We start from the raw sequence: 55,942 nt of genomic DNA, 5'->3' as shown, positions 1-55,942 counted from the left end.
GCAATCTTCCTTTAGAAGTTTTTTGGACGGCAATTCCATCAATCATTGTCCTGTGCTTGGGAATATACAGTGTTGATGTGTTTACGCGCATGGGTGGAATTGAAGCACCCGGACATATGATGGCTCATAGCCATTCTCCATCTCATGTTGCTCAGATGCCGGGAACCGCACTCGCAGCTACATTGAGTGACGCCTCAGCAACGGAATTGGAAGTACCAGTACCACCCGCAGGAGCGCGAAAAGTAGGTATTGGCGGAACTCCGGCTGAACAAGGCAAAGTTGCCGACTTAGTTGTTGATGTTACCGGGATGCAGTTTGCTTGGATATTTAACTATCCCGAAAGTGGTGTTAATTCTGGAGAATTACACATTCCAGTCGGTGCTGACGTCCAACTCAACTTGTCAGCACAAGATGTAATTCACTCATTCTGGGTACCGCAATTTAGATTGAAGCAAGACGCAATTCCCGGTATCCCTACTCAATTGCGATTCGTCGCTACTAAAACGGGTACATATCCGATAGTTTGTACAGAATTATGCGGTGGCTATCACGGTTCAATGCGATCGCAAGTAATTGTAGAAACACCAGAAGAATACAATAGTTGGCTGACAGAAAACAAAGTTGCTCAAAAGCAAGAACTCAATCAAGCTGTGGCAGTTAAACCAGCTGAGTTATCAACTTCAGAGTTTCTTGCTCCCTACGCTGATGATATGGGGATTAGTTCACTAACTCTAGAGTCTATGAGTCATTAGTTAGTGGATAGTGGTTAGTGGTTAGTGGTTAATAGTTAGTGGTTAGTGTCAACTATTAACTAACAACTAACAACCCTTCGGGTTCGCCAGGTGCTTCAAGTCGGCAGAGCCGCCCAACGCACTGGCTCACCAACAACTATCAACTAACAACTAACAAGCAACAAAGGAAAAATTATGACCAAAGTAGAATTTCCACCGAATACTCCACACGAAGACAATAAAAATCAATTGGTGAGTGCCCATACGATCCATCCTCAAGCGTGGAAATGGTACGACTACTTCACGTTTAATGTTGACCATAAAGTTATTGGCATCCAATATCTAGTTACAGCATTTGTCTTCTATCTCATCGGGGGACTAATGGCTGTTGCTATGCGTGCAGAATTAGCGACACCGGATGCAGACCTCCTCGACCCGAATTTGTACAACGCTTTCATGACGAATCATGGAACAATCATGATTTTTCTGTGGATTGTACCGAGTGCAATTGGGGGATTTGGTAATTATCTGGTGCCATTGATGGTTGGTGCTAGAGATATGGCTTTCCCGAAGTTGAATGCGATCGCCTTTTGGTTGAATCCACCAGCAGGTGCATTACTGCTTGGTAGTTTCTTTTTTGGCGGTTCGCAATCTGGCTGGACTGCTTACCCACCTTTAAGTTTAGTTACCGCTAACACCGCACAATCGATGTGGATTTTAGCGATCGTCTTGGTGGGAACTTCCTCAATTTTGGGTTCGGTGAACTTTGTCATCACCATCTTGAAGATGAAAGTCCCCAGCATGAGATGGGATCAAGTTCCCTTATTTTGTTGGGCAACTTTAGCAACCGCTATTTTGGCGCTTCTTTCCACACCTGTATTAGCGGCTGGTTTAGTGCTGTTGTTGTTTGATATCAACTTTGGTACTTCCTTCTTTAAACCAGATGCTGGCGGTAATGTGGTAATTTACCAACATTTGTTCTGGTTTTATTCGCACCCGGCAGTTTATTTGATGATTCTGCCAATTTTCGGCATTATGTCCGAAGTGATACCAGTACATGCCCGCAAACCGATTTTTGGGTATAAGGCGATCGCCTATTCCAGCGTAGCAATCTGCGTTGTCGGTTTGTTTGTCTGGGTACACCACATGTTTACCAGTGGTACACCCGGTTGGATGCGGATGTTCTTCACCATCTCCACCCTCATCGTGGCTGTTCCTACCGGTGTGAAGATTTTCGGTTGGGTTGCTACGCTTTGGGGTGGTAAAATCCGCTTCACCACCGCGATGCTATTCGCCATTGGCTTGCTATCCATGTTTGTCATGGGCGGATTAAGCGGTGTGACGATGGGAACAGCCCCCTTTGATGTTCACGTACACGACACATATTATGTAGTGGCGCACTTCCACTATGTATTGTTTGGCGGTTCCGTATTCGGTATTTACGCTGGCATTTACCATTGGTTCCCGAAAATGACCGGACGGATGATGAATGAAACTTGGGGTCGGATTCACTTCGTCCTCACCTTCATTGGCACTAATCTGACATTTTTGCCGATGCATGAGTTGGGTTTGCAAGGAATGCCTCGAAGAGTTGCCATGTACGATCCGCAATTTGTCAGCCTGAATCAGATTTGTACTGTTGGTGCTTTTGTATTGGCAGCTTCAGTGATTCCCTTCACCATCAACGTCATTTGGAGTTGGATTGCTGGACCCAAGGCAGGTGATAATCCTTGGCAAGGTTTGACTTTAGAATGGACAACCAGTTCACCACCAATAGTAGAAAACTGGGAAGTATTGCCCGTTGTCACTCACGGTCCCTACGACTACGGCATAGATCATAGCGCTGAACTGCCGCCATCTACTGCGACGGAAGTTAGTGCTTAGTCAATTGTAGTAAGCGCTTATAGCGCTTATTACGATTTCTTTTTGGAAATTTATTCAAGCTGCAACAATATGGCGATCGCAACATCAAATGCAGAACATCACGCAGAACACAGCGAACATCAAGATTTGCGAGTATTAGGATTATTGACCTTTCTTGCTTCTGAATCTTTAATGTTTGGCGGCTTTTTTGCGGCTTATTTGTTCTTTCGAGGAATAACGGAAGTTTGGCCCCCAGAAAACACCGAAGTAGAGCTTTTATTGCCGACAATTAACACTATCATTCTCGTTTCTAGTAGTTTCGTCATTCACTTTGGTGACGCAGCAATTAAAAGGAATGATGTCAAAGGAATGCAGCGGTGGTACATCATCACCGCAATTATGGGAGCAGTTTTCTTACTTGGTCAGGTTGTTGAGTATCTAACTTTAGGATACGGCATGACGACCAACGTATTTTCCAACTGTTTTTATTTAATGACAGGATTCCACGGTTTGCACGTATTTGTGGGACTGTTATTAATTTTAGGTGTATTGTGGCGATCGCGTCGTCCCGGTCACTATTCTGCTACCAAGCACGTTGGTATTGAAATGGCAGAAATATACTGGCACTTTGTAGACATCATCTGGATTGTTCTCTTCTCGCTGTTGTACATTCTCACCTTGTTTTAAATCGGTAATCGGTAATAGGTAATTGGGAATTGGAAATTGGGGGTAACGTGGTAATTAAGAGTAGGAACGTAGTAATAATTCTTTTCCTTTTCCTATTTATTTCCCCATTACCCATTACCAATTACCCATTCCCAATTACCCATTCCCAAAGTTATTTTATGAAAGCTGGCTCAAAAACATTCTCATGGTTTCAAGTTCCAGAAGATATCAAGAATTTATTGATATTAGCCGCGAAAAGCTGGGAAAATACCGCCGAATCAGAAAAGTATATGCAGCAAGCTTTAGCTAAAACAGAAGATAATCTAGAGGTTTTAGTCGCCGCATATAGATATTTTTACTATAAAAATAATTATCTACTAGCACTGCAAATGGCAGTCAAAGTTATAAATAAAATTCATAATTACGAAAAACTACCTGATGATTGGCAACAACTGAAGGCAGTATTAGTTAGTCGTAAAGATAACCCCTCAATTCGGCTATATTTAACCGCTTACGCCGCTTCTGGACTAGTATTAGCAAAGCTGGGAGAAATAGAACAAGCTAAAGAAATAAGTGCCAGAATCAAAGAAGTTGATGATAAAAAAGAATTTGGTGGGGGACTTATACTTGATATTTTGACACGCCCAGCCGAAGAAGATGAAGAATAAATATTCACCCTGCGCCAAGCGCACGCTACGCGAACAATCTAAAAGACTAGGGCTATACAACTAAAGTCCGCATGACAAGGACTGAGTAACACAACAACTAACCACTATCAACTTTCAGTTATGAAAAATAAAGATTGGCTTGTAACTGGAGACGGTCAGTATCTAGCATGTAAATCAGCCAGAGAATGGGATTTATTAAGAGATAATTATCGCCTGTATCGGTTTATAACTGAGCTAGAAGATGTTCTTAATAACGTTGACGACGAATCAAGTCGCCTTCCAGAAATTCGGATGTTGGTAAGGCGATTGATTACTAATTCCTATTGGGTGCAAAGTAAAAAATTACAGCCTTCTCCAGAAAATGGAACTTCTGTTTTACTTTTATATGATGAATTAGGTTTTCCTTTAACTGTACAAATAGTAACATTTTTACCAGGAATAAAATCATCAATTCACAACCACGGAACTTGGGGAGTAGTAGCAGTATTAAAAGGACAAGAAAAAACTACTTGTTGGCAACGCAGTCCTAGTGCAGAATTTCCAGATAAAATTGAAACTACAGGGGAGATAACTTTAGAACCAGGGGATATTATAAGCTTTACTCCCGATGCAATTCATAGCGTAGAAGCGGTGGGTGATGAACCAACTGTTACTTTTAATATTTATGGCGAAACTGACCCCAAAGAAAGATTTGAGTTTGACATAGTTAGTCAGACGGCGAAAAAGTTTTAAAAATATATATTAATAACTATTAATAGCAAAATTTTAATTATATTAATTAAAATTTAACTAGGGTAGTAACTATCTATTAAACTGATTTTTGTTTATATAGCAATCCCAAATAAGAGCGTAAAACTCTCTCTTCCTCTTTCTCTGTTCTCTCTGTGCCTCTGCGGTTCGTTTCTTAAAAGTCTTTTTTCCAAATTAGATAGGATTGCTATATCCATATCACTTACGTAATGCATTCGAGATAATGGCTTGAACGCACTGCCAAGAACATCAACAGAGCAAAAGAGAATGCGTAAGTCCTAATCTATCTAATTATTAAGGAGATAATCCAATGGCAAGAGTAATTTTCTATGAAAAACCAGGCTGCAAAAACAATACGAAACAGAAAACTCTGCTGACAGCCGCAGGTCATGAAGTTGTGCCGTATAATCTGTTAACTGAACCTTGGACGGTTGAGCGTTTGCGCTCATTTTTTGGCGATCGCCCTGTGGTTGAGTGGATAAACCGCGCTGCCCCAGCGGTAAAATCCGGTGAGGTAGATCCAGAAAAATTAGACGCACAAACTGCTTTAATATTGATGCTGCGCGATCCGCTGTTAATTCGCCGTCCTTTAATTCAAGTAGGCGATCGCCGCGAAGCCGGTTTCGATGTGGAAAAAATCAATGCTTGGATTGGTTTAACCGCTGCGGATGAGTCCCTCCAGGAAATGAGCGAAAAACTCATGAACCAAGACCTACAAGGCTGTGCCCACGGTCACGATAATCAACACCACAAGCAAGGTAAGTGTAACCATTAGGAAGAGTGGGGGAGTGGGGGAGTGGGGGAGTGGGGAGTTAAGAGTTAGGAGTTAAGAATTAGGAGTTATTACTCCCCCTTGTCTTCCTTGTCCTCCTTGTCCCCCCATCCCCCCTGTCTCCCAAATCCCCCTAACGGACAGCCGCAGGTTCGGCTTCCAAGTTTTGGAACATGGGGGTGCTGAGGTAGCGTTCGCCAAAGGAAGGCTGAATCATGACGATTAAGCGATCGGCGTTTTCTGGACGTTTAGCAACCTGAATTGCTGCATACAAAGCAGCACCGGAGGAGATACCAGATAACAATCCTTCTTCTTTCGCCAGACGTCGCCCATAAGCCATCGCTTGATCGTCGCTGACTTTAATTATTTCGTCAATCAGTTCGGTACGGAGAATAGTGGGGACAAATCCGGCACCAATGCCTTGAATTTTATGCGGTCCTGGTTCACCACCAGAGAGGACGGGGCTATTGCTGGGTTCAACAGCGATCGCCTGAAAACTTGGCTTGCGCTTTTTAATTACTTCGGCAACTCCAGTAATCGTCCCGCCGGTACCTACCCCAGCAATGAGAATATCCACTTCCCCGTCTGTATCTTCCCAAATTTCTTCGGCGGTAGTTTCTTGGTGAATTTTTGGATTTGCTGGGTTGCGAAACTGTTGCAGCATAAAAGCATTAGGAGTTTTAGCGACAATTTCCTCCGCTTTGCGAATTGCGCCTCGCATTCCCTCTGCCCCTGGAGTTAACTCCAAAGAAGCACCATAAGCGCGTAGCATGGCGCGTCTTTCTAAACTCATCGTTTCTGGCATGGTTAAAATCAAACTGTAGCCACGCGCTGCTGCCACCATTGCGAGTGCAATCCCCGTATTACCAGAGGTCGGCTCAACTAAAATGGTTTTTCCTGGCGTAATCCAGCCTGTTGTTTCTGCCTGCTGCACCATGCTGATGCCGATGCGGTCTTTGACTGAAGAGGCTGGGTTCATTCCTTCCAGCTTCGCGACAATTCGGGCTACACATCCTTCAGCTTGGGGGATCTTATTCAGAGCAACTAAAGGAGTCCGTCCAATAAGTTCTGTTACGTCTTTAGCTATCCGCACGAATTAACTCCTAAAATTCTAAACTTAAGTAAAGTGTCACACATTTTATTTTCTTACAGTTAGTGGTCTATATGTGTGTCACGATTTGAATTTACTAACTTTTTTCTTTGAATGAGTTGTTAATGTAAGTTGCACCTAAGAACGCAAGTGTATGTATAAACATATATAAATTATATACTTTAACTCACCCATAAAATTTCAAATCTTTGAGCAGACTCACTTAAAGTGGGCAAGGGTTGAGTGAGAATCGGGCTGTTGAGTTGTGCGATGCCAGTGGTAATTGTTCGTCGCTTTAACAACTCTGGCTTATTAACAAAGTATTTTATAAATCAATGGAGGTTATTTCTGTAGTGTTTAGATGATTTTTAAAATTCTCTAGATAATAGACGCAAATATTTCATGTAATATTAATGTTTTCTTGATTCATTTTAAGTTAATTGCGTGTATATTTACCAAGTAATATGATTTGCTTTGAGTACAAACTTTCTCTTGTGTGAAATTAGCTCAAAAACAGTCTTTAATCAAAGCCTGGATGGGTTTGATGTTGAGTACAAAAATGCTAGAACCCCCAGAGCGTAAATACTAGTACCCCAACCCAAAAATACTAGTACCCATACCCCAAAAAATTTTTATAAGTCTTATCAGATAAGAATTGCAGGCTTTGAGTACAAATCTAATTAATTTAATAATCTTAATCCACACAGATAAATAGTTGTGTGCAGAGACGACTGATATAAAACTTATAGGATTTACGCAGAGATTCCCCTCTACCCCCCGACATTCTGATGGTGCAAACCTAAAGAACGAGGGGGGACTTCTTAACCCCCTGTTGTAGATAAGGGAAAGATATGCGTCACTCCTGTCAGTAGTGCTTTCTTACTTCGGATATTTATATTTTGCACGCTTCAGCCAGACTTTTATTTGCCAAAGCTTAGTGCTTGTATAAATCGTAAAAAATATTTGCTCACTGGGTAGATACTGCCTTGCAACGAAGAGTCAACCTGAAGGCTGAAGTATGAAGTATGAAGTATAAAATTACCCCACCCATACTAAAGTCTAAAGTATGAAGGATAAAACATGAATGATATTTTATCCTTTATCCTTCATATTTATAAAACTTGTCCCAACTTCATCCTTCATCCTTCATCCTTTACACTTCATACTTCTTTAGTCAAGATGAGATCCAGAATTGTAAATATTATCACAGTTTGCTTAGTAACTTTAGCAGTGCTTTCTCCAGGGGTAGTGGTATTTGGCATAATTTGGGGACGACATATCGAATTATTAGAAATAAAGAATTCAACTTATGCAGTTAATCAAATTGGTACAGATACTGCTGACGAAGCACTGCAACAAAGGTTATTAACTACTAAGCAAGAAGATACAAAATCCAATCCTGCCCAAGAAATACTAACTACTGTTGAGCAATATAAAATTGCCACTATGTTGGAATGGTTTTTCTTATTTTTCCCTATTTGTGTTGGCTTGGTAATTCTTTTCTACGATAGGTATCTTGTATATCGAGCTGCGGTTTTGCAAGAACAGATAGAAATGTTAGAAAGACTTTGGCAGCAAAGCATCGAGCAATAAACAATTCGCGCATCAACAAAAGTAATCATGACAGAACAAACTCAAGAACAACGCCAAAACCTGTATTTTGATTTAATTGATAAGCTACTTAAGTGTCCTAACGGTCAGGAACCAGAAGTTTTACAGCAAGAGCCAGAATTAATTGATGCTGGCTTGGTGCAGACAATGATGCAAGTAGGAACTATGTTTGCTCACGAAGGAAATCAAGATGGTGCCGAGTTTTTATTTTTTGTTGCGCGTGAGCTAGCGAAGGAATTAGGATTGTATCCTGAAGTTTCAAATAAGGAGTAGAAATGCTATTGACTTCAATAGATGCCGGACAAATCGCGTTAGAGTTCCTGATGGCAGATTGGAACATTTCCGAACCAAATAGAGAGTGGTTTACAATCTTTAACTCTCGTTTGATTGGCGAGTCTTGGTACATTGTAGAACTTGGCATCGCCGGATTTCCTGATAGGTGGTTTATTCAAGTTTACGACAATGGAGAGTGTGACCCAAACTATACATTTATCTCTCCTATGCGTGGTTCAGATGGATATGTTGACCTCATGGATTTGCCAGAATTGGTAGCAGAGGTTTTGGTGTCAGAGCGTAATGCTCGGTAATCACAATTAATGATTGTTATGAGTGAAAATTTTGAATCATAAATTTTCCATCTGGCAATTCTGATGTTTTGCGAAAACAATCAATTTAAATTATTTAACTGCCTTGGCTGGATTGGCGCTACATTTGATGAATTTTCCAGTTACAGGCAAGTTTAAAAAAAGCTTGGGTGCTATATCAAATTGATAGGAGGTATTGCTAAAAGCATACCTCCTATTGTTTTATTGTAATTATAAAACATTAATAAAAAATGCCTTTCTTGTCAACTCTGGTTGACAAGAAGTATGTTATATTAAGTTATGTGATGAGCGCTACGAAAATATGTTTTGTAATGATTACTGAAGATATCCTAGCCAAAGAATTCATCAGAGTCGTAGAAAATTATTACCCACAATTAGGGGAATTGTTAGACGGCTGTTATGTGAAAGTCATCACCTGTTATTGGGGACGACCTCCTAAACGCTTGCAATACATAGGGATTTATTGCTCTGCGGAAATATTGACTTATGTGCAAGCTAAAAAAGATGTACTTAGAGAAGTAGCAGACAACATGGGGTTAGTTCAGGTGGTGTTTTTGAATGCCTCACGACTGCTACGCGATCCGATGTCAAAACTAAAGCAGGCACATCCACGCTTGTGGTTAGATTTGCATTGGGTCGCAACTTAGAAATAATAGCGATCGCCATGAAAATTGGACTGTTTTGTAATTATGAAAATCCCTATCAGGATGCCCATCGCGCTATTTTTGAACAAGTCGCGCTGGTGAAACACGCCGAATACCTCGGCTTTAACGAAGCCTGGGTGAGCGAACATCATTTCAATGAATTGAATATCAGTTCATCAATGTTAGTCTTGCTGGCGCATTTAGCAGGCGTTACTTCCACAATTCGATTAGGAACTGGAGCGGTGTTGCTGGCGTTTCATAACCCGATTCGAGTAGCGGAAGATATTGCTACATTGGATAATTTATGTAGCGGTCGGTTGATATTTGGAATTGCCAAAGGTGGACCGTTTCCGCAACAAAACAAGCATTTTGCCACAGCAACAAGTGAATCTCGCCCGAAAATGTTAGAAGCAATGGCGATGATTCAACAGTTGTTATATGAAAGGGATGTCACCTTTAACGGGCAATATTATCAATGTGCAAAGTTGACAATTTACCCGAAACCATTGCAACCGAAAATTCCCGTGTTTGTAGCAACTGGCGATGATGACGGGGTAGCCTTTGCTGCAAAACATTTTTTCGGTTTGATGGGGGGACCGCCGTTTTCACTGAATAGATTGAAGAATACTGTTGCCAAATATCGTGCCTTAAATTCCAGCGGTGCTGAAAATCTCATGCTGGCACGCTTCTTTTTTGCTGCCAAGACATACGATGAAGCGGTGAATGAAGCGATGCCTTTTATCCGCAAATACAGCCTGAAAATGAAAGCCAATTCTGCCCAACTTATGCAAGGCAGCCTCAATCAAAAAGTCAAATCATTTGACCGCGACAACATTTGTTTTGATGAAGACTATTTGATTGAGAATTCAATTATTGGTGATGTGGCTACTTGTCGCGACAAAATCAAAAAATTTCAGGATGAATTAAATATAGGCACGCTGACACTCAAACCCTCGTCTTTTGACTTGCAAAAAAACCTAGAGAGTTTGACTCGCTACAACCAGGAGGTGCAAAATTATGTGTAAACCATCTTCACTGCCTGCGGATGATTTACCACCAACAGAGGTGACAAAACTTGATAAAATGCTGCATCAAGAGTTAGAACAATCTACTGGCAGATGCTTTTATCAAGCGTGCGATCGCATTACCCGAACATTACTATCTAATTGTCACTGGTACATCACCACAAATGCCGATAGTTTGACCTTGGTAATTGACAGTCCTGACATAGTATCTTACTGGCATATAGTCAGTAACATCCCTCAATTTGGCAATCGACTTGAGCGATTTTCTAGTAACGCTAACATCCGCGTTTATCCCCCATTTGGTAAAGGGGGTGCGTTTGAAATTAGCGTCAACGAAATCTCAGCTTATCGAGATTGGCTTTGAGACAACGCTGTTAGCTGTTGGTTGTAAACTAATAGCTAATGGCTAATAGCTTTTTTGGATAGCCACTCATACCAATTATCTAAACCAATTCCAGTCTGCGCCGAAACTTGAAAAATCTGAATTTGCGGATTGACTTGCTTGGCGTATTCTATGCAGCGTTGCACATCAAACTTCACATAAGGCAGCAAATCAATTTTTGTTAAAATCATTATCTCACTAGCGCGGAACATATAGGGATATTTTATCGGTTTATCTTCTCCTTCTGTCACCGATAATATTACAACTTTTGCCTGTTCTCCCAAATCAAATAAAGCCGGACAAACAAGATTGCCAACATTTTCAATCATCACTACCGAGTCCAAAGGTGGATTGAGTTGTTGCAAACCTTGTTCTACCATTGCTGCATCCAAATGACAGCCGCTACCCGTATTTACTTGGACAACTTTGCAGCCTGTATCTTTGATTTTTTCCGCATCATTAGTAGTTTCTTGATCGCCTTCAATTACACTAAGAGATAACTGCTGTTTTAAATCATTGATTGTGCGAGTTAAGAGAGTTGTTTTTCCCGAACCCGGAGAACTGACTAAATTTAATGCCAGAATATTTCTGCCTTTAAACCAGCCGCGATTTTGGGCAGCTATCAAATTATTTTTTCCTAAAATTTCATGTTCTAATGATATAGTTCTGCCATGTATTTTGGCATGAATTTGAGATACTTCATTAATATCGTGACTGTGAGAATGCGTAACGCCATCAGGTAACACATGAGTATGATAGTGATGGGTTTCAGTAACAGGTTCGTGACTGTGAGAATGAGTAATTACCTTACCATCAGGTAACACATGAGTATGATGGTGGTGAGTTTCACTTTCAGGCTGAATTGTCATTACTGTACCCGTTTGCAAATTAGAAACTTTAGCTTCAGCATCATCAGAACAGCCGCAAGTTACACACATACTTCATCTACCTCTATTTCCTTAATTTTTAATTCTTCGCCAGCTATTAAATCTAGTTGCTTACTTCCACAATTACAGACACCAAAGGGCTTTTCTAAAGGAATTTCTGCACCACATTGACGACATATTGCCAAACCGGGAATTTGCAATATTTCTAATATTGCCCCTTCTAAAACTGTATTTTGAGAACAAACATCAAAACAAAAAGATACGGCATCAGGCATAATAGCTGAAAGCTTGCCAATTTCTAATAATACTCGTCGCACTTTTGCACCATTGGCGTATTCAGCTACAATTGCTACGACATTTTGAGTAATTCCTATTTCGTGCATAAAACTCAAGCGATCGCTCTTTTTTAAAATCAGATGTAGGGTGCGTTAACGCAGTGTAACGCACCAAAAAAATTAGGTACGGGATTATACATTAAACTTGTATAATTAATAAAAAAATTACTTAATTCACCGAAAAACTAACTTTTGATTGCTTATCTTTCACAAATCCTATCAATAGCCTTTTGATGAAAAAGTCCGATTGACTACAAATATCTATATAAAAACTTAATAAATTATATGAAATCATCATCATAACTTAACAAATTCGTGGTAGCTGATCGCCCACAAGCATATCAACAATGCGTTCAGCACCGAAAATAGTGTTTAATAATACAATTCCCAAAGGCGAGGAAATAACTTCACCGATGATACAAGCATCTTTTCCGGCTGGGTGAGACTTCATAGCTGATAAAACAGTGTCAGCATTATCACCTCTCACCACTACAACTAACTTACCTTCATTCGCCAAATACAACGGATCTAAACCTAAAATTTCGCACACACCTTTTACTTCTTCACGCACTGGGATAGACTTTTCATCCAGGCGAATTCCTACATTTGAACTAACAGCAAATTCATTTAATACTGTAGCTAAACCGCCGCGTGTTGCATCCCGCATTGCATGAACTCCGGGACAAACATTAAGGATAGTTTCAACTAAATTATGCAATGGCTGACAGTCACTTTCAATATCAGTATCTAATGCCAATTCTCCACGGGCAATTAAAATAGCAGCGCCATGATTGCCCAATTCACCATTAATAATTATCGCATCTCCCGGTTGAATATTGTGTGCCGAAATCGCAACTTGTGCTGGGATAACGCCAATACCAGCAGTATTAATAAACAACTTATCTACAGCACCGCGCTGCACCACTTTCGTGTCACCTGTCACAATTTGTATGCCAGTTTTCTGTGCGGCTATTTTCATGCTTGTAGCGACACACCGCAATGTTTCTACAGGTAATCCTTCTTCTAAAATAACACTACAGGTGAGATATAAAGGTTTAGCACCACTCACCGCTAAATCATTAACAGTACCATAAATTGCTAATTCTCCTATATCACCGCCAGGAAAAAATAAAGGATCTACAACATAAGAATCGGTGGTGAAAGCGAGTCTATCTCCGTGTTGCGTGAAACTTGCTAAATTAAAACTTGCTTGGTCTTCTAATTGCGAGAGAATTGGATTATCAAAATTACTAATAAAGATATCATCAATTAAATCGCGCATAGCTTTACCACCGCTACCATGCGCGAGAGTAATATGAGTATCTCGCAGTTTACCTCGGCGAGGGACTTTTTGAAATAGGGGATTTTGTGCTGAGTTATTGGGGGAAAGTTTCATATTAAAATATTATTGAGTTTGTAGTAAGCGCTGAAGCGCTTTCTTCAGCGCTAAAGCGCTTACTACGATAAACTTAAGACTCTAAACAAGTTTATACGCCTTTCTCTGTATGTCTGCCGCTATGCTTATCAGAATGTAATTGACCCCCTACCGCCCAATTTTCCCTTTCAAATTCATCAATATGAATTGTAATCCACTCAGGCTTAGAACCCAAAGTAGCAACGAGTGTATCAGTGAGGGCTTTAACTAATTCGCGCTTTTTTTCAATAGAATGACCTTTAGCAATTTGAACTGTGATAAATGGCATATAATCTCCTTTTTATCGAGAATTACCGCAAGCGGGGAGAGGTTTTTGAGATATTGTTACCTGTGATTTTTCTGGTATATTTTTCTTAGCAACTTTAGAAAGGCGACCATATTTGTAATAAGCTGCACAAGCACCTTCAGAAGAAACCATGCAAGTTCCAATCGGTGTTTCTGGGGTGCAAGCTGTACCAAATACTTTGCATTCCCAAGGCTTCAATACTCCTTTGAGAATTTCTCCACATTTACAAGCTTTATGGTCAGCAACTTTGAGGTTAGGGATGGTAAATTTAAGTTCGGCATCAAATTGACCATATTTTGGACGAATTTTTAAGCCAGAGTTGGGAATGTCACCCAAGCCGCGCCAATCAAAGTTTTCTCGTACTGTAAAAACTTCTTTGATAGCTTCTATCGCAACAATATTTCCCTGTGTTTCAACGATTCGGTTATATTGATTTTCAACTTCACAACGATTTTCAACTAGCTGCTGCAATAGCATCCAAATTGATTGAAAAATATCTAAAGGTTCAAATCCGGAGACAACAATTGGTTTATGATACTGTTGGGAAATAAATTGATAAGGGTCTGTGCCAATTACCATGCTGACATGACCGGGACCGATAAATCCATCGAGTTGTAAATCGGGATTATCTAGCAGTGCTTCCAATGCGGGAATCACGAGGACGTGATTAGAAAACATGCTGAAGTTGTGAATTTTTGCGGATGCTGCTTGCAGGATGGTAAAAGCAGTGCTGGGGGCAGTTGTTTCAAACCCAAGGGCGAAAAAGACGATTTCTTTGTCGGGGTTTTCTTTAGCAATTTGCAGGCTATCTAGGGGAGAGTAAACCATGCGGATATCTGCGCCTTGTGCCTTGGCTTGGAGTAAGCTGGTTGTGGAACCGGGAACCCGCATCGCATCGCCAAAGGTGGTGAAAATGACGTTGGGATGTTGGGAGATAGCGATCGCATCATCTAATCTCCCTTTTGGCATCACACATACCGGACAACCCGGACCGTGAATTAATTCTATTGTGTCCGGCAAAACTTCTTCAATGCCATACTTAAAAATAGAATGGGTATGACCGCCGCATACTTCCATTAATTTGATAGGCTTTCCTAATATTTGACATAATCTTTCAATTTCCTGAAGTAATGCTTCAGCTTTTTGTGGTTCGCGAAATTCATCAACGTATTTCATATTAACTTTGTATTTTAGATTAATTTACTCGTAGTAAGCGCTTTAGCGCTTGTTATTGACCCATCACTTCTGCTAACTCTTCCAATAACTTTAATGTTTCCGCCGCTTCTTTTTCATTAATTCGATTCATAGCAAAGCCAACATGAACCAATACCCAATCTCCAACACAAGATTCGGCAGGATGCTGTTCGTTAACGATGCAAGCAATATTAACTTGACGTTTTACACCACCGACGCTAACAAGGGCTAGTTTTTGATTTATGTCGGTTATTTCTATTATTTGACCGGGAATTCCTAAACACATTTTTGATTTTCCTTAAACGTAGACGCGCAAGCGGCTTGCCCCAGGCTACCGCAGAGGCACAGAGAGAACAGAGGAAGAAAAGAGAGAGTATTTAAAATATGACTTATGGATTTATTAATTTAGCGGCTGCAATAACAGCTTGCCCTAATGATAAACCGCCATCGTTTGAGGGTACTAAACTGTGAGTTAGTACATTTATTTCCAATGCTTCTAAGCGTTTAGTTACTTGCTGCAATAAAATACTATTTTGAAAAACTCCTCCGGTGAGAATGACTTCATTTATTACATTTTCTCCACGGAGATATTTAACCATTTCTACAATGGCGTTAGCTAAACTTTTGTGAAATTTAGCAGCTATGACAGGTTGAGAAATCTGCTGTTGCAAGTCGTGGAGTAAGGCTTGCCACATTGAAGATGGGTCTATACAATAAATACTATCTAAAATGTCAAGTTTAAAAGGATATATTTGCGTTTCTTCATGATTATTTAAGCTATGGATATCGACTAAGGCTTCCATTGCGATCGCTGCTTGTCCTTCATAGCTACATTCTTCGCGACAAATGCCGATAGCAGCAGCAACTGCATCAAATAAACGCCCGACTGATGAAGCTTGGGGAGAGTTTATCTGTTTCTCGATTAGCTGATTGAGAAGTTTCAGCGGTTTATTTTCTAGAAAATGTAAGATTTCTAACTCACCGTATTTTTGTTTTAAATTATCCCAAGTATCGGTTGATATCAAGTGGGCATAAGTGTTACGCCAAGGCTGATAAATTGCTTGTGTGCCTCCAATCATTGCCACTGGTTTAAATGTTGCCAGTCGCTTAAATTGACGATAATCTGCTAACAAAAATTCTCCGCCCCAGAGTGTACCATCTTCGCCATAGCCCAGTCCATCTAAAGCGATTCCTAAAACAGGGTTACTATCTAGAGGAATATTATTTTCTGCCATGCAAGCGGCAATATGGGCGTGATGATGCTGGATGTTATAAACTTTTATTTGATTAGCGTCTGCTAGTTCTTTACCTAATTTTGTTGAAAGATATTCCGGATGTAAATCTAGAGATATAATTTCTGGTTTATGCTCAAATAAATTTAAGTATAAATTTAGCGTATCTTGATAAGCGTTAAAAGCAGCAGCGTTTTCTAAATCTCCTAAATGCTGAGAGAGAATTGCTTGTCCATTTCGCAATAGACAAAAGGTATTTTTTAACTCGCTACCCATTGCTAATATATGAGGAACGTTGTTAAATCCTGGTGGTAAATTAATCGGTGCTGGCGCGTATCCTCTAGCGCGGCGAATTGTTTGCACTTTATCACCGACAACCCGTATCACCGAATCATCTACCCGGTTAACAATCTCACGATCATGTAAGAGAAAATAATCTGCAATTTTGCCTAACTTTTGCCGCGCTTCTTCATTATCAATACATTGCGGTTCATCAGAAATATTGCCACTTGTTAAAACAATCGGGCGATTCATTCGTTTGAGAATTAGATGATGTAAGGGCGTATAAGGTAGCATAAAACCGAGAGTATTTTGCCCAGGTGCGACGGAAAGCGCAATTTGGCGTTCTCCCCTTATTTCTTTATTTTCTAGTCCCCAGTCCCCAGTCCCTAGTCCCTTTTCTCGCATTAAAACAATCGGTGCGGCGGGACTTTCTAATAATTCTTTTTCCTTGGTGCTGGGGGTGCAATATTCTTCAATTACTGTTATGTCTCGCGCCATTAAAGCAAAGGGTTTATGGTAACGTTTTTTGCGATCGCGCAATTTTTGCACCGCTGTTTCCTGTGTTGCATCGCAAGCAAGATGAATACCACCTAACCCCTTAATTGCCACAATTTTACCTTTTTGCAACAAGGTACAAACAGCATCAATATCATCCAGCATGGAGAACATGAAAGCAGTAATCGGCTTATTATCTGCACGTTCTAAAGTCACTTGGGGACCGCAGATATAGCAAGCAATAGGTTGGGCGTGAAATCGACGGTTTTCGACATCGTTGTATTGCTTTGCACATTCTGGACACATGGCAAAAGCAGCCATGCTGGTATTATTTCGGTCGTAAGGAATGGCGCGAATAATACTTAGGCGCGGACCGCAATGAGTACAGTTAGTAAAGGGGTAACGATACCAACGGCTAAGAGGATTAAAAATGTCTGATTGACATTGCGGACAAGTAGCAGCATCAGGGGTAATAGCTGTTTTTACAGCGTTACTAACACTAGTAGAAATGACAAAATCATTAAAGCTAAATTCACCCTGATAACGAGTTCGCGTCAGTTGATTAATTCTTGCTAAAGGTGGACATTCTTCCTGCAATCTTTGAATAAATTTTGTTATAGATTCATCACTACCAGATACCCGAATTAACACACCTTGACCGTCATTAAAAACTTCCCCGCGTAACCCGCAAGCTTTCGCCAAGCGATACACAGTAGGGCGAAATCCTACACCTTGAACAGTACCATAAACTCTGATTTCCTCAATAGACATAAATCTTTTTTCTTCTCTGCGCGACGCCAGTTGCTACAACGCGGGGAACCCGCGCAACGCACTGGCTCCTCTGCGCCTCTGCGTGAGATAATATCTATACTTCCATTTTCCAAATTAAAACTCTATTATTTCCCGAATCAGCTATTACCGCAATATTGCCACATACTTTTATTCCATAACACCAATTCAAACTATCTCGCTTTGGCAATGCAAAATCGCGATTTTCACCTTTACTTTGAAAATCTATTTGTCCAGCTATCGCATCCGCAACAGCACCTGGCAAAGATATAATTGATTCTGGCTTTTTCCATCCCAACAACCGAGAATTAGCAGTATCCGCAACTAACAACCAATCACCACTAGCTGCCACACCATAAGGCATACTTAAACTACTAGCGCTAGGAAAATAAACACCCTGATTTATTTCGACTAAATCAAAGCTTTTTTGTCCTAACACCACCGCACAAGGAGTATTATTTTCTGTTGGGATTCCTTGCCAAATCATCACCCGGTTATTACCCGCATCAGTGACAACTAAATTATCTCCCCAAATGGTGATATCATGACACCAACGCATACTCGATGCTGAAGGACTAGCGCCACCATTTTCGTTACGCGATCGCATGTCTGGTTGTCCCAACACTAAATCCGCTGGTTGACCATTTTCTGACGGTAATTCATTCCAAATTAAAACCCGACGATTTCCCGTATCAGCAACAAACAATCTCCCTTGATAATAGCAAACACCATAACACCAATTTAAAGTATTTGCGGCGGCTTCTTGCTTTCCCCGATTCGGTTTGTTGTCGTTAAAATTAGCTTGACCTAACACCAAATCTGCCGGAACATTATTATCTTCCGGTAACTTTTTCCAAATTAAAACGCGGTGATTCCAAGCATCCGCTACTGCTAAACCTTCCCCACAAGCACAAATCCCTGTTGGGACACTTAAAGTTGCCCTTCCTGGTGTAGTTTTAGCATTTTGTCCCTCATGATTAAAGTCAGGTTGTCCAATTACCCAATCAGCAGGTTGATTGTCTCTGGTGGGTAAATTTCGCCATCCTAATAAGCGATGATGTCCCGTATCTGACACCCACAAAGAACCAGTTTCAGATAGCAAACATGCACCACGCGGCGCAAACATTTCTCTAGCACTAGGTACTAAAGGTATCACTAATCTTTCTGATTCAATACTATTACCTAAAATTACTTTTGCACCATGAAAACAAAGAGGTAATCTTTGGACAATTTCTGTTGCTTCTCGCTTCAATTTTGATGTAGGAGTAATTTTAATTGGGCTATGCATCAATTTTATATTTTCAATAGCAGTTGCACAAAAACTTTATCACCTTTAATCTTTACAGGATAAGACTGTAGAGAAACATCAGGTGCTGTTAAACATTCTCCTGTATCTAACCTGTACTGAAATCCGTGAGAGGGACAGGTGAGAATATTATTTTCAATTGTACCCTCATCTAAAGGAAAAGCTAAGTGAGCGCAAGCATTTTTGTAACAGTTTATCTTAACACATTGACGATGTAAAATCAGCGAATTACCAGCAAAATTAACTGCTAAAACACCAGATTCAGGAACTTTATCAACAGTTGTTAGCTTAACCCAAGGAGGATTTCTATTTTGAGAAAATGGACTGGTTAAATTATTAGCACTATGAACAAGAAATTTATTATCGACGGCGATAACTTTGGTAATTTCTGGACAATATTTTTTAATAGCTTGTTCAATTCCCTGAGATAAAGTCAAAGTTGAAGACGGACAATGACTGCAAGTTCCGATGAACCTGACTTCAACTGTATCTGGTAATTTAATTGCTACTAATTCCACATCACCGTTATGACTTTTTAAGCTAGGACGAACTTCATCAATGGCTGTTTGAATGCGTTGTGATAAAGGCGGTTTTGGCGGTTTTACGAGTTCGTGATACAGCAGTACTCCGTATACTACTTCATCATCTACTGCCTCACGTAAAGCGGAAATTGATTCTTCTTTTTTTAAGCTTTTAATCAACCGCATTAAAGCTACTTTATGTAAAGCTTCAATCGCTCTTTTTAGCCCGACTACTACACAGCGCTGGCTTTCATCCCACTCAGCTACAATTGCCTCAAAGCGATTGATTTCTTGAATTAATTCCTCAAGCTTGGTCATTATTTATTGGATAGTAGTTAGTGGTTAGTGGATAGTTGTTAGTAGATAGTGGATGCTGGATGGGAGATAGTTGTTAGTAGATAGTGGATATTAGTCAATAACTAACAACTAACAACCAATAATTAAAAACTCACTTCATCTTAAAATCTTTCAGTAAAAATGGCATGATTGCGCCAGTAAATAAGCTAGAGGTAACTATTGATAGCCATAAAGGAAATTCAAGTTGTGCAGTTGATAGCAATAACAGCAAACCGATAATTAAACCTATTGAAGTTTGCTTGATAAAATATGCTGTATCGCGTATTAGTTTTCCTTTGAAAAATAACTTAATAGAATACCACCCTAGTACAAACATTATTCCTCCGATTAATTTTTCAATAAATTTAGTACAACTAATCCGAAAAATATGGCTGGAATCACACCAGCGGGTCCTAGTAATCCACCAGTCATCGCGGCTAATTCATAACCTAAATCTTTGCCAGCTAAAAGTACGCCGCCAATCGCACCCCCAACTATAGATAAGCCGGCTGCTATTGCTAGCCATATTAATGATGTAATTAGGTTAATATCACCAGACACCAAGCTGGACAACAAATCTATCATTCTGTTTATTCCTCATTCAGAAAGTGATGAGTATAAATTAACTTCTAACTTCTAACTCATAACTCATAACTATTTATTTCTATTTCTACTTCTTGCAAAGCTTGAGCGACAATTTCTGCTTGTTCTATCTGTTCATGCTGGTGAAATATTTCCCTAGCTTCTTGATAGTAATCACGAACTCGCAACAGATTTTTATAATTCCCGGCTTCTGCTTTTTCTGGGTCATCTGGTAAGTTAAATAAGGCATTAGCTTTGTTAGAAATTGTGTTGGCGTATTCTAAGGGTGTATCTTTAGCAGATCGCACTTTTAATGCCTCGTCATAAGCAGCGATCGCTCGTAAAATATTCTCTAGTGGATGCGAACTCGCTAAATATTGCAATGCGTTGCCTAAGTTATTCTGCAACATCGCATATTCTCTGGGGTGGTCAATCAGCTTAATGTGCTTCAATGCAACCTCAAATGACTGCACAGCCAAGCCTTGACGCAAGTATTCTCTTTCTGATGCTAATGGCATAGAAAGGTAAGCGATCGCTATATTATTGTATAAAATCGCATATTCTTGTGGGTAATCTTGCCAGGTAAATACCCGCAAAGCCTCGTGATAAGCTTGGATGCTATCTGTCGTCCGCGCCAAATTAAATGGCACCAACGACTGCAATACCAACCCCAAGTTCATCTGCACTTCTGCTACTTCCTCAGGTGAGGCAAATTGTTGCAAAATTGGCAGCGCTTCTTCATAACCTGCTTTCGCTTGGAGTAGCAATTGTGACCCTACATCCGGAATTGTCTGTAAGCCAAGTGCCATTCCCGCTTTAGCGCGGGCTTTGAGGAGAGGATAATCATCAGCGCACAATTCATACGCCCGATAATACAACCCAACCGCATTCCGCAAATCTTGGGCTGTTTTGGGCTGTTGCACAAAGGATTGCGCCATAAGAATCAGCATTTCGATTTTTTCTTCTGTCGTTGCTGATTCCGATGCGATCGCCGCGATCGCCGCTTTCACAGCTGAATCTGTAATACTAGGGGTCATCACCACTCTTTTGTCATCGGTTTGGGAATTGAATTTTTCAACGCCCGCAAGACTCGGAGACGCATTTGTTACAAAGCGTCCAATCAAGGGTTATACAAACCGAAACAGGAGTGTTGTTCCCTGATATTCAAAGCTGTTCCCGAACACTACCTCACCACTCTTTTTAAAACGCGAAGATCCCCACTAGGCTTAGGGGAAACCGCAATTTCAATTACCAAGTCTTCTTTTAACTAAAATGAATTCTCCTTCAATTCAATTAGTCAATTTTTTGTTGGTATAGACTCTATTGATTAGAAGCATAGAGTAAAACCGCAAATATTTACGTTGATTTCAAACATTTTAAATATATCTTAATCTCTTGCCTTTGGTGATTGTCAAATAAACCAAATATTAATTAATTTATCAGCTTTAATCATTCTGCCTATTTTCCTAACTTTTTCAGATATATTAACTTATATTTTGTATATTTGCATTACATTTAAACTCGTTCAATGAATTTAAAAGCCATGTTTATCAAGCTTTTTCTCAAATTTAAATCTGGACTACTGATAAGTGCGTTTTCTATACTATTACTATTTAAATAAAAATTCTGTTCGAGCGAGAACCTTTTAAAAATTGCGAATTGTATTTAGTTAATACAAAAATGAAAATCTTATTTAATCATATACAAACCAAGCAAAAACTACCTAAGATTAAAAAATAGAGGTTGAAAAACAGCTTGACCTGACAAACGTCGTCACTTAAATTAGGCATGATAAACAACAGAGATGACTAACTTACTATGGCTGCAAGGTGGTGCTTGTTCGGGCAACACCATGTCATTTCTCAACGCCGAAGATCCCACAGCTTGCGATTTAATTGCCGACTTTGGCATCAACATACTTTGGCATCCATCCTTGGGGCTGGAATTAGGTACAAACTTGCAGAATATGCTGTGGGATTGCATTTCCGGCAAAATTCCTCTAGACATACTTGTATTTGAAGGCAGCGTCATCAACGCCCCCAACGGCAGCGGCGATTGGAATCGGTTTGCCGATCGCCCGATGAAAGACTGGTTAAACGACTTATCCAAAGTCGCTAACTTCGTCGTAGCGGTAGGAGACTGCGCCACCTGGGGAGGAATACCCGCAATGGCACCCAACCCCAGCGAATCTCAAGGATTGCAATTTCTCAAACGTCAAAAAGGCGGCTTTTTAGGCAAAGACTTCCATTCATTATCTGGATTACCCGTTATCAACATTCCTGGATGTCCCGCGCATCCCGATTGGATAACGCAGATATTAGTAGCGATCGCCACAGGCAGAATCGCTGACATCAGCTTAGATGAACTGCATCGTCCGGAAACCTTCTTCAAGAGTTTTACCCAAACAGGCTGTACTCGCAACGTCCATTTTGCTTACAAAGCATCAACCGCCGAATTTGGTCAGCGTAAAGGATGCTTATTTTATGACTTAGGCTGTCGCGGTCCGATGACACATTCATCCTGCAACCGCATTTTATGGAATCGCGTCTCATCCAAAACCCGTGCTGGAATGCCTTGTATAGGTTGTACAGAACCAGAATTTCCCTTCCACGACCTCAAACCGGGAACCGTATTTAAAACCCAAACCGTCATGGGAGTTCCCAAAGACTTGCCCACAGGAGTCAATAAAAAAGACTACGCCTTGTTAACAATGGTGGCAAAAGATTCAATCCCAGCTTGGGCAGAAGAAGACTTTTTTACAGTTTAGGGAATGGGGCAATGGGCATGGGGCATAGGGTATGGAATTCAAGTGAAGTATGTCTAGCTTCTTTTTATTCCCATTGCCCAATGCCCATTGCCCTATGCCCAATGCCCATTACTCAATTACCAATTACCCAGAAAAATGACAATCAAAACATTAGATATTTCCCCAGTCGGTAGAGTTGAAGGCGATTTAGATGTGCGCGTAGAAATCGATGATGGACAGGTAGTAAATGCCTGGACTCATGCCGAACTCTTTCGCGGATTTGAAGTTATTCTACGCGGCAAAGACCCCCAAGCCGGATTAATTGTTACACCTCGCGTCTGTGGTATTTGCGGTGCTTCTCACCTTACCTCCGCAGCTTGGGCGTTAGATACAGCTTGGGGAACAGAAGTTCCCCGCAACGCTATTTTGGCGAGAAACTTAGGTCAAATTGTCGAAACAATTCAAAGCATACCGCGCTACTTTTACGGTCTATTTGCTATCGATTTGACCAATAAAAAGTATCAAAGTAGCCGCTATTATGAAGAAGCTTGCAGACGCTTTGCCGCTTTCACAGGTAAATCTTATGAAATAGGCATCACAATTTCTAGCAAACCTGTAGAAATTTACGCTTTATTTGGCGGACAATGGCCTCATTCTAGTTACATGGTTCCTGGTGGCGTAATGTGCGCCCCTACCTTAACAGATGTTACCCGCGCCTGGTCAATTTTGGAATATTTCCGCACTAATTGGTTAGAACCAGTTTGGTTAGGTTGTTCTTTAGAACGCTACGAACAAATTAAGACTTATGATGACTTCATGGCGTGGCTAGATGAAAATCCAAATCATGCAAATTCTGACTTAGGTTTTTATTGGCGAATGGGTTTAGAAATCGGTTTAGATAAGTATGGTGTTGGTGTTGGTAAATATGTCACTTGGGGATATTTACCTCACGAAGATAGATACCAAAAACCGACTATTGAAGGGCGAAATGCTGCCACAATTATGAAGAGTGGCGTGTATAACAGCTTCACCGATACTCATGTTTTGATGGATCAAAGCTTTACCCGCGAAAATACAATTCGTTCCTGGTATGATGAAGGGACAGCAGACGTTCACCCCTTCGATCGCACGACCAAACCAAGCCAAAAAAATACTAAAGACTTTGACAACGCTTATTCTTGGTCTAGTGCTGTTAGCCACGCACAATTTGGACGCTTGGAAGCAGGACCCCTGGCGCGTCAGTTAGTCGCCGGTGGCGAACATGGCGAATCTTGGCAACACCATGACGGATTCATTTTAGATGCATTCAAGTACATGGGCGGTGCGAGCATCCATCTACGTCAGCTAGCACGAGTTCACGAAATTGTCAAGTTATATCGCCAAGCCGAACACTGTTTGCGCGAATTTAAGTTAAATGACCTTTGGTACATCAAACCCCAAGAAAAAGACGGACGCGGTTGGGGTGCAACCGAAGCCTCACGGGGAGCGCTGTGTCACTGGGTCGATATTGAAGGAGGCAAGATTAAGAATTATCAAATCATGGCTCCCAGCACCTGGAATATTGGACCCCGCGACGGTGAAGGAATCAAGGGACCGATTGAAGAAGCTTTGGTAGGAACACCGATTTTCGATCCTACCGATCCGGTGGAAGTGGGACATGTCGCGCGATCGTTTGATTCTTGCTTAGTTTGCACCGTTCACGCTCACGATGCGAAAACAGGCGAAGAATTGGCGCGTTTTCGTACTGCGTAGGCGATCGTTCTCAGTCTCTGACTGAGAACAAAAAAACGAGAAAACATTGAAATTTACACGGGTATTCTTGTGACTGAATTAGCATTACACAACCATCTTTCTCATCTTCCCGAAGAAGCACTGCAAGAGTTTACAGAATGGTGTGTCCTAGAGCAAGCAAAAGAAGCGGGATATAAGCTTACTCCAGATAGAAGTAAGTTAGATAAATTACCCACAGGAGACTATATTTATCAACTTGTGGATCAATTTATGAAAGTTAAACCAGACCCAATTAGAACTGGTTTAGCAGGAGCGATCGCCGGAAAGCAAGCTGATAAACACGCTTTGTCAGGTGTAGCGGCTATAGTCGATTTTGTTTCACTTTATATTAGGTATTTAATTCCTAAAGAAGGTAGCGAACAAGAAAAGGCGGAAGCAATATTAACTCAAGCATCACAACAGCAGTTTGAGAAACTCTCTCAAATTGCTAAAAAATATGATGTAGAAATTTCCAGCTAAACTGCTTCATTACTCGTTCCTGCGCTTCTGGCTAGGAACGAGTAAATGAGGAAATAGCTTACACAATTTCAAGACTGACTTTCATCGCTACAACACTATGAAGGTTGGGTATTGGCAGATTATTTAAAATGTTATGGCAATTAACAATGGAAGCATTCTCAGCAAGCGCTTGGGAACCGGGTAAGAGCGCTGGCATCGACGGGATTTTGACCGAGGTACTTGTATCCCACCCTGTAGAGGGATGGAGCAGAGCGCGAAATTAGTTGAAAATTGACCTCGGTTGGATAGTAACATTTGCTTTGTAGAAGGAACGTTTTATGATCGTTGTCCATCATCTCAACAACTCGCGATCGCAGCGCGTGCTATGGCTACTTGAAGAATTAGGTATAGAATACGAAATCAAGCGCTACGAACGCGATACGGAGACGATGCTGGCACCGACATCGCTGCTGAATGTCCACCCACTCGGCAAGTCACCAGTAATCACAGATGCAGAAGAGACGATCGCCGAGTCGGGTGCCATCATCGAATATATAATGGATCGCTACGGCAAGGGTCGGCTAATCCCAGCACCCGGTACACCGGAGCGTCTGCGCTACACCTATTGGCTGCACTACGCTGAAGGCTCTGCAATGCCGCCGCTGCTACTCAGACTCATCTTTGAGCGTTTTGGAATAGGGGACAGCAAGGCGATGGACGCATTCATAGCGCCTCAGATCAAGCTTCACTTTGACTACATCGAAGGCGAACTCCATAAAAGTACGTGGTTTGTGGGCGAGGAATTCACCGCTGCCGATATCCAAATGAGCTTTCCCCTGGAATTGCTCGGCATAGTCGCTCCTGATGTCGAGAGCAGACCGAAGCTGGAGGAATTTCTTGCTCGTATTCATGCGCGACCTGCTTACAAACGTGCGCTTGAGCGTGGAGGCAAATACGACTTTGCCAAGAGTATTTAATAATTCTTGTACCCCGATAATGCTGCTATAAAGCGTGCATATTTATCTTAAAGAAACTGATTGAGCATTAATTCGAGTCCGAAATAGACTATAGGCTTTTTGGCGCAAGTCTTTCCCTTCTAATGACAAATGACAAAGAACAAATAACCATCATTGGTTGCGGTAATCTCAACCGCAGCGACGATGCGGTAGGCGTAATAATCGCCCAACGCCTACAGCAATATCTTACCGAACATCCTCATCCTAATATCCAAATTTATGACTGTGGCACCGCTGGGATGGAAGTGATGTTTCAAGCACGAGGTAGCAAACAATTAATAATTATTGATGCAAGTTCAACGAATTCCGAACCCGGTGCAGTGTTTAAAGTTCCCGGAAAAGAATTGGAAACTTTACCGGAACCCAGTTACAACTTGCACGATTTTCGTTGGGATAATGCTTTAGCTGCTGGTAGGAAAATCTTTAAAGATGACTTTCCCTCATTGGTGACAGTTTACCTAATTGAAGCGGAAAATCTTGGCTTCGGACTAGAATTAAGTCCTGCTGTCAAACATTCTGCTGATTTTGTTTTGTCAGAAGTCACCGCAATGATTGAGGAATGGGTAATGGGTAATAGGAAAAACTATTAATCCAAAATCTAAAATCCAAAAACCAAAATCGTATTAAGCCCAATCTTTGTAAACTGATAATTCATCTACCCTCATTTCAAAAGGCATTCCCTGGCTTTCTGGGGGACAAACGCGAATTTTAGCACTGCTGACAATTTTATGTAGCAATGTCGCCATTGGCACAATTTTTTGTAATACACGCCAGTTAGTAACTTGGTCTGGACATTCAATTACCAAAGTCAAAGCATTAGCGTGGGTTGTGACATACCAGCGACAACTGGATAATAATTTTTGAATACAGCGATCGCAATCTTCATAAAAGTACTTGCTAATAGAATACTCTAGTTGCTGGCGCAGTATAATATCTGCCGATGTCGGTTGCATTGGACGTGAATCTTCATTTTGCCAGAAATAGTTTGTCATAGTTTTGCCTCTTTATTTTGTCCAGTTATATGCCAATTGCCATTGCGTAAAGGACATCTTTATCTGTCTCTAAAAATTCCTGAGTTTCATCGTCATAATAAGCACCAATTCCACTACAATGAATTCCCCAATAATTACTTGCTAGATACAGCCTTTGTCCTAAAAATCCGGCAATTTGCATGGCAGTTTGATAATTTGTATAGTTGGAAACAAAAAACCAAGTTACTGCACCATATGAAGCGATCGCTTGATTAACGCACAAGTAACCTGTTTTCTCACTAAAGTTACCCTCCTTGACTAAATGCGTTCCTTTGTATAACCCTGCTTTGATTCCCTCGACTCGATGGACAACTGCGTAAATTTCGATTTCTTCAAAACTTTTTGTTGGTATTGCTTGCCTAATTTCCTGCAAAATACTAAAATAAAGTTCCTGGGAAATAAACTGTTTTTCAAAACGCCTAATTGAGCGTCTGTTCCAAACAGCTTGAGAAAATCTATCCTTGTCAAAGCTAAATTGAGGATGCTTGATTTCTTGCTGACAACTTTTTTGCAAAGCTGTTTCTTTATAAGCTGACTCAATGAATAGATTCTGTTCAAAATAATCAGTTCCACAAACAAAAGGGACTTTCAGCCTTAAGCGTCGAACCTTCTTATCTTGAACTTCTCCCGAAGTTACACAAGCAGTAATAAACTCTTTGTTCTCAAATCCTAAATCTGCATTGAGAGCGAGTTTATCAAAATCGAAAACTAGTTGTATATCTCTATCGTGAAGAAAAGCTGAAGCAGCGATCGCACCCAAATGGTGTCCGCTATCTAACCAGCAATACCTGATGCTCCTGTCTTTATATTTCCAACTAGACCTATAATAAACACAACTAATTAAAAAAATGAATCCGATGATACGATTATTCGGTAAAATATAACCCTCTAATCCATCATCAATTAATTCATAGATAAGTACTAGACAATTATTCTCAACTTCTATATGATAGATTCCATCGACTATTCCTTGTATTCCGCGAATCTGCACGTAAACCTCAGTAGGATATAAAGCACCTGCTGATGGATTCACTCGCAGTTTATCGACAGTATTTTTATACGTCTTTTCCAAAGTAATCGCACTCGTTAACCAGAGAAAAGAATGGATAGAATTGTTGAGAAAGTCTAGACTTATTCGGCGATAAAACTTTGGATAAAATTTAAAAGCCGACGGTTGAGTTGACGAATCTACATAATTTGGATCGATTTGCACCGATAGGTAAGAATGCTTGGTAGCATCATGATATGCTTTCCCGGTTATCTTATTTACTTGCATTTTTCAGAATCCTTAAAACATCTACATTGCTAGCGAAATCTACAGCTTTATAGTCGTCTAAGTTTTTCAACTCTAGATTTGGGTGATATTCTAAAAGCAGCTTGACAACTTCTGTTTTTCCGGCTGATGCTGCGTACATCAAAACAGTTGCACCATTATCATTTTGGTTGTTGATGTTAATGTTTGCAGCAAGCAATAAACGAATTAAGTCGTAGTGATTGCCAAAACAAGCAAACCACAAAGCATTGTTATTATCGTTATTTGTAGCATTAATATCAGCCCCGGCGTTAATTAGTTCTTCAACTACTGCATAAACTCCTTCTCTGGTCGCTTTCATCAAAGCCGTATCGCCATTTTCACCTTGTTGATTTAAATTCTTTGGTTCGTAGTTGTTAGCTATCATCCACTGGCTTGTAGTTGCGCTCAAATGAAAGCTATTTTGGTTAGTCATAATTACTCCTTTCTTGGGTTATGAAAAGTGCGAATAAAATTCGCATCTACACAGACAAAACCCGCCTACGCGGGTTTAAAAGCCACAATTTTCTATTAGTCCACGTAGGTGGACTTTGTTCGTTTAGCCGCGATTTTAATCGTCGGGGCTTAACCATTAGCTATTACCGAAAAGCTAAAATTGCCTCTATCAAATGATGGGTGATGGGTAGACTATCGACTACCATTGCAGCGCACAGCAACATCATGTAGAGAATCGAGTAGAGAAAAAGCGATCGCGCTAATTGTTTATCATCTGGATTCTGCAACAGCGACCAAGCTTTCATAATAAAAATTGTCCCTAAAATAAAGGCGATCGCACCATAAATTACCCCCGAAGCGTGAAGAGGATAAATTAATAAAAACGTGCTGGGGATAACTACCAAAGTGTATCCCCAAATCTGACGCGCCGTGGCAATATTATCAGTAACCACCGGCAACATAGGCACACCCACCTTGGCATATTCATCGCGGATCATTAATGCCAATGCCCAAAAATGAGGAGGTGTCCATAAGAAGACGATCGCAAAAATCAACCATGCTGTCCAGCTTAAGGTATTTGTCACCGCTGCCCAACCCACCAACGCTGGAATTGCACCTGCTGCGCCGCCAATGACGATATTGTAGGGAGTATGGCGTTTGAGCAAATGCGTGTAAATGCCCACGTAGAAGGCGATGCCAGACATCGCTAACAAAGCACTTAACAGATTGACAAATACTGCAAGCACCGCGAAAGAAATACAAGCCAGAGCGATCGCAAATATGAGAGCATGTAATGGCTGTACGCGACCAGAAGGCACCGGTCTATGGCGCGTGCGTTCCATTTGATAATCAATATCACTATCGTAGATACAATTGATTGTCTGAGCGCTAGCAGTCGCACAAGTACCACCAATCATCGTTAGTAGCAACAATCTAGGGTCTAGTTTTCCCTGTGAGGCGATCGCCATACTAGCAGCCGTAGTAATCAACAGCAGCGGAATAATCCGGGGCTTTGTTAGCTGATAGTAATCTTGAAAAACTTGTAAAACATTTTGATAGTGGCGTTGCTGAGTCGTCCCATTCATAAGTTCACGAATTCCTCAATTGTGGAAAATATCCGCTATTTCCTAATAGCTAAAACTCCCCTCTTGCACTTATTCTTCAGTCCGCGCAGGCTGGTTTGCAATCCTTAATTTTTCCTCAGTCCGCGCAGGCGGACTTTCTTCGTATAGCCGAGCCACTGCGTTGGACGGCTCCGCCGGCTTGAAGCATGTGGCGTCCAGGCTTCGAGCCTGAGGGCGAATCGCGACATCATAATCAGCCACTATTAGCAACACGCATATAAATAGCACAAGCGACTTCCTTATCTATTTGCCAGCGCCTGTTTCCTACCTTGATGACAAAAGAGGGGAGTTTCTCTTCTAAAGTGATGATAGTTCCTGGCACCACTTCCATTGATATCAGTTTTTTTAAAATAATTTCGTCCTGATTATTACAGAAAGTGACAATTCCTTGCTCTCCCTCCCGCAACAATATAAACATTTACATTACGTAGTGAGAGCTGAAGAGGTCGTAATTATGAGCAGTTAAGCGCTCACTACAAATTAAGTCGAACTATTTCAAAATAAAAATATATATAATTAAGAAGCCATAGCTTTATTAAAGCTACGACTTCAACATTAGGCGAAATTAAAAACTAATCAACACTTTAGACGAGATATGGCTCTTGATGAGTGCGAATCGTGCAATCAGAACGTGGATAGGTAACACAAAGTAGAGCGAATCCTTTCTCCATCTGCTCATCATCCAAGAAAGATTGGTCAGATTGATCTATTTCACCTTCAACAACTTTGCCAACACAACTAGAACAAGCACCTGAGTGACAAGAGAAAGGCAACTCAATACCATTTTCTTCTGCGCCCTCTAAAATGGTAGTCTCTTCGTCAATTTCAATTGTTGTATCAAGGTCTTGCTTTTTGTTGATTAATCTAACTTGGTAGCTAGCCATTTCGTGATTCTCCTCAGACTTTAATACAATTAGGTTTGATGACTCCACAAAAGTGGAATATAAAAACTCTCTACTTGTGTAGTTGTTTAAGATTCAAAATCCAAACTCCCCAATCTAAAATTATTATCAGATGTGGGTTTTATCATTTAGAATTTTGATTTTTTTAGTTGCAAGGTACACCATTAGGCGTACAGTCACCAGCTTTAAATGACTTGCCACAATTGCAGTTACCAGTTGCATTGGGATTGGTAAACTTAAAGCCGCTTTCCATCACACCGTCGATGAAATCGATTACTATACCTTCTAATAAAGGCGCACTTTTCGCATCAACGTAAAGCAGCACCTCCCCTTGCTCAATCACTAAATCATCTGGTTGTGGTTTGCTGGTGATTTCAATTGCATACTCATAGCCACTGCAACCGCCATCTTTAACAGAAAGACGGACACCTTTAGTCGCCACTGCATTATTACTGGGTGTAGAACCGACCAGAAATGACCGTAGGCGAAATTCTGCTTTTTCTGTCAAAGTAACAGTCATCAAATCTCCTGAATAAGTTGCGATTAATTGTTCTGATAAAATGTCTTTGGTGCGGAAGGATTGGGAATTGGGAATTGGGAATTGGGCATTGGGCAATGGGCATTGGGCATTGGGCATTGGGCATTGGGCATTGGGAAGGGTGGGGGAACCCCACCCCTACTTGTCCCCCTTGTCCCCCTGTCCCTAGTCCCCATTACCCATTACCTAATCCCTAGTCCCCATACTGGTAGTTTCCATATCTTGAGACTGCACATATCGCCAGGGTGCGTTGTTACCACACACCGCACAAGAGCGATCGCGCTGAGAACGGCGCTTGGCAAATTCCATCCTGGTAAAATCTATAGTCAGCAATTGCGACAACAAAGGCTGACTAAACCCAGTGATCAACTTGACAGCTTCCAGTGCTGTCAGACAAGCCAATGTCCCAGAAACAGCACCGATAACAGAAAAACCACGGCGATCCCAATCAGGTTTTTCGGGAAACAGACAAGACAAACAAGGAGTCACACCAGGAATAATCGTTGTCAGATAAGCCTCCATACCGTCCATAGCCGCTTCCACCATCGGTTTGCGCCAGCGCACGCAAGCTTCATTTAGCAAATTGCGCTCCGTAAAATTGTGAGCGCAATCGAGAGCCATATCTGCCGATTGCACCAGCGAATCCACATTTTCTGGGGTGATATAATCATGAACTGCTTCTATCTGGACATCAGGATTAATGGCTTGCAAAGTCTCCTGTGCTTTGAATACCCTTGGCTTACCTACCCAATCATCCGTCATGAGAACCTGACGATTCATATCATCAAGTCGCAGATCGCCACCCCGGACTAGGATTAGCCGTCCGACACCCGCTACTGCTAAATAAAGCGCTGCCGTACCGCCCAATCCCCCCACACCTGTAACCAGAACCGTCGCTGACTTAAGGCGCTTCTGAGCCAGTTCGCCAAAATTAGGGAGCATCATTTGGCGGCTGTAACGTTCTAACTCGGTAGGCGTCAGGTTAACCAATTTTTACCTCCTAATCAGACGTGATTTCTGTCAGCGTGACTACATTTTTCGGCTTATCGTTAAACACCTTGAACAACTTTTGTTCTTGGGGTGTTGATTCCTCAAATACCTGATAAGCTTTTTGCAAAGCTTCACAATATTGCTTGAGTCTATCTTCTACACTTAAATCAGGAGAATTGCTATCAATTTCCTTCATGTATTGAGAAAACTTTTTTAAAATATGCAAACGATTCACATTTACAAATTTTTGGTCGTAAGGGAGTTGGAAAAATTCAAAATACTCCTCTGCATCGACAATTTTATTGAATTGTTCAAGATTGGTATTCATTTTTGCTGCTCCAATTTCTTTACTTGTTGTTTCAGTTCATCTAACTGACGATATATTTCATAAGTACTCGCAGCAACATCCATAAGTGTTTTGTAATCTGTGGGTAAACCCTCAGCTAAATCGTGCAGATCCATTTTCATTTGACCTGCTTTACTATTGAGGCGTTTAATTTGACTTTTTAGCTCCTCAACACTTGTTTCTTCCACTTGCGCCATAAGCATCTCCCTTTATACAAAAGTTATGAATGATGAGCTGCTCCTGTACAGACGTTCCGCCGGAACGTCTCTACCTAACTTCTTACAATTTGCTAGCTTCCGGAAAAGTTTTCGCTAATTCCAGACCTTTTGCTACTAGTTGCTCTCCTTCTTCTGCCAACTTTTCTAAAGAGTCAAAGCCAAAGCGGTGAGCATCTCGCAAAGTTCTTTTAACTAACAAAAGACGACCAGAAAATACTAGCACCCAGCCAAATCCTTCATGGTTCAAATCAACCACAACTTGAGAAATGAGATTTGTTTCTTTTTCAATACTGGCAGCTATAGCTCGAAAAAATACCATAATCCGGGCTTGAGTTGCCGGATCGACTTCACCCTCAAGAGAAATTTCGCGCTTCTTTTGTTTAGTGACAACAAAAGGTTTCAGAATCAACTCATCCGACCAACTACGGTAAAATCCATAGCTATCTTGACCCCGGATTTGGCTGATTAATGTCTTCAGGAAAGGTGCGTTTAAAATATCGCTTTGAGCGGTTCCATTAACACTATTATTTACGGTCATACAGTTGCCTCCTCTTCCAACCCATCTTCAAAATTAGAGGTTTTTTGTTGTAAGGCTTTACGCAGCCAAGGTGGAGGATTTCCTTTGAGAGTTGTCACCAACTTATTCAACACCTCAGCAATCTCTTCTTGTTCCGATCGCGCTTTAATTGGTGTCACATGTTTCTTGATCAATCGAGCTGCTGCACTTCCACCGATCGCCGTTACATAAACAATCGTACAATCAGCTAAAGCCTCAAGCTTTGGTGCTAACTTATCCTCATTCCCATCCTCTTTCAACTCACCCGCAAACGTCAAAGTTTCGACAAATTGATATCCCTCATCAGAGATTTCATAAACATCAATTTCCTTCGTCGAACCAAAGTGAGCATTAATATGAACCCTATCATTAGTCGTGAAAGCAATTTTCATTTTGTCTTCTTTGCGCCTCTGCGCCTCTGCGTGAGAAAATAAGATTTATGCACCTTGTCTAATGACCAATAACCCTTGATTCTTCCAGCTCCAAAAACAGATTGCCAATATCAAACAAAAGCTGCATAGTGCCTCGATAACCAACTTTGGTAAATTGACCATTACCCAAGCGGTCATAAATGGGAATACCCAAACGATAAAGAGGAATTGAAAGACGTTTTGCGATCGCTTTCACATTCGAGTTACCCATCAGCAAATCAGAACCTACCGCTAATTCCTCAAAATCCTCCAAATCACCGATAGTTACATTTTTGACCGGGAGTTTTTCTAATAAAGGCGATCGCGTTGTCGTCACCGCAGCATGTACTTGCGTCCCCATCGATTGCAGAAAACGCACTATAGACCAAAGTAAATCCGGTTCCAACGCCAAAGAAACACGCTTCGCACCAAAATAAAAGTGCGTATCCAACATTGCATCTTGTAACTGACGGCGTTGGCGGCGATATTTTTCTGGTACACTAACACCACTAAGGTCTGACAAAGCTTGGAGAAACTCGTCCATCGGTTCCAAACCAGTCAGTTCACTAAACAACTCGTAGGGTATAGCAAACCGTTGTTGTAAAATCTCTGCTGCACCCCTCATACTCTCACCCAGCGCTAAAGTAAACGCCGAACTACCTATTTCTCGCAATTGTGCCAGAGTCGTACCACCACCTGTTATCGCACTATAAGAATCATCTAAGTGACCATCTAATGAAGCGGAAAGATCGGGTACAAAGATAGGCTTTAGTCCAAAGGCAGTGACGATCTCTTTTACTTCCTGTATATCTCCTGGTGTGAAAGCAGAACCCGCCAAAATCGTAATTTGGTCTGGTTTGGTCTTACCTTCTTGGGGAACTTCTGTTACTATACTTTCAACTGCGGCAGCAAAACCGTCTTGTAGCGCACCTTTAAAATCTGGAGTCGGGGCAAAAATGATCGCCAAACGATCCAATTCTGGATGACGTTGGCGGATTTCTTTCAGGAAACCCTCCATGTCATCTCCTCTGGTTTCCGTCAACCCAGTGGTACATAAACCGATAATTTCTGGCTTTGACTTCTCCACCAGCGTCAGAATTGCCTGTTCGACATTTTCCTCACCACCCAAAATAGTGGTAACTTCCGTCATCGCTGTCGTCGCAAGGGGAATCGCTTCCCGGAAATGTCGCACCAAAACAACTTTCGCAAAAGCAGTACAGCCTTGGGAACCGTGGAATAAAGGTATTGTCCCCTTTAAGCCCAAAAAGGCTAAAGACGCACCCAAAGCTTGACTTTGCTTCAGGGGATTAACTGTCAGTGATTTGTTAGGAACAGTAACCAGTGCCATTAGCTATCCTCCAATAAAGCCAAGTCAGAGAGGGGGAGAGTGGGAGAGGGGGAGGATGGGGGAGTGGGGGAAGACAAGGAAGAAATTCCCCCTTGTCCTCCTTGTCCCCGTGTTCCCATGTCCTCATCCCACGGTGCAGGTTTGCGGATTTGCTCCCACACTGGGCTGTAGAGAGCCTCATACAGTTCTCTTGCCATCTCAACCATCCCCACATAAGCAGCGTAAGGATGATGGCGTTCTTGGTTAATATCTAAGAAAGGAATCCGCGCTTTCAGAGCGGTGTATTGATTGCGACCACCCGCAATCAACATATCAGCTTTCGTATCTTTAACTAGTTTTAGCAGTTCTTTAGCGTTGCCCTTTTCCATCATGATGCCATCCGTACCGATCAACTTTCTGATTCGGGCTTTGTCTTCTTCCGTACTCTTTCTAGTACTGGTAGCAACAACTTCTATCCCTAAGTCTTTAGCTGCGGAGATAATCGACCAACTCTTTACGCCTCCGGTATAAAGGACAACTCGCTTGCCTTTGAGTCGAGCGCGGTAAGGAGCTAGTGCTAAATCTAAAGCGGCAGTTTCTTCAGCGATTAGCTTTTCGGTGCGTTCTTGTAAGTCGCGATCGCCTAACTTAGCGGCAACATTCCGCAGACAGCGGTTCATGTCATCTACACCGTAGAAAGACTCTTCAATGTAAGGAATGCCGTAGCGCTCTTCCATCTTTCTCGCCATGTTGAGCAACGCTTTCGAGCAAATCATTACATTCAGTTTGGCGCGGTGAGCGTGACAAACTTCATCGTAACGAGCATCACCGGTGATTTTTGACAAAACGCGGATGCCGAGTTTTTCAAATAATTTCAGAACTGGCCACATTTCCCCGGCGATGTTGTACTCACCGATAAGATTAATGTCATAGGGTGTGGTATACTCAGGTTCGCGAGTACCAACAACGTATTCTAATAAAGCTTCACCGCCAAAGCGATTACCGAGATTTTTGCTACCAATAAATCCTGGGGAAACTACGGGGACAACAGGCTTTCCTATTTTATCAGCCGCAGCTTTGCAAACTGCATCGATATCATCGCCAGTTAAAGCGGGGACACAAGTAGTATAAACAAATATCGCTGTCGGGTTGTAGCGTTGTTGCAATTCCAAAATGGCTTTGTAGAGCTTCTTTTCGCCACCGAAGATGACATCATTTTCGGTTAAATCGGTGGTGAAACCCATTTTGTAAAGCTGAGGACCACTAGAAAGACTACCACGACTTCCCCAAGAATTACCAGCGCAGGCGATCGGACCGTGGACTAAATGAGCAGCATCAGTAATTGGCACTAGGGCAATCATTGCACCATCAAAAGCGCATCCCCCTTGAGCTGCTCCTGGTTGTGCTTGTTGCGTGCAAGATTTATTTTTCTTTTCTCCATGTTTCTGGCTATTATGTTCGCATCCGGTTTCACTGAGCAGCTCGTTAATTTTGCCTTGGGTAATTTTCATTTCATTCCTCGCGCTGGATGGAAGTTGTAAGTAGTTAATTGTTGGGTGGAGCGTTGTTGTTTGTTAGTTGTTGTTTGTTAGTTGTCAAAAACAACTAACTCTTAACTCCTAACTACTAACTCCTAACTCCTAACTAATGATTAACAAATATATTTTGTGACATCTTCGCCACATACATCAGTAAGATAAGCTAAGGCACGGAAACGCAATCCGACAAACTCATCGTATAAGGGATTAAGTTTGCACAGTGGGGGGATATGTAAAATCCGTCCAAATAAGTTTATGCTTCGCTCAAATGGGCAACAGCAAGGAATGATTGTGCAGATTAGATGAGCGATGCGAGCATTTTTAAGTTGGGCGTTATCCACCATCCGGCGCAAAGGAGATAGAATATCAAATGAGCCGGGTTTCTTATATTTGGGTGGACGTAAATTAGGGTGGGGATGAGTGTGAGTGTGATTGTGTTCGTGAGCGGGAGTTATAGATTTCATAATAGAAACCTCATGAAACAGCTAAAAGGAAAAAGTAAAAGTAGGTGCTGGGGGGTTGTTAGTGGATAGTGGTTAGTTGTTAATTGTTATTTGTTCGTTGACGGTTAACAATCAACATTTATCCACTAACCACGCTCCCACTACCCACTACCCAGTCACCTTACTCCTTTTCCTTTTGTGGCAGGCGAAGATGAAATTTCTAACGAATTAAGTCGTAAGAAATATCGGTCTTGGAAGGAATGTTGGTGTTGTGATCGATGTCCTCGAACACGGTGTTAACAACCCAGTTGAGCAAGTTGATTACGCCTTGATAACCGACGGTGGCGTAACGGTGCATGTGGTGACGATCCATGATGGGATAGCCGATGCGAACCAGGGGAACTTTGCAATCGCGCCACAGGTACTTACCGTAGGAGTTACCGATGAGCAAGTCTACGGGTTCGGTGAACAGCAAAGAACCAATGCGCTCACTATCAGGTAAAATCTATATATTGCTGTGAGGTGCGGTATATGGAAGTTTGGGCTTATGCGAGGGTATCGACTGAAGAACAAGCGGAGGATGAAGGGGCGTTAATTAAACAGATGCGTCGTTTGCGGAGTGCTGGAGCCACGAAAATATATTACGATGTCGAGAGTCGTACTAGCGATAAGCGCAAAGGTCTTTTGCAGTTGATTGAGGATGTGGACGCTAACGCATTTGGTAAAGTCTCAAAGTTGTTATTTATCCGCATCGACCGTTTAACGTCGTCATCAATAATGTTTTATCGGTTGATGGATGCTTTAAAGAAAAAGGGTATTCAACCGACAGCAATTGATGAGCCGTTTGAAATGTCGAGTATTGGTGGAGAACTAACAATTGATGTGCGGTTAGCAGCAGCGAAGTATGAGGTGAAAATGTTAGCGATGCGGGTAAAAAAGGAACGCGAAACTCGCAAGGCGAATAAAAAGCCACATTGGAACGCGCCATTAGGGTATATAACAGATGGACAGAAGTACGTCAAAGATAACAGTCCGTGCGTTTGCTTAATTGCGAGTAAGTCAGAAATGAATGTTTCCCAATTGGCGCGATTTGTGTTTGATATTTTTTTTAGTGCGGGTACAGTGTCAGAGACTGTCAGACAATTGCATGATATTTTTGGGATTCAGGCTCAGGCAGTTTCCAAATCAAAAAATAACAGAAATAATGTACTTGGAGTAGAAGAAATAGGGATTGAAAATATTAATAAAACTCGTGGCTCTGGACTAAATCTGCGTTATCCGCACACCGGATTGAAATGGTCAGTTTCTGGTTTGCGATCGCAATTGGTGAATCCCATCTATGCAGGGGGAACGGCATATGATACAGTCCAGTATAGCGGAGGGCATCGCAAGCCCTTTGATGAGTGGGAAGTTGCCTGGGAAACTCACGATGAAATTATTATTACCCGTGAGGAACACGAGCGGGTAAAAGCGATGATTCGAGAAAATCGCAATAATCGCTGGGCAAACGAGCAGAAATATACCAACGTATTTGCTAATTTAGTTAAATGCGCTCATTGTGGGGCTGCTTACAGTCGCCAATCGAAGAAATTGGTAAAACGCACCGGATTAATTCGCCATCATTACCAATGCAGTTTTTACCGGACTGGAGCTTGCGACAACAAGCGGATGATTTCTAATGATGAACTAGAAAAGCAAGTCATCGAATGGCTGGTACGGGAAGCTGAAAGGTTAGCAGCACTAGTAGAGCAAGAAGTTCAAGTGACAGAAGAACCCGCAGAAGTTAAGATTCTGCGGGCATCTTTGAATACCCTTGATGCTTTACCATCAAATCCAGCGATTGAAAAAGCGAAAGAAGATATTCTAAAGCAGATTGCGGATGCGATCGCTACCACAAGTGACACTTCTAAACAATACCTAATTGCCAAAGAACGGATTGTTGTCGCATTTTCAAATCAGAGGTATTGGCAAAGTTTAGAACCGCAAGATAAACAAGCTTTACTTAAAGGGTGCATAAGAAAAATAACGGTAGATGGCAACAAAGTTACTGCGGTCAAATTACTGCATTTATATTAGGCTAGGCAGCTTTGGACTTGCGGGGCTTAGGTTTGTTCTGTTGTTGCTGTTGTACCGACTCTTGTTGTTTTTGTAGCAGTGCCTCGCGTTTCTCAAACTCAATTACAGTACGAGCAACTAATTCTGCTAGGGTTTCACGTTTCATAGTTGATGTTTATCGCTTCTTTGACGATAACTGCCAAGTCAAAAACTTCTGTTAGCTATGAGCTTTTTAGATTGCTACATATTTGCTTTTTAGAGATTTATTGAGTATCTCTGATTTTAGTTTTGAATGTTTTCTAAGCTATTCTCAGTGGGGGTGGAAACTAATAGACCGTCATCGCTTAAGTTGACGGAACGGCGTTTGCGTCCGGCTTTCGGGATGTCTGCGTTTTGTTGCAGAGATGGCGATGCTGACAGCAGACGACTACCCGGAACAAAAGCGAAGGGGTTGGGAATAAAGCGTTCTGCACTCAAGCGAGGATGATGGAGATAACCCCGCGTCACTCCTGCACCGGCAATATAGACTTCACCGGCAACTCCTATAGGGGATGGTTCCAGGTTTTCATCTAAGATGTAAAAACTTAAATCGGGAATCGGTTGACCGATAACGCTACCTTGATTTGCGATCGCATCTGCTTGAGTAATTTCTCTATAAGTGACGTGAACGGTAGTTTCGGTGATGCCGTACATATTAATCAATCTCGGTTTTTCATCGCCATATAGCTCAAACCAAGGTTGCAGACTTTGCAGTTCTAGTGCTTCTCCACCAAAAATAATGTACCGTAAATCTAAATCTGCATTCTTTGTGGCTACTTGTACAAGCTGTTTGAATGCTGAGGGAGTTTGATTTAAAACTGTGACTTTCTCAGACTGAAGCAGCTGGAAAAAGTCTTTTGGGGAACGAGTTGTCCAATAAGGAACCACGACGACTTTACCACCATACAGCAAAGCTCCCCACAGTTCCCAAACGGAAAAATCGAATGCATAGGAATGAAACAATGTCCAAACATCGTCGCTGTTAAATTTAAACCAGGGTTCGGTTGCTTTCAACAGTCGGATGACATTAGCATGAGTGACGATACAGCCTTTGGGTTTGCCTGTGGAACCACTGGTATAAATTACATAAGCGGGATGGTCTGGTAATATTTTGACTGCAACTGACTCTGAGCTTTGATTTTCTAGTTGGGCTGCAATATCTTCTAAAACAACAATTTCAACACGGCAGTCGCTACAACGGAGGGAACCTCCGCAACGCGCTGCCTCGCTTTCCCCGGCGGAAATCTGCGATACGACTGAACGCTGAGTTACTAACAGAGAGATTCCACTGTCTTGGAGTAGATAATCAATGCGCGAACTCGGATAACTCGTATCAATGGGAACATAAGCGCCACCTGCTTTCAAAATTGCCAAGATAGCGATCGCTAATTGTTCGGAACGTTCCAAACAAAGCCCCACTAACATTTCTGGACAAACACCTTTGCTTTTCAGGTAATGTGCTAAACGATTGGAACGGATTTCTAATTCGGCAAAGGTTAAGTTAGTTTCTTCAAAGGTGACGGCAGTATGAGATGCATGTTGTTTCGCTGTTGCGTTAAATGCGTAAACTAAGGTTTTATAAGATACATAGCTGGCTTTGTGGTTGTCAGCTTGCAGCAAGCTGTGCCGTTCTTCAGGAGAAATTAGCGATCGCGCTTTGTTCTTGAGCGATAAAGTCACTGTAAGGAATCGCCGGCACCGTTAGCGGTGGAATTGATTTGGCTTCTATATAATAGATATAACGTTGCAATAATTGAGTTAGCAACGTTGCGACGCTCCAACCATCGAGAATAACGTGGTGAAAACTGAAGCTGAAGCTGAGGTGGAATTCTTCGAGTCTGTGAATCTGAAAGCGGAATATTTGAATATTTGCAGCAGGTAGGCGAACAAAATAAAGTTGCAATTGAACCTGTTTGGGAAGATTGGGATCAAGTTAATCTGCAATTAAGCGATTTGCGTCAGCGCATCATTGAAACAGGTGCGATCGCTTGGCGAGGCATTCCCAATGCTCGTTTAATTAAAGATGAAGCTATTTTGCAGTGGGTACAAGGAAATGATCGGGTAACTACCATCAAAGAATTACGCGAATTCATTGATATTAATCTCAAACAAGCAATTAATCCGTCAGATTTGTATGCACTTGCTAAAGAGATTAATTGCCAAATAACTATCAGCTATTCGCCAGATTTTCCGAGTCATTTTGACGCTTGCTTTTATCCAGCAACCGAGGGAAAACGCCGTCCGGTAATGCCAATTGCACGCAGAGATGCTAAATTGAGCGTCTCTACATACTGCATCGATCCTCTCAAAGGACGTTTTGCGAAAGCGTTAATTTCCCAGTTAAAAGAAATTGTCCGGGAATTGCCCGAATATATGCGTCCGGCATCGTTTGTTCTGCTAGAAAGCTTTCCGATGACTCCCAGTGGTAAGCTGGATCGGCGTGCTTTACCTGCACCAGAGCGAGATTTAGCGATCGCCAAACAATTTTTTGTTCAACCTACAACTTCTACCGAAAAACGACTTTGCACAATTTGGAGCGATGTGCTTAGTATTGATTCTATCGGTGTGACGGATGATTTCTTTTATTTAGGAGGACACTCGCTTATAGCAACTAAGCTAGTTTCTCGCATTCGTGAAGAATTTGATTTAGCCTTGCCGTTACGAACAATTTTTGAGCATCCAACTATCGCGGGTTTAGCTGAACAAATCGAACGCCTTGCTGTTGTTAGCGATGGAAATATACAGAAAGATATCATACCACGAATTGCCCAACGGGACAATTTACCGCTTTCTTTTTCGCAAGCGCGACTGTGGTTTTTAGATTTGTTGGAACCGAATAATGCCGTTTATAATATGGCGATCGCTTTTCGTTTAAATGGCGATTTAAATCAAGAAGCGCTACACCGCAGTTTGCAAGAAATAATTCAACATCACGAGATATTACGCACGACTTTTGAGAGTAAATACGGAATTCCTATACAAGTTATTCACGAATTTGATAAAGTCCCGCTGACTGCGTGCGAACTAAGTCATTTACAGCAAGAAGAATTTAAAAAAGCAGTTAAATAAGCAATAATTTGTCCTTTCAATCTTCGCACATTACCGTTGCTGCGCGTTTATTTATATCGGTTAGCAGAGGACAGGCATGTTTTTGTTGTAGTGATGCACCATATTGTTTCTGATGGTTGGTCATTAGGATTAATGATTAAGGAATTATCCTTATCTTATGCAGCATTTTGTCGCAGAGATGCATCACCTTTACCGTCTCTATCTTTACAATATGGCGATTTTGCTCATTGGCAACGGACAATTTTTGAGAAAACCCAACTGCAACAGCAACTAAGTTATTGGAAAGAAAAACTCAGCGGTAAAATAGAGGTTTTAGAGTTACCAACTGATTTTCCGCGAAAAGCGATCGCTGGTTATCAAGGTGGTGCAGTATCCTTTACTATTAACAAAAAAGTAGGCGATCGCTTTAAGCAGTAGCGAATCAATTAGCACATTACCTGCAAAGCTTGGGTGTCAAACCAGAAGTGCTGGTGGGTATTTGTGTCGAGCGTTCCATAGATATGATAGTTAGTTTTTTGGGAATACTCAAAGCTGGAGGAGCTTACATTCCCCTCGACCCTGCCTATCCCCAAGAGCGACTTGCCTAAATTGAACAGCGATTAGGGTGCAATCTACCTGTTGTTACTTTATTCCGAGAAGGTACGATAGCGCATATTGCCGCTTTATTGGAACAAGAGCGATCGCCTAGTGATTCAGATGTTCTCGTTCCTCTACAAATCAAAGGCGATTTACTTCCCTTATTTCTCGTACACCAAGCTGGCGGTTATGCTTTATCCTATTCTGTGCTGGCTCGCACCTTCAGTCAAGAACGTCCGATTTATGCTCTTCAAGCACGCGGTTTAGATGGAAAACAATCGCCTTTAAATACTATCGAAGCAATGGCTTATAGTTACCTGAAAGCAATTCGGCAAATTATTCCTTACGGTCCTTATTTGTTAGGAGGACACTCTTTAGGCGGATTAATTGCCTTTGAAATGGCTTCACAATTAGAAGCTGTGGGACAACAAGTTGAACAAGTGATAATTATCGATACCCATCCTCCTTTGCCAACTCCGGAAATTGAAGCTTCTCTTGATGACAATGCCGCTATTCTTTGCTTCATTGTTGAGCAAATTGGACTTCATTTTAACGAAATTGTAAGTATTTCCTATGAAGAACTTTCCACCTTAGACGAAGTGGCTCAATTTGAATATGTACTGCAAATTTTGCGACAGCACGAACTCATTCCCCCTGATTTGGGACGAAATTTGATTGCCGGATTGCTCAACGTTTACAAAGCTAATTTGCAGGCAAGTTTACATTATCAACCGCAACTTATTAAATCTTCTATTTCCCTGTTCAAAACACCCTCACTAGCAAAACAGTTTCCAGACGATCCTACTGTCGCTTGGGGGAAATTAACCAGTGCAAAAGTGCGCGTATCCTCCGTAAATGGCGAACATCAGACACTTTTGAAAGAACCTCATGTTAAAAGCCTTGTCGTAGCCATTGAAGAACTTTTGTCTTATAATTAACATCAATTCAATCATTGGATTTTCATAGATATGCACAGTTATAATTTGCAAAAAATTTATGGTTTTGATTATCTAAGAGCAATTTGTTGTATTGCTGTTGTTTGTTTACATACAAATATTCCGAGCTTAGTTTTAAACTTTAAAAATTTCTACAATATCATTTTTGACAACGTATTTTGTTTGGCTGTTCCCATATTTTTTCAAATATCCCTTATTTTATTCTTTTTAAACAGGCAAAAAGAGAAAAATTACTTTTTTCAAAAAAGGGTTTTCAAAATTATAAAACTTTATATTTTTTGGGGCATATTTTCTAGTTTATTTTCTTGTTTCACTCAAAAAGAAATGTATCTGAATTATCTCAGCAATTTAAGAGATATTAAAAATATTATGAATTTTATCATAACAGATGGATATTATAATCCTTTTTATTACTTCTTTTCATTGTTATTTTTAACGATATTAGCGGAATTATTTGCTTTTTATATTGAGAAAACTCAAATCAACAATCAACTAATATGTTATTCTCTTTTGATATATTCTTGCATAATTGTTTTCCTCTTGCCTTTAAGTGTAATATTTATGGGTGAACAATTTGCTATGTTACCGCAAGCATTCAATCCTTTAAATTTTACACCTTACGTTTTTTCCTCATTTGTAATTAGCAATTATTTATCTCGAAATCAACAAAATGATAATTCAGAACTAAATATTAAACATGTTTTGATATTAATAATTTTATTTATTTCTTTTGCTATTTTTGAATGGAAATATATAAGCCATCCCTTTCTATGGGGTGGTGAAATGAATCCTCTACCAGTTTACTCCAGAGTATCTCTAGTTTTTGGTGCTTGGTTGATTACCTTAATTTCCACCAAAATTACATCTGAACCGCATTTTCTCATCAAATTATTTTCTGATTTATCCTTGGGTATATATTGCTTACATACCTTTTTAGGCTTATTGCTGATTAAATTTTTTCCACTTACACCTAATACTGACGTTTTGTTACTCTTTTTTCTGATGATTGTCTTAGCAACGCTGTTAACCAAATTTTTGAAAAATTTTCAAATATTTAAAGACCTTATATGATGCCATCCCTTAATTTTGCAACACCAGTAGCTTGACAGGGGTAGTGTCGTTGGTTTATTGTCCACTCAGTTCTATAGATGTAGTGTTAAAAAATGACTAAGCACGTTTATATCTTGACGCTGTTTGAAGTATGTCATCGATAATCCGCAATTACTAGCAAAAGCAAATCCCCCGACTTGGGTAAAAATTTTGGTAATAAGCCTAATGGGGTTAAGCATTTTCTTTCGCTTTGCCCATCTAGGGCAAAAAATATACTGCTGTGATGAATCTTGGACATCCGTAGCAATTTTAGTTTTGAGTATTTAGTACGGTGCTGTTAGCGCTGTTGGTAACGCACCAAAATTTTTGAGCAGAGTGTGAATTAGCCACGATTTGTAAAAATGCAGATTCTCGGAATTTCAGCCTACTACCACGATAGCGCCGCCGCTTTAGTTGTGGATGGTGAAATTGTTGCCGCAGCGCAGGAAGAACGTTTTTCTAGGAAAAAGCACGATGCTAGATTTCCCAAAAATGCGATCGCTTACTGTTTAAAAGACGCAGTCACCAGCTTACAAGATATCGATCAAATTGTTTTTTACGACAAACCATTAGTCAAATTTGAGCGTCTGCTGGAAACTTATTTAGCCTATGCGCCAAAGGGATTAAGCTCGTTTATCACCTCCATGCCCATCTGGTTAAAAGAAAAGCTTTACCTCAAGACACTCTTAAAAAAAGAACTGGCAAAACTCGCAGAGTGCAAAACTTCCCAATTGCCCCCTGTATTCTTTACCGAACATCACCAAGCCCATGCAGCTTCTGCCTTTTTTCCCAGCCCTTTCGAGCGGGCTGCCGTTTTGTGCTTAGATGGGGTAGGAGAGTGGGCAACCACTTCGGTCTGGCTAGGAGAAGGACATCAACTCACACCCCAATGGCAAATTGATTTTCCCCACTCCCTCGGTCTGCTGTATTCCGCCTTCACCTACTACATCGGGTTCAAAGTTAACTCCGGTGAGTACAAGCTGATGGGTTTAGCTCCCTACGGCGAACCCAAATATGTAGACCAAATTCTCAACCATCTATTGGATCTCAAAGAAGATGGTACTTTTCGGTTGAACATGGACTACTTCAACTACAGTGTGGGGTTAACCATGACCAACCAGAAATTCCATGCTCTGTTTGGGGGTTTACCACGCCAAGGAGAAGGAAAACTCACTCAAAAAGACATGGATCTGGCAAGTTCCATCCAAAATGTCACCGAAGAAGTAGTACTGCGTCTGGCAAAAACTGTCAAAAAAGAACTGAATGTAGACTATTTATGTTTAGCTGGTGGTGTCGCCCTTAACTGTGTAGCCAACGGACGAATTGTCAGAGAAAGTGAGTTCAAAGATATTTGGATTCAACCGGCAGCCGGAGACGCTGGTGGTGCGGTGGGAGCAGCCTTAGCTATTTGGCATCAGTACCACGAAAAACCCCGCATCCCAAGAGCAGGCGATCGCGCAGAGCGCCCGCTTCGCGATGCTCATGACGGAGCCGCCAAGGGCGATCGCATGAGGGGTAGTTATCTCGGACCAAGCTTTACCACAGCAGAAATTATTGAGTCTCTCAATACCGTTAATGCTCATTACCAGCAACTTGACGATAACGAACTCATGCCTAGTTTAGCAGAAATTTTAGAACAGGGTAACGTCGTCGGTTGGTTCTCTGGACGGATGGAGTTTGGACCGCGTGCTTTAGGAGGACGTTCTATTATTGGCGATCCCCGCAGTCCCAAAATGCAATCGGTAATGAACCTGAAAATTAAATATCGCGAGTCCTTCCGTCCATTTGCCCCTTCGGTGTTAGCAGAAAGAGTCTCGGACTACTTTGACATTGACTGCCCTAGCCCCTATATGCTGCTGGTAGCGCCAGTCAAAGAAAAACTCCATATTAAAATGACCCAGGAGCAAAAGCAACTATTTGGTATTGACAAATTGAACATTCCTCGTTCCCAAATTCCAGCGGTAACACACGTCGATTACTCCGCCCGCATCCAGACTGTTCACAAGGAAACTAATTCTCGCTACTACGAATTGATTCGTCATTTTGAAGCCAAAACTGGCTGTGCGGTACTGGTGAATACTTCGTTTAATGTCCGTGGCGAACCAATTGTTTGTACTCCCGAAGATGCCTATCGATGTTTTATGAGAACCGAGATGGACTATTTGGTGATTGAAAATTTCTTGTTAGCCAAATCAGAACAACCAAAAGGCAATTTTGATGAGTCGTGGAAAACAGAATTTGAATTAGATTAGCTGGCAAAATATTTAACTATGCACGAGATAATAGAACTTGACAAAAAAGGTTTGCGTGAATTCGGACTCGTTGGCGGTTTGATTGTAGCGGTTGTATTCGGTTTTGTATTACCAATATTACGCCATGATTCGCTGTCAATTGTGCCGTGGATCGTGGCGATCGTCCTCTGGGTTTGGGCAATAGTTGCACCCGCGACTTTAAATTTTGTTTACCAAATCTGGATGAGGATTGGACTTGTTTTAGGTTGGATACAAACACGAATTATTTTAGGGGTTTTATTTTATGCAATACTTACCCCAATGGGACTGATCGGGCGGCTGTTGAATCGAGACCGATTGATGCAGCGCTTCGAGCCAAATTCGCCCACTTATCGCCAACCGAGTAAGCTACGAACTAAAGAAAGTATGGAGAAAACATTCTAATGCTAAAAGATACTTTGGATTTTCTCAAAGACCTGGGTGGATTTATCAAAGAGCGACAAAACTACTGGCTGATTCCCCTCGTTGTCACTCTGGTATCCTTGGGTGCGCTGGTTTTCTTGGCTCAATCTTCGGCGATCGCACCATTTATTTACACGCTATTTTAAGGAGCTAGATGACAAAATTGAATCGCTGGGTAAAGCTAGCGTTAACAGGAGTATTGATTCTCAGCGGGTTACTTGTTGGATTGGGAATCGTGGAAATTGGCTTACGCATTGCGGGGATAGAGTACAATACATTTTATACTGTTGATCAACATAGAGGTTGGGTACTGCGACCATTAGTTTCCGGCTGGTATCGCAGCGAAGGTGAATCCTATGTCCAGATCAACAGTGATGGCTTTAGCGATCGAGAACACACCAAAGTCAAACCAGAAAATACCCTCAGAATAGCATTGCTGGGAGATTCCTTTGTAGAGGCTTTGCAAGTGCCATTAGAACAAGGTTTTGCAGCAGTCATAGAACGTGAACTGAGTAGTTGTCAAACTTTGGCTGGACAAAAGGTGGAAGTGATTAAGTTCGGGGTTAGTGGTTATGGAACAGCCCAGGAACTGATTACCCTAAGGGAAAAAGCTTGGAAATATTCACCTGATATCGTACTGCTAGCTTTTTTTACTGGCAACGATTTAATCAATTATTTCCGTATTATCACTAAGATGACAAGTAAGCTCAATTCCTTCAGGGAACTAAACCCAAGGCCGTATTTTGTCTTTCAAGACGGTCATCTGGTTTTTGATGCGTCGTATGTTAATACAGATACCTATCGCTCAAAGGTGTCATGGTGGAACCAAGCTTATATTAAAATCGAAGATAACTCGCGGATTTTACAGGTTTTGCACCAAGGAAAATATGGTTTTGGGAACCTTTTGAGTCAATTTTTTAAACAAGCAGCAAAACAGTCAAGTAATGTGCAGCATGAACAAAATTTTCAAATGTTCATCAGGACTGATGATATCTACAAGCCGCCTACAGACCCTGACTGGCAACAGGCATGGCAAGTTACAGAGGGAATAATTAGCTTAATGCACGATGAGGTGATTGCCAAGAAAGCGGATTTTGCAGTTGTTACTTTGAGCGATCCCCTTGCAGTTTATCCCGATCCTTCAGTGCGCCAAAAATTTCTGCAAGCATCAGGTAGGACTGATTTGTTTTATCCAGAGAAGCGGATTGGAGATTTGGGTGAGCGCGAGGGCTTCAGTGTACTCAATCTGGGACCAACTTTTCAGGCTTATGCCGAACAGAACCACGTTTGCCTACACGGATTTGACAATGCTGTTCCCTGTGGAGAGCATTGGAATGCTTTGGGACATCAGCTGGCAGGAAAAATGATTGCTTCTAAGCTGTGTGAAAAACTTCCTTCCATAGCGACCAATCAGGTGCAATAAATGGACAATCCGCAATTACTAGCTTCATCAAATCCCCCGACTTGGTTAAAAATCTTAGTAATAAGCCTCATCGGGTTAGGCATTTTCTTTCGCTTTGCCCATCTAGGGCAAAAAATATACTGCTGTGATGAATCTTCGACATCCGTAGCAATTTCTGGGCACACGGTAGCCGAGCTAGAACAGGAAGTTTCTCATCATCAAGGCACAATTCCTATTACCACCTTCGACAAATATCAACATATTAATTCAGATCGTGGTGTGGCTGATACAGTGAATTACTTAATTACCTCAGACCCGCAGCATCCCCCATTGTATTACGTCATGGTGAGATTATGGGCGCAAGTATTTGGAGATTCGCCTATTGGGGTGAGGAGTTTGTCAGCACTCATCAGTCTGTTGATATTTCCCAGCGTCTATTGGCTGTGTTTGGAGTTGTTTGAGTCAGCAGTTGTGGGATGGGTTGCGATGGCATTAATTGCCGTTTCTCCCTTGCAGCTCTTCTTTGCTCAAGAAGCACGTCAATACAGTTTGTGGATGGTAGAAATTTTAGTATCGAGTGCTGCTTTATTGCGAGCTATCAGACAAGAGAATAAAGCAAATTGGGCTGTGTATACCCTCACCTTAGCCTTGGGGTTATACAGTCATTTATTCACAGTTTTGGTAATGATAGCTCATGGGATTTATGTAGTTATTCAACAACAGTTTCGCTTCACTAAAACCTTCTTCAATTATTTGCTTAGTACGATTGCTGCCTTTTTAATGCTTTTACCCTGGCTGATTGTGCTTATCACGCATCTTAGTACAGCACTAGAGCTAACTTCAGCGTTTGCAATAAGATGGATAAATAATCCCTTCGAGCTACTCGCTATTTTTATGATTCGAGTTAGCAGAACATTTTTCGATCTTAATTTAACTTCAGATACATTAGTATTTAATAGTTTTACTCTAGAAGGTTCTTTATTTTATAGTATTCCTACATTAATATTAAGTTTATTTTTGATTATTTACTTAATATTGTTTTTCGGAAAAGTGCCTCCAAATAAAACCAGTTTATTGATTTTTTTATTGGGAGGATTCCCAAGTCTATTGTTAGTGATATATGACCTAATTTTTGGAGGAAGTCGCTCTCTTCAAGTTCGCTACCAGTTGCCTTTATATCTCAGCCTAGAAATTATTGTAGCCTATGTTCTAGCTTTCTATATTTTCACAGAACAGACTTGGCGGCAAAAAATCGCTCAATTCATAATAGTCGGATTACTCATAGCCGGGTTGGTTTCTGATGTCAGGTTTTTTCAAGCTGAGAATTGGTGGACACAATTAGATAATCAATTTATCAAAGAAACATCCCAAGTTATCAGGAAATCAGAGAAACCTTTACTAATAATTAATAACTCTCGTGTTAATTTAGGAGGAATCTTAACCTTAAGTAATTATTTCCCAAAAGTTCGCCTACTTCCAATAGCAGATGATGAACTGCTGCCGATTCCTCAGAATTATAGTCAGATTTTATTTATGCAAAATAATAGCAGTTTATTTCATCAACTAAAGCAGGATAAAAGCTATCACTTGAAAGTAATTAAAGTACTTAATCTGCCACCAGGAGGTTTGTGGCAATTCGACAAAGTTGATAAATTGTGAACACTAGTAGTGCTTTCGTCGGTTCTATAAATTTGGGGTCAATAAATATCTCGCTTGCGTTGGTAGCGATCGCTTGTATTAAGTAAGTCGGCATCAAAAAAAACTATGTAAAGATAAACACCTAGAATTAATCTATTTAAAGATGTTGTATAACGCCGCACAGGGTTCCTCATGAATTTCTATCTTGAGATTAGCAACTTAATAAATCGACTGCGCTTAAGTCTTTCTTGGGTGTTTGTAAGTCGGCTGATTCGTTTCGCCATAGTGGGTTTAAGTGGTGTATTTGTAGACTTGGGAGGATTTTATGTTCTGCATACTCTGTTGGGTTGGGTGTTAACTCCGAGTGCAATACTTTCAACAGAGGTGGCAATCATTAATAATTTTTTCTGGAATGATGTATGGACTTTTGGTGATATGTCTGTTCAGCAACAATTAGGCAATCAGCGGTTGCAACGTTTTTTCAAGTTCAACCTAATTTGTTTTTTTGGACTGATTTTCAATAGTTTAATTGTTAATTTGCTGTTTTATAAATTTGAGATGAATGAATACATGGCAAAATTGATAGCAATTATTTGTGTTATCCTCTGGAATTTTTCGCTAAACTCGAAGTTCAACTGGCAAATAACAAAGACATAAGTAGATGTTTTGAGAGATAGTTACTAGGGCAAATGTGTCACTGACCCCTGGCGATCGCGTTTTTGCCTAAGTTCTGTCTAATACGATTTCTCGTGCGAAGATGCGCCTAATTAGCCTGGGTCGTTTCATTGATAAATAATTAATATTTCTATTGACAGATAATTGTTATTATAATATAATATTCCGGATGCGGATTTTTGAAATGTCGATATTATATACGCCTTTATTAATAGAGGCGAGTTTGTCCACCATAATCTGCTACATTTCAACCGATAACAAATTGAGTACAAGGCAATGACTACTTCTGAAATAACTACTGAGCAGAAAAACCAGACAGGAAATTCTTATACAGGAGAAAAATCCTCTTCATCAGGTCAAAAAATCTTATTTACCTTGAAGGCGTTTGAGTATTTATTACTAGCTGCTATTATCTGTTCTGGCATAATTGTTATTTATTTACCAGATAATAAACAAGCTGTAATTGCTGGAGCAGTTTCTCTGACTATTTCAATTTTTTTGTTACTCATCAACAGACAAGCATTTGAAGAGTCTAAGAATGCCGCTAACCAGTTTAGTCTTGCCCAAAAAGCTGAACTATATACTTCTCTATTGACCAATAGTAACTCCTTGGAAAAAAATTCGTTCACTCCAGCAAGAGCAAAGGCTTTACAGTATTGCCAAGATATGATTGACGATTATAAAAAAACTCGCAATCTATCGAGAAACCTTTACTATTTTTTGCAAATTGCAACTGTTATTTTATCAGGAGTCACACCAATTTTAGTTTTGGTAGACAAATTGGAAGCCGGACAAGCTTGGCTCAAGTGGCTCCCCGTAATCTGTCCGGCTATTGCCTCTATAGTTGCAAGTATAGTTACCTCCTTTCCTTTTCAAAAGAATGCGCTTTCTGCCAATACAGCGATTGAATTGTTAGAGGCTGAACAAGAGAAATTTATATTAGGAGTAACTCCGTCTTATCGTTGCTATGATGTGTCTAGCGAAACTGAACAGCAACAAAAAGCAAGTCAGGCAATAGAACAGTTTATTGTTCAAGTGAATAACATTCATCTCCAGCAACTGCAACCAACCGAAGAGAAGCAGCCAGAGAAGACAGAATCAGCTGCATCTGCTGCATCTAACGAGCCAAAACCCGAGCAAAGTTAACACTCGAAATGGGCATTGGGCATTGGGCATTGGGAATTGGTGGGCATTGGGAATAGGTAATAGGTAATAGCTAATAGAAAGAAATTGTCCCCCTTGTCGTCCCCCTCATCCCCCTTGTCCTCCTTGTCCTCCTTGTCCCCATGCCCCATGACGGCAGATGCTTTAAGCCGGGAAACCCGTCCAACGCACTGCCTCCCCAATGCCCCATGCCCCATGCCCTATATTAAAACCGGGCACCCCCATCCACTTCTATGACGCTTCCGGTAAAATAGTCGCATTCGATGATAAAACGCATAGCCTGCCAAATTTCGTAAGGTTCAGCTATGCGACCGATGGGTATTTTGGAAATCATCTCTGCTTGGGCTTCTGGAGATACCCGACTGAGGATTGGTGTATTCGTCAATCCAGGAGCAATATTCTTTGGCTCTCAAGGAGATACTCGCTCTCAACAAAAACGCTTAGAAACTCAAATTAAAGGTTTTGTCCATCACGAGATAGATGTACGCGATCGCCCGGGCATACTAGACTTAATTGATAGCCTGAGACCTGATGCGATCGTGCATACAGCAGCACAACCCAGCCACGACCTCGCGGCAACAATTCCCTTTGATGATTTTGATATCAATGCAAGTAGGGAAGCTGAATCTTTTAGAAGCAACTCGCACTCTTTGCCTCAAAAGCTCCGTTTGTGCATATGTCTAGCAACAAAGTGTATGGAGATGTACCTAATGAAATTCCGATGACAGAATTAAAAACTCGTTGGGATTATGCCGATCCTGCCTATAAGCACGGTATCCCCGAATCGTGTCGCATCGACCAATCAAAACATTCTCTTTTCGGTGGTTCTAAAGTTTATTAGCCAATTTTTTACTCCTCCAGGTAGGCGATTGCTAGTACAAATACCCGCTATTATGAAGAGAGCTTTAAAATTATGAGTTGTATAACATTTATAAACATGCCGATCTGAATATTTATTATTTACCTCCACTTCTAATATTCTCACCAATTATTCAACTGAATTATGAAATATCTAAGTCAAGTACTTGAACTAATTCGTGAATTTCGTAGCTTTATTATCTTCTGGCTTGGGCAGTCTCCGGCTGAAGTCGGAACTCGCTTGACAGGATTTGGTTTAAGTATCTGGGTCTATCAGAACAGTCACGCCGTTACACAAGTAAGCCTGGTTCTATTTTTTACAACCTTACCCGGTGTATTAATCACCCCCTTCGTTGGTGCATTAGTAGATCGGTGGAATCGAAAATGGATAATTATTTTCAATAATATAATTGTGGCTTTTGTCACAATAACACTCGTCTTATTGCTACAATCTCATAATCTGCAACTCTGGCATACCTATATCTCTGCATTTTTAACCTCATTGTGCGGTTCTTTTCAAATGACTGCAAAAGCAGCTGCTTTACCAATGATGGTTAAGAGGAATCAGATGGGGAGAGCCAATGGCTTAATTCAGTTTAGCACAGCGGTAGGACAGCTTGCTGCACCAGTCTTGGCAGGTGTACTCATCGCCACTATACAACTTCAGGGCTTGCTGCTGATTGATTTATCTACCAATATCATTGCAGTGTTAACGCTACTATTTATTCAGATTCCTCAGCCAGAAAAGAGCACAACATCGGGTGAGGGAATTACTAGTATCATCAATGACATTATTTACGGCTGGGAAAACATTTCATCTCGCCCTGTTTTGTTAACCCTACTGGCATTCATGACAATTTATTTTTTTGTGAATGGGATAACCACCGTCTTGATTAATCCGCTGATATTATCCTTTTCGGATGCTGCGACATATGGGACTATAATGTCAATTGCTGGGGCTGGAATGATTGTTGGTAGCACCTTTATGAGTATCTGGGGAGGAGGGACAAAATATATCTCTGCTCTGTTTATATTTTCGGCATTGAATGGGATAGGTATAGTAATCGCTGGAATAAAACCCTCTATTCCCTTAATAGCCTGTGGCATTTTTCTCTCGTTTTTAACCTTGCCGATTATTCTAAGTACTAATAATACAATTTGGCAAAATAGCGTACACCCAAACGTTCAGGGACGTGTTCTCTCATTGTTCGGCGCAGTAACAGGCTTGGGGTTGGCTTTTGGTAATATCAGTGCCAGCCCACTAACTGACAGAATCTTGGAACCTATGCTATCCGATGAGGGGGTGCTTGCTAGCACTGTTGGAAAATTGATTGGAACGGGTACTGGGCGTGGAATTGGTTTTTTGATGATTCTAGAAGGGCTGCTATTTTTACTCATATCAATCGGCTTCTACTATTATTTTTCCTATCAGCAATTTGATGAGGAATTGTTGGCTGCTGGTACGGAAAATCTGACGCAATACGATTCGGATCAGATCCCCCCACCTGAGTTGACACCCTTCAAAAAGGGGTAATTGATAATGGGGAATTGGGCATGGGGAATTGGGCATGGGGCATAAGGCATTGGTAATAATTCTTTCCCCTTTCCCCTTTTCCCCATTGGTATTATATTTTCAATTATTTGTAGAACGACTTTATGCGCTACTTTGAAGAATACTGTGAAGTACATCTTGAACCGAACATTGCACCATTTACTTGGGTGTTTAGGAGTGATGAGAAAATCTGCTAATAGTTACCTTTCGCATAGTCAAATATATTCAAACATCAACTATCTATTCAGTTGGAGTTAGTATTTATACTGGACAGCAAATCCTACACTTGGCAGGAAGAGGTAGAAATCCCGGTATATTAACTAACCTTGGTTGAACTACGCAACCTGATATCCCCTGGCTAAAAGCATCGGGGAATTCTTTTCTCAAGATGTTGTAACTTCCATTGACATCGGCATTTATTAAGCCGGATTTGGAACGATACAAACCACGCTTGATTCTACGACCTGAAGGTTTCCAAGTTTCAGGTTTGTTCCCATAATCAGGAATAGTGTCTAAATCAAGAAAGCT

At 41.1% G+C, this 55,942-nt stretch carries 65 protein-coding genes and 5 pseudogenes (1 of these 70 cut by a window edge); 32 read left to right on the top strand and 38 right to left on the bottom strand.

Annotation, left to right across the window (positions count from 1 at the left end; all coding sequences use genetic code 11):
- The 6 genes from AABK37_RS09390 to AABK37_RS09365 form a co-directional block, all read left to right on the top strand.
- Window positions 1-752, top strand: the 3' portion of a protein-coding gene (locus AABK37_RS09390) for a cytochrome c oxidase subunit II (RefSeq protein WP_432551299.1). It extends 256 nt beyond the left edge of the window; only the last 752 of its 1,008 coding nucleotides appear in the window; the start codon falls outside the window, past its left edge; it ends in the stop codon at window positions 750-752.
- Between the two features lie 174 nt (window positions 753-926).
- The gene (gene ctaD, locus AABK37_RS09385; RefSeq protein WP_432551298.1) at window positions 927-2,615 is read left to right on the top strand and encodes a cytochrome c oxidase subunit I; all 1,689 of its coding nucleotides are present in this window, start codon (window positions 927-929) and stop codon (window positions 2,613-2,615) included.
- A gap of 69 nt (window positions 2,616-2,684) precedes the next feature.
- A complete protein-coding gene (locus AABK37_RS09380) occupies window positions 2,685-3,281 on the top strand; it encodes a cytochrome c oxidase subunit 3 (protein WP_432551329.1) in 597 nt (198 codons plus the stop codon).
- A 158-nt stretch (window positions 3,282-3,439) separates the two neighbouring features.
- A complete protein-coding gene (locus AABK37_RS09375) occupies window positions 3,440-3,928 on the top strand; it encodes a hypothetical protein (RefSeq protein WP_432551297.1) in 489 nt (162 codons plus the stop codon).
- 120 nt (window positions 3,929-4,048) lie between these two features.
- The gene (locus tag AABK37_RS09370) at window positions 4,049-4,660 is read left to right on the top strand and encodes a cupin (RefSeq protein ID WP_432551296.1); all 612 of its coding nucleotides are present in this window, start codon (window positions 4,049-4,051) and stop codon (window positions 4,658-4,660) included.
- 328 nt (window positions 4,661-4,988) lie between these two features.
- Complete coding sequence (locus tag AABK37_RS09365) at window positions 4,989-5,453, top strand: ArsC/Spx/MgsR family protein (RefSeq protein WP_432551295.1); 465 nt, start codon at window positions 4,989-4,991, stop codon at window positions 5,451-5,453.
- Between the two features lie 130 nt (window positions 5,454-5,583).
- Here AABK37_RS09365 and cysK read toward each other — a convergent pair whose 3' ends face one another.
- A complete protein-coding gene (gene cysK / locus AABK37_RS09360) occupies window positions 5,584-6,543 on the bottom strand; it encodes a cysteine synthase A (RefSeq protein WP_432551294.1) in 960 nt (319 codons plus the stop codon).
- A 1,176-nt stretch (window positions 6,544-7,719) separates the two neighbouring features.
- On the opposite strand from cysK, the gene AABK37_RS09355 reads away from it, so the two are divergent.
- The 6 genes from AABK37_RS09355 to AABK37_RS09330 all read left to right on the top strand — a co-directional run bounded on the left by AABK37_RS09355 (window position 7,720) and on the right by AABK37_RS09330 (window position 10,789).
- Complete coding sequence (locus tag AABK37_RS09355) at window positions 7,720-8,133, top strand: hypothetical protein (RefSeq protein WP_432551328.1); 414 nt, start codon at window positions 7,720-7,722, stop codon at window positions 8,131-8,133.
- Window positions 8,134-8,160: 27 nt separating this feature from the next.
- The gene (locus AABK37_RS09350) at window positions 8,161-8,424 is read left to right on the top strand and encodes a hypothetical protein (RefSeq protein WP_432551293.1); all 264 of its coding nucleotides are present in this window, start codon (window positions 8,161-8,163) and stop codon (window positions 8,422-8,424) included.
- A 2-nt stretch (window positions 8,425-8,426) separates the two neighbouring features.
- Window positions 8,427-8,738, top strand: a complete 312-nt coding sequence (locus AABK37_RS09345; protein ID WP_039753328.1) for a hypothetical protein — start codon at window positions 8,427-8,429, stop codon at window positions 8,736-8,738.
- 329 nt (window positions 8,739-9,067) lie between these two features.
- The gene (locus tag AABK37_RS09340) at window positions 9,068-9,403 is read left to right on the top strand and encodes a hypothetical protein (protein WP_039754174.1); all 336 of its coding nucleotides are present in this window, start codon (window positions 9,068-9,070) and stop codon (window positions 9,401-9,403) included.
- A 17-nt stretch (window positions 9,404-9,420) separates the two neighbouring features.
- Window positions 9,421-10,425: an LLM class flavin-dependent oxidoreductase gene (locus AABK37_RS09335; protein WP_432551327.1), complete on the top strand. Its 1,005-nt coding sequence runs from the start codon at window positions 9,421-9,423 to the stop codon at window positions 10,423-10,425.
- Complete coding sequence (locus AABK37_RS09330; protein ID WP_432551292.1) at window positions 10,418-10,789, top strand: hypothetical protein; 372 nt, start codon at window positions 10,418-10,420, stop codon at window positions 10,787-10,789. Before AABK37_RS09335 ends, AABK37_RS09330 begins: the two co-directional genes overlap by 8 nt.
- 35 nt (window positions 10,790-10,824) lie before the next feature.
- Here AABK37_RS09330 and hypB read toward each other — a convergent pair whose 3' ends face one another.
- The 12 genes from hypB to AABK37_RS09270 form a co-directional block, all read right to left on the bottom strand.
- Window positions 10,825-11,745: a hydrogenase nickel incorporation protein HypB gene (gene hypB, locus AABK37_RS09325; RefSeq protein ID WP_432551291.1), complete on the bottom strand. Its 921-nt coding sequence runs from the start codon at window positions 11,743-11,745 to the stop codon at window positions 10,825-10,827.
- Entirely contained in the window at window positions 11,736-12,077 is a 342-nt protein-coding gene (locus tag AABK37_RS09320) for a hydrogenase maturation nickel metallochaperone HypA (RefSeq protein ID WP_432551290.1), read from the bottom strand. The genes hypB and AABK37_RS09320 overlap by 10 nt, the downstream gene beginning before the upstream one ends.
- Before the next feature lie 256 nt (window positions 12,078-12,333).
- Window positions 12,334-13,425 carry a hydrogenase expression/formation protein HypE gene (gene hypE, locus AABK37_RS09315; RefSeq protein WP_432551289.1) on the bottom strand — a complete coding sequence of 364 codons (1,092 nt, stop codon included), beginning with the start codon at window positions 13,423-13,425 and terminating at the stop codon, window positions 12,334-12,336.
- Window positions 13,426-13,516: 91 nt separating this feature from the next.
- Window positions 13,517-13,732, bottom strand: a complete 216-nt coding sequence (locus AABK37_RS09310; protein ID WP_029637665.1) for a tautomerase family protein — start codon at window positions 13,730-13,732, stop codon at window positions 13,517-13,519.
- Window positions 13,733-13,744: 12 nt separating this feature from the next.
- Window positions 13,745-14,926 (bottom strand): hydrogenase formation protein HypD, encoded by a 1,182-nt coding sequence (gene hypD, locus AABK37_RS09305; RefSeq protein ID WP_432551288.1) that lies wholly within the window; start codon window positions 14,924-14,926, stop codon window positions 13,745-13,747.
- A 52-nt stretch (window positions 14,927-14,978) separates the two neighbouring features.
- On the bottom strand, window positions 14,979-15,230 hold the full coding sequence (locus AABK37_RS09300) for a HypC/HybG/HupF family hydrogenase formation chaperone (protein WP_432551287.1): 252 nt from the start codon (window positions 15,228-15,230) through the stop codon (window positions 14,979-14,981).
- Between the two features lie 103 nt (window positions 15,231-15,333).
- A complete protein-coding gene (gene hypF / locus AABK37_RS09295) occupies window positions 15,334-17,724 on the bottom strand; it encodes a carbamoyltransferase HypF (RefSeq protein ID WP_432551286.1) in 2,391 nt (796 codons plus the stop codon).
- A 94-nt stretch (window positions 17,725-17,818) separates the two neighbouring features.
- Entirely contained in the window at window positions 17,819-19,030 is a 1,212-nt protein-coding gene (locus AABK37_RS09290; RefSeq protein ID WP_432551285.1) for a hypothetical protein, read from the bottom strand.
- Between the two features lie 5 nt (window positions 19,031-19,035).
- Window positions 19,036-19,887: a NifU family protein gene (locus AABK37_RS09285; RefSeq protein ID WP_432551284.1), complete on the bottom strand. Its 852-nt coding sequence runs from the start codon at window positions 19,885-19,887 to the stop codon at window positions 19,036-19,038.
- Window positions 19,888-20,017: 130 nt separating this feature from the next.
- Window positions 20,018-20,242, bottom strand: coding sequence for a hypothetical protein (locus tag AABK37_RS09280; protein ID WP_039753344.1), 225 nt, complete (start codon window positions 20,240-20,242; stop codon window positions 20,018-20,020).
- An 11-nt stretch (window positions 20,243-20,253) separates the two neighbouring features.
- Complete coding sequence (locus AABK37_RS09275; RefSeq protein WP_432551283.1) at window positions 20,254-20,490, bottom strand: hypothetical protein; 237 nt, start codon at window positions 20,488-20,490, stop codon at window positions 20,254-20,256.
- 56 nt (window positions 20,491-20,546) lie between these two features.
- Window positions 20,547-21,524 (bottom strand): hypothetical protein, encoded by a 978-nt coding sequence (locus AABK37_RS09270; protein ID WP_432551282.1) that lies wholly within the window; start codon window positions 21,522-21,524, stop codon window positions 20,547-20,549.
- Window positions 21,525-22,291: 767 nt separating this feature from the next.
- On the opposite strand from AABK37_RS09270, the gene AABK37_RS09265 reads away from it, so the two are divergent.
- From AABK37_RS09265 to AABK37_RS09240, 6 genes are all read left to right on the top strand, one after another.
- Window positions 22,292-23,254: a hydrogenase gene (locus AABK37_RS09265; RefSeq protein WP_432551281.1), complete on the top strand. Its 963-nt coding sequence runs from the start codon at window positions 22,292-22,294 to the stop codon at window positions 23,252-23,254.
- 17 nt (window positions 23,255-23,271) lie between these two features.
- Complete coding sequence (locus tag AABK37_RS09260; RefSeq protein WP_432551280.1) at window positions 23,272-23,427, top strand: hypothetical protein; 156 nt, start codon at window positions 23,272-23,274, stop codon at window positions 23,425-23,427.
- On the top strand, window positions 23,390-24,985 hold the full coding sequence (locus tag AABK37_RS09255; RefSeq protein WP_432551279.1) for a nickel-dependent hydrogenase large subunit: 1,596 nt from the start codon (window positions 23,390-23,392) through the stop codon (window positions 24,983-24,985). The genes AABK37_RS09260 and AABK37_RS09255 overlap by 38 nt, the downstream gene beginning before the upstream one ends.
- A gap of 69 nt (window positions 24,986-25,054) precedes the next feature.
- Window positions 25,055-25,483 (top strand): hypothetical protein, encoded by a 429-nt coding sequence (locus tag AABK37_RS09250; protein ID WP_432551278.1) that lies wholly within the window; start codon window positions 25,055-25,057, stop codon window positions 25,481-25,483.
- A gap of 317 nt (window positions 25,484-25,800) precedes the next feature.
- The gene (locus AABK37_RS09245; protein ID WP_432551277.1) at window positions 25,801-26,439 is read left to right on the top strand and encodes a glutathione S-transferase family protein; all 639 of its coding nucleotides are present in this window, start codon (window positions 25,801-25,803) and stop codon (window positions 26,437-26,439) included.
- 122 nt (window positions 26,440-26,561) lie between these two features.
- Window positions 26,562-27,068, top strand: coding sequence for a hydrogenase maturation protease (locus AABK37_RS09240; RefSeq protein ID WP_432551276.1), 507 nt, complete (start codon window positions 26,562-26,564; stop codon window positions 27,066-27,068).
- A 33-nt stretch (window positions 27,069-27,101) separates the two neighbouring features.
- Here the strand turns inward: AABK37_RS09240 and AABK37_RS09235 are convergent, their stop codons facing one another.
- The 17 genes and pseudogenes from AABK37_RS09235 to AABK37_RS09155 all read right to left on the bottom strand — a co-directional run.
- Window positions 27,102-27,470 (bottom strand): hypothetical protein, encoded by a 369-nt coding sequence (locus tag AABK37_RS09235; RefSeq protein WP_432551275.1) that lies wholly within the window; start codon window positions 27,468-27,470, stop codon window positions 27,102-27,104.
- 25 nt (window positions 27,471-27,495) lie between these two features.
- Complete coding sequence (locus AABK37_RS09230) at window positions 27,496-28,785, bottom strand: nitroreductase family protein (protein WP_432551274.1); 1,290 nt, start codon at window positions 28,783-28,785, stop codon at window positions 27,496-27,498.
- Window positions 28,772-29,236: an ankyrin repeat domain-containing protein gene (locus AABK37_RS09225; RefSeq protein ID WP_432551273.1), complete on the bottom strand. Its 465-nt coding sequence runs from the start codon at window positions 29,234-29,236 to the stop codon at window positions 28,772-28,774. The genes AABK37_RS09230 and AABK37_RS09225 overlap by 14 nt, the downstream gene beginning before the upstream one ends.
- Before the next feature lie 163 nt (window positions 29,237-29,399).
- The gene (locus AABK37_RS09220) at window positions 29,400-30,341 is read right to left on the bottom strand and encodes a heme o synthase (protein ID WP_432551272.1); all 942 of its coding nucleotides are present in this window, start codon (window positions 30,339-30,341) and stop codon (window positions 29,400-29,402) included.
- A 232-nt stretch (window positions 30,342-30,573) separates the two neighbouring features.
- Window positions 30,574-30,798 (bottom strand): FeoA family protein, encoded by a 225-nt coding sequence (locus AABK37_RS09215; protein WP_432551271.1) that lies wholly within the window; start codon window positions 30,796-30,798, stop codon window positions 30,574-30,576.
- Between the two features lie 166 nt (window positions 30,799-30,964).
- Window positions 30,965-31,264: a 2Fe-2S iron-sulfur cluster-binding protein gene (locus AABK37_RS09210; protein WP_089129461.1), complete on the bottom strand. Its 300-nt coding sequence runs from the start codon at window positions 31,262-31,264 to the stop codon at window positions 30,965-30,967.
- 163 nt (window positions 31,265-31,427) lie between these two features.
- Window positions 31,428-31,802, bottom strand: coding sequence for a HesB/IscA family protein (locus AABK37_RS09205; RefSeq protein WP_432551326.1), 375 nt, complete (start codon window positions 31,800-31,802; stop codon window positions 31,428-31,430).
- Between the two features lie 23 nt (window positions 31,803-31,825).
- On the bottom strand, window positions 31,826-31,996 hold the full coding sequence (locus tag AABK37_RS09200; RefSeq protein ID WP_432551270.1) for a hypothetical protein: 171 nt from the start codon (window positions 31,994-31,996) through the stop codon (window positions 31,826-31,828).
- Between the two features lie 10 nt (window positions 31,997-32,006).
- Window positions 32,007-32,810 carry a HesA/MoeB/ThiF family protein gene (locus tag AABK37_RS09195; RefSeq protein ID WP_039753366.1) on the bottom strand — a complete coding sequence of 268 codons (804 nt, stop codon included), beginning with the start codon at window positions 32,808-32,810 and terminating at the stop codon, window positions 32,007-32,009.
- Between the two features lie 10 nt (window positions 32,811-32,820).
- The gene (gene nifW / locus AABK37_RS09190; protein WP_039753369.1) at window positions 32,821-33,138 is read right to left on the bottom strand and encodes a nitrogenase-stabilizing/protective protein NifW; all 318 of its coding nucleotides are present in this window, start codon (window positions 33,136-33,138) and stop codon (window positions 32,821-32,823) included.
- Window positions 33,135-33,353 (bottom strand): CCE_0567 family metalloprotein, encoded by a 219-nt coding sequence (locus AABK37_RS09185; RefSeq protein ID WP_432551269.1) that lies wholly within the window; start codon window positions 33,351-33,353, stop codon window positions 33,135-33,137. Before AABK37_RS09185 ends, nifW begins: the two co-directional genes overlap by 4 nt.
- Window positions 33,354-33,435: 82 nt before the next feature.
- Window positions 33,436-33,912: a NifX-associated nitrogen fixation protein gene (locus AABK37_RS09180; protein ID WP_089129458.1), complete on the bottom strand. Its 477-nt coding sequence runs from the start codon at window positions 33,910-33,912 to the stop codon at window positions 33,436-33,438.
- Complete coding sequence (gene nifX / locus AABK37_RS09175; protein WP_432551268.1) at window positions 33,909-34,322, bottom strand: nitrogen fixation protein NifX; 414 nt, start codon at window positions 34,320-34,322, stop codon at window positions 33,909-33,911. Before nifX ends, AABK37_RS09180 begins: the two co-directional genes overlap by 4 nt.
- A gap of 58 nt (window positions 34,323-34,380) precedes the next feature.
- Window positions 34,381-35,688, bottom strand: coding sequence for a nitrogenase iron-molybdenum cofactor biosynthesis protein NifN (gene nifN / locus AABK37_RS09170; RefSeq protein WP_432551267.1), 1,308 nt, complete (start codon window positions 35,686-35,688; stop codon window positions 34,381-34,383).
- On the bottom strand, window positions 35,688-37,178 hold the full coding sequence (gene nifE / locus AABK37_RS09165; protein ID WP_432551266.1) for a nitrogenase iron-molybdenum cofactor biosynthesis protein NifE: 1,491 nt from the start codon (window positions 37,176-37,178) through the stop codon (window positions 35,688-35,690). Before nifE ends, nifN begins: the two co-directional genes overlap by 1 nt.
- Before the next feature lie 140 nt (window positions 37,179-37,318).
- A complete protein-coding gene (locus tag AABK37_RS09160; RefSeq protein WP_432551265.1) occupies window positions 37,319-37,669 on the bottom strand; it encodes a Mo-dependent nitrogenase C-terminal domain-containing protein in 351 nt (116 codons plus the stop codon).
- A gap of 199 nt (window positions 37,670-37,868) precedes the next feature.
- Window positions 37,869-38,144, bottom strand: a pseudogene (locus AABK37_RS09155) (nitrogenase component 1); the annotation flags it as partial.
- 35 nt (window positions 38,145-38,179) lie between these two features.
- Between AABK37_RS09155 and xisF the strand changes: the two are divergent.
- The gene (xisF, locus tag AABK37_RS09150) at window positions 38,180-39,724 is read left to right on the top strand and encodes a fdxN element excision recombinase XisF (RefSeq protein ID WP_432551264.1); all 1,545 of its coding nucleotides are present in this window, start codon (window positions 38,180-38,182) and stop codon (window positions 39,722-39,724) included.
- A gap of 1 nt (window position 39,725) precedes the next feature.
- On the opposite strand, the gene AABK37_RS09145 is transcribed toward xisF, so the two are convergent.
- The 3 genes and pseudogenes from AABK37_RS09145 to AABK37_RS09135 all read right to left on the bottom strand — a co-directional run bounded on the left by AABK37_RS09145 (window position 39,726) and on the right by AABK37_RS09135 (window position 41,645).
- Window positions 39,726-39,869 (bottom strand): hypothetical protein, encoded by a 144-nt coding sequence (locus AABK37_RS09145; protein WP_432551263.1) that lies wholly within the window; start codon window positions 39,867-39,869, stop codon window positions 39,726-39,728.
- A 254-nt stretch (window positions 39,870-40,123) separates the two neighbouring features.
- Window positions 40,124-41,248, bottom strand: a pseudogene (locus AABK37_RS09140) (amino acid adenylation domain-containing protein); the annotation flags it as partial.
- A 127-nt stretch (window positions 41,249-41,375) separates the two neighbouring features.
- On the bottom strand, window positions 41,376-41,645 hold the full coding sequence (locus tag AABK37_RS09135; protein ID WP_432551262.1) for a condensation domain-containing protein: 270 nt from the start codon (window positions 41,643-41,645) through the stop codon (window positions 41,376-41,378).
- Window positions 41,646-41,989: 344 nt separating this feature from the next.
- On the opposite strand from AABK37_RS09135, the pseudogene AABK37_RS09130 reads away from it, so the two are divergent.
- The 9 genes and pseudogenes from AABK37_RS09130 to AABK37_RS09090 all read left to right on the top strand — a co-directional run bounded on the left by AABK37_RS09130 (window position 41,990) and on the right by AABK37_RS09090 (window position 51,186).
- Window positions 41,990-43,228: pseudogene (locus tag AABK37_RS09130) on the top strand (condensation domain-containing protein).
- Window positions 43,228-43,395, top strand: a pseudogene (locus AABK37_RS09125) (AMP-binding protein); the annotation flags it as partial. The pseudogenes AABK37_RS09130 and AABK37_RS09125, both read left to right, overlap by 1 nt.
- A gap of 81 nt (window positions 43,396-43,476) precedes the next feature.
- Window positions 43,477-44,325: an alpha/beta fold hydrolase gene (locus AABK37_RS09120; protein ID WP_432551261.1), complete on the top strand. Its 849-nt coding sequence runs from the start codon at window positions 43,477-43,479 to the stop codon at window positions 44,323-44,325.
- A 45-nt stretch (window positions 44,326-44,370) separates the two neighbouring features.
- Window positions 44,371-45,414 (top strand): acyltransferase family protein, encoded by a 1,044-nt coding sequence (locus AABK37_RS09115; RefSeq protein WP_432551260.1) that lies wholly within the window; start codon window positions 44,371-44,373, stop codon window positions 45,412-45,414.
- A 380-nt stretch (window positions 45,415-45,794) separates the two neighbouring features.
- Window positions 45,795-47,684, top strand: coding sequence for a carbamoyltransferase family protein (locus AABK37_RS09110; RefSeq protein WP_432551259.1), 1,890 nt, complete (start codon window positions 45,795-45,797; stop codon window positions 47,682-47,684).
- 18 nt (window positions 47,685-47,702) lie between these two features.
- On the top strand, window positions 47,703-48,107 hold the full coding sequence (locus tag AABK37_RS09105; RefSeq protein ID WP_432551258.1) for an SxtJ family membrane protein: 405 nt from the start codon (window positions 47,703-47,705) through the stop codon (window positions 48,105-48,107).
- Window positions 48,107-48,271: a DUF5989 family protein gene (locus tag AABK37_RS09100; RefSeq protein WP_432551257.1), complete on the top strand. Its 165-nt coding sequence runs from the start codon at window positions 48,107-48,109 to the stop codon at window positions 48,269-48,271. The genes AABK37_RS09105 and AABK37_RS09100 overlap by 1 nt, the downstream gene beginning before the upstream one ends.
- Window positions 48,272-48,279: 8 nt before the next feature.
- The gene (locus tag AABK37_RS09095) at window positions 48,280-49,548 is read left to right on the top strand and encodes an SGNH/GDSL hydrolase family protein (RefSeq protein ID WP_432551256.1); all 1,269 of its coding nucleotides are present in this window, start codon (window positions 48,280-48,282) and stop codon (window positions 49,546-49,548) included.
- Entirely contained in the window at window positions 49,549-51,186 is a 1,638-nt protein-coding gene (locus tag AABK37_RS09090) for a glycosyltransferase family 39 protein (RefSeq protein WP_432551255.1), read from the top strand.
- A gap of 38 nt (window positions 51,187-51,224) precedes the next feature.
- Here the strand turns inward: AABK37_RS09090 and AABK37_RS09085 are convergent, their stop codons facing one another.
- On the bottom strand, window positions 51,225-51,359 hold the full coding sequence (locus tag AABK37_RS09085; protein WP_432551254.1) for a hypothetical protein: 135 nt from the start codon (window positions 51,357-51,359) through the stop codon (window positions 51,225-51,227).
- On the opposite strand from AABK37_RS09085, the gene AABK37_RS09080 reads away from it, so the two are divergent.
- Both AABK37_RS09080 and AABK37_RS09075 read left to right on the top strand, forming a co-directional pair.
- Window positions 51,358-51,822 (top strand): GtrA family protein, encoded by a 465-nt coding sequence (locus AABK37_RS09080; protein WP_432551253.1) that lies wholly within the window; start codon window positions 51,358-51,360, stop codon window positions 51,820-51,822. The two genes, AABK37_RS09085 and AABK37_RS09080, sit on opposite strands and share 2 nt — an antisense overlap.
- Before the next feature lie 294 nt (window positions 51,823-52,116).
- Window positions 52,117-52,986, top strand: coding sequence for a DUF4231 domain-containing protein (locus AABK37_RS09075; protein WP_432551252.1), 870 nt, complete (start codon window positions 52,117-52,119; stop codon window positions 52,984-52,986).
- On the opposite strand, the gene AABK37_RS09070 is transcribed toward AABK37_RS09075, so the two are convergent.
- Complete coding sequence (locus tag AABK37_RS09070; RefSeq protein WP_432551251.1) at window positions 52,983-53,201, bottom strand: hypothetical protein; 219 nt, start codon at window positions 53,199-53,201, stop codon at window positions 52,983-52,985. The genes AABK37_RS09075 and AABK37_RS09070 overlap by 4 nt on opposite strands.
- An 8-nt stretch (window positions 53,202-53,209) precedes the next feature.
- On the bottom strand, window positions 53,210-53,389 hold the full coding sequence (locus AABK37_RS09065; RefSeq protein ID WP_432551250.1) for a hypothetical protein: 180 nt from the start codon (window positions 53,387-53,389) through the stop codon (window positions 53,210-53,212).
- On the opposite strand from AABK37_RS09065, the gene AABK37_RS09060 reads away from it, so the two are divergent.
- Together AABK37_RS09060 and AABK37_RS09055 are read left to right on the top strand one after the other, a co-directional pair.
- Window positions 53,310-53,729 carry an NAD-dependent epimerase/dehydratase family protein gene (locus AABK37_RS09060; RefSeq protein ID WP_432551249.1) on the top strand — a complete coding sequence of 140 codons (420 nt, stop codon included), beginning with the start codon at window positions 53,310-53,312 and terminating at the stop codon, window positions 53,727-53,729. The two genes, AABK37_RS09065 and AABK37_RS09060, sit on opposite strands and share 80 nt — an antisense overlap.
- Before the next feature lie 278 nt (window positions 53,730-54,007).
- A complete protein-coding gene (locus tag AABK37_RS09055; RefSeq protein ID WP_432551248.1) occupies window positions 54,008-55,396 on the top strand; it encodes an MFS transporter in 1,389 nt (462 codons plus the stop codon).
- On the opposite strand, the gene AABK37_RS09050 is transcribed toward AABK37_RS09055, so the two are convergent.
- Window positions 55,354-55,482: a hypothetical protein gene (locus AABK37_RS09050; RefSeq protein WP_432551247.1), complete on the bottom strand. Its 129-nt coding sequence runs from the start codon at window positions 55,480-55,482 to the stop codon at window positions 55,354-55,356. The genes AABK37_RS09055 and AABK37_RS09050 overlap by 43 nt on opposite strands.
- A 193-nt stretch (window positions 55,483-55,675) precedes the next feature.
- Window positions 55,676-55,942, bottom strand: a pseudogene (locus AABK37_RS09045) (hypothetical protein); the annotation flags it as partial.

Origin of the sequence: Tolypothrix sp. VBCCA 56010 (assembly GCF_050875635.1) — a bacterium.
Classification (GTDB): domain Bacteria; phylum Cyanobacteriota; class Cyanobacteriia; order Cyanobacteriales; family Nostocaceae; genus Hassallia.
The sequence above is the reverse complement of the archived record's forward strand: the minus strand, read 5'-3'. Positions and strand labels throughout refer to the sequence as shown.

Coding starts and splice junctions, on each gene's coding strand:
- AABK37_RS09370 (WP_432551296.1), top strand. CDS start 4,049: ATGAAAAATAAAGATTGGCTTGTAACTGGAGACGGTCAGTATCTAGCA.
- AABK37_RS09075 (WP_432551252.1), top strand. CDS start 52,117: ATGACTACTTCTGAAATAACTACTGAGCAGAAAAACCAGACAGGAAAT.
- ctaD (WP_432551298.1), top strand. CDS start 927: ATGACCAAAGTAGAATTTCCACCGAATACTCCACACGAAGACAATAAA.
- AABK37_RS09280 (WP_039753344.1), bottom strand. CDS start 20,242: ATGTTTGTACTAGGGTGGTATTCTATTAAGTTATTTTTCAAAGGAAAA.
- AABK37_RS09055 (WP_432551248.1), top strand. CDS start 54,008: ATGAAATATCTAAGTCAAGTACTTGAACTAATTCGTGAATTTCGTAGC.
- AABK37_RS09330 (WP_432551292.1), top strand. CDS start 10,418: ATGTGTAAACCATCTTCACTGCCTGCGGATGATTTACCACCAACAGAG.
- AABK37_RS09080 (WP_432551253.1), top strand. CDS start 51,358: ATGAATTTCTATCTTGAGATTAGCAACTTAATAAATCGACTGCGCTTA.
- nifE (WP_432551266.1), bottom strand. CDS start 37,178: ATGAAAATTACCCAAGGCAAAATTAACGAGCTGCTCAGTGAAACCGGA.
- AABK37_RS09265 (WP_432551281.1), top strand. CDS start 22,292: ATGACTAACTTACTATGGCTGCAAGGTGGTGCTTGTTCGGGCAACACC.
- AABK37_RS09180 (WP_089129458.1), bottom strand. CDS start 33,912: ATGACCGTAAATAATAGTGTTAATGGAACCGCTCAAAGCGATATTTTA.
- AABK37_RS09260 (WP_432551280.1), top strand. CDS start 23,272: ATGGGGCATAGGGTATGGAATTCAAGTGAAGTATGTCTAGCTTCTTTT.
- AABK37_RS09105 (WP_432551258.1), top strand. CDS start 47,703: ATGCACGAGATAATAGAACTTGACAAAAAAGGTTTGCGTGAATTCGGA.
- AABK37_RS09340 (WP_039754174.1), top strand. CDS start 9,068: ATGATTACTGAAGATATCCTAGCCAAAGAATTCATCAGAGTCGTAGAA.
- AABK37_RS09090 (WP_432551255.1), top strand. CDS start 49,549: ATGGACAATCCGCAATTACTAGCTTCATCAAATCCCCCGACTTGGTTA.
- AABK37_RS09225 (WP_432551273.1), bottom strand. CDS start 29,236: ATGACTAACCAAAATAGCTTTCATTTGAGCGCAACTACAAGCCAGTGG.
- nifW (WP_039753369.1), bottom strand. CDS start 33,138: ATGAATACCAATCTTGAACAATTCAATAAAATTGTCGATGCAGAGGAG.
- AABK37_RS09070 (WP_432551251.1), bottom strand. CDS start 53,201: ATGGGGCATGGGGCATTGGGGAGGCAGTGCGTTGGACGGGTTTCCCGG.
- hypD (WP_432551288.1), bottom strand. CDS start 14,926: ATGAAATACGTTGATGAATTTCGCGAACCACAAAAAGCTGAAGCATTA.
- hypE (WP_432551289.1), bottom strand. CDS start 13,425: ATGAAACTTTCCCCCAATAACTCAGCACAAAATCCCCTATTTCAAAAA.
- AABK37_RS09300 (WP_432551287.1), bottom strand. CDS start 15,230: ATGTGTTTAGGAATTCCCGGTCAAATAATAGAAATAACCGACATAAAT.
- AABK37_RS09375 (WP_432551297.1), top strand. CDS start 3,440: ATGAAAGCTGGCTCAAAAACATTCTCATGGTTTCAAGTTCCAGAAGAT.
- AABK37_RS09095 (WP_432551256.1), top strand. CDS start 48,280: ATGACAAAATTGAATCGCTGGGTAAAGCTAGCGTTAACAGGAGTATTG.
- AABK37_RS09345 (WP_039753328.1), top strand. CDS start 8,427: ATGCTATTGACTTCAATAGATGCCGGACAAATCGCGTTAGAGTTCCTG.
- AABK37_RS09350 (WP_432551293.1), top strand. CDS start 8,161: ATGACAGAACAAACTCAAGAACAACGCCAAAACCTGTATTTTGATTTA.
- AABK37_RS09185 (WP_432551269.1), bottom strand. CDS start 33,353: ATGGCGCAAGTGGAAGAAACAAGTGTTGAGGAGCTAAAAAGTCAAATT.
- AABK37_RS09355 (WP_432551328.1), top strand. CDS start 7,720: ATGAGATCCAGAATTGTAAATATTATCACAGTTTGCTTAGTAACTTTA.
- AABK37_RS09255 (WP_432551279.1), top strand. CDS start 23,390: ATGACAATCAAAACATTAGATATTTCCCCAGTCGGTAGAGTTGAAGGC.
- AABK37_RS09215 (WP_432551271.1), bottom strand. CDS start 30,798: ATGTTTATATTGTTGCGGGAGGGAGAGCAAGGAATTGTCACTTTCTGT.
- AABK37_RS09275 (WP_432551283.1), bottom strand. CDS start 20,490: ATGATAGATTTGTTGTCCAGCTTGGTGTCTGGTGATATTAACCTAATT.
- AABK37_RS09270 (WP_432551282.1), bottom strand. CDS start 21,524: ATGACCCCTAGTATTACAGATTCAGCTGTGAAAGCGGCGATCGCGGCG.
- AABK37_RS09235 (WP_432551275.1), bottom strand. CDS start 27,470: ATGACAAACTATTTCTGGCAAAATGAAGATTCACGTCCAATGCAACCG.
- hypF (WP_432551286.1), bottom strand. CDS start 17,724: ATGTCTATTGAGGAAATCAGAGTTTATGGTACTGTTCAAGGTGTAGGA.
- AABK37_RS09145 (WP_432551263.1), bottom strand. CDS start 39,869: ATGAAACGTGAAACCCTAGCAGAATTAGTTGCTCGTACTGTAATTGAG.
- AABK37_RS09365 (WP_432551295.1), top strand. CDS start 4,989: ATGGCAAGAGTAATTTTCTATGAAAAACCAGGCTGCAAAAACAATACG.
- AABK37_RS09085 (WP_432551254.1), bottom strand. CDS start 51,359: ATGAGGAACCCTGTGCGGCGTTATACAACATCTTTAAATAGATTAATT.
- AABK37_RS09335 (WP_432551327.1), top strand. CDS start 9,421: ATGAAAATTGGACTGTTTTGTAATTATGAAAATCCCTATCAGGATGCC.
- AABK37_RS09290 (WP_432551285.1), bottom strand. CDS start 19,030: ATGCATAGCCCAATTAAAATTACTCCTACATCAAAATTGAAGCGAGAA.
- AABK37_RS09310 (WP_029637665.1), bottom strand. CDS start 13,732: ATGCCATTTATCACAGTTCAAATTGCTAAAGGTCATTCTATTGAAAAA.
- AABK37_RS09245 (WP_432551277.1), top strand. CDS start 25,801: ATGATCGTTGTCCATCATCTCAACAACTCGCGATCGCAGCGCGTGCTA.
- AABK37_RS09160 (WP_432551265.1), bottom strand. CDS start 37,669: ATGAAATCTATAACTCCCGCTCACGAACACAATCACACTCACACTCAT.
- AABK37_RS09285 (WP_432551284.1), bottom strand. CDS start 19,887: ATGACCAAGCTTGAGGAATTAATTCAAGAAATCAATCGCTTTGAGGCA.
- AABK37_RS09210 (WP_089129461.1), bottom strand. CDS start 31,264: ATGGCTAGCTACCAAGTTAGATTAATCAACAAAAAGCAAGACCTTGAT.
- nifN (WP_432551267.1), bottom strand. CDS start 35,688: ATGGCACTGGTTACTGTTCCTAACAAATCACTGACAGTTAATCCCCTG.
- AABK37_RS09320 (WP_432551290.1), bottom strand. CDS start 12,077: ATGCACGAAATAGGAATTACTCAAAATGTCGTAGCAATTGTAGCTGAA.
- AABK37_RS09240 (WP_432551276.1), top strand. CDS start 26,562: ATGACAAATGACAAAGAACAAATAACCATCATTGGTTGCGGTAATCTC.
- AABK37_RS09380 (WP_432551329.1), top strand. CDS start 2,685: ATGGCGATCGCAACATCAAATGCAGAACATCACGCAGAACACAGCGAA.
- AABK37_RS09110 (WP_432551259.1), top strand. CDS start 45,795: ATGCAGATTCTCGGAATTTCAGCCTACTACCACGATAGCGCCGCCGCT.
- hypB (WP_432551291.1), bottom strand. CDS start 11,745: ATGTGTGTAACTTGCGGCTGTTCTGATGATGCTGAAGCTAAAGTTTCT.
- xisF (WP_432551264.1), top strand. CDS start 38,180: ATGGAAGTTTGGGCTTATGCGAGGGTATCGACTGAAGAACAAGCGGAG.
- AABK37_RS09060 (WP_432551249.1), top strand. CDS start 53,310: ATGCGACCGATGGGTATTTTGGAAATCATCTCTGCTTGGGCTTCTGGA.
- AABK37_RS09200 (WP_432551270.1), bottom strand. CDS start 31,996: ATGGGGACTAGGGACAGGGGGACAAGGGGGACAAGTAGGGGTGGGGTT.
- AABK37_RS09230 (WP_432551274.1), bottom strand. CDS start 28,785: ATGCAAGTAAATAAGATAACCGGGAAAGCATATCATGATGCTACCAAG.
- AABK37_RS09205 (WP_432551326.1), bottom strand. CDS start 31,802: ATGACTGTTACTTTGACAGAAAAAGCAGAATTTCGCCTACGGTCATTT.
- nifX (WP_432551268.1), bottom strand. CDS start 34,322: ATGAAAATTGCTTTCACGACTAATGATAGGGTTCATATTAATGCTCAC.
- AABK37_RS09220 (WP_432551272.1), bottom strand. CDS start 30,341: ATGAATGGGACGACTCAGCAACGCCACTATCAAAATGTTTTACAAGTT.
- AABK37_RS09050 (WP_432551247.1), bottom strand. CDS start 55,482: ATGGGGAAAAGGGGAAAGGGGAAAGAATTATTACCAATGCCTTATGCC.
- AABK37_RS09100 (WP_432551257.1), top strand. CDS start 48,107: ATGCTAAAAGATACTTTGGATTTTCTCAAAGACCTGGGTGGATTTATC.